This is a genomic window from Flavicella sp. IMCC45537 (genome assembly GCF_057197705.1).
Map to the genome: position 1 here is coordinate 2,133,842 of NZ_CM170067.1, position 57,671 is coordinate 2,191,512.

Consider the following 57,671-nt stretch of genomic DNA (forward strand, 5'->3'; position numbering starts at 1 on the left):
CTATTGCAATCTACAGACTAAGTCATGAATTATACCTCTTAAAAATGCCTCTTTTCTCTCGACTAATGAGTGAATACGCTCATAGAATAACTGGAACAGATATTCATGCTGGAGCAGAAATTGATTCCCCATTTTTTATTGATCATGCAACAGGTATTGTTATTGGAGAAACTGCTCATATTCATAAATATGTAAAGGTGTATCAAGGTGTTACATTGGGCGCATTGAGTGTTAGTAAAGACATGAAGAATGCCAAAAGACATCCTACTGTAGAGGAACATGTATGCATCTATGCAAATGCAACAATTCTTGGTGGTGAAACTATAATCGGTAAAAACAGTATCGTGGGTGGTAACTCTTGGGTTACGCGCTCAACACCGGAAAACTCAATCGTTTTAAATACTACAACTACCGAGGTAAAAATAAAAGAAAAAGAAGATCGTTAATTCCTTAATACCATTCTATGAAGCCTAAAAAACTTGTTGATTTAATTGGAAATACTCCATTAGTAATAAGTCAAAATTTAGTAAAAAACAAAAACGTTCAACTTCTTTTAAAATTAGAAGGAAATAATCCTGGCGGGAGCGTAAAGGACAGAGCAGCATATAATATGATTGCATCTGCCTTGGAGAAAGGGGTGATTAAAAAAGATGATATTTTAATTGAGGCTACAAGTGGTAACACGGGGATTGCTCTAGCAATGATTGCTCAAATTTTAGGCATCAAAATCGAATTAGTTTTACCTGAAAACTCAACCAAAGAGAGAACTCAAACCATGCGAGCTTATGGCGCAAAAGTTGTGCTTACACCGGCTTCTGAAGGAATTATTGGATCAAGAGATTATGCAGATAAAAAGGTTGCTGAAGGAGGTTATATAATGTTGAATCAATTTGCAAACAAAGACAATTGGAGAGCACATTATAAAACTACCGGTCCTGAAATATGGAGAGATACCCAAGGAAGCGTTACCCATTTTGTTTCTGCTATGGGAACCACCGGGACTATTATGGGAACCTCAAGGTATTTAAAAGAACAAAATCAGGACATTCAAATCATTGGTGCCCATCCAAGTGATGGTTCAAAAATTCCAGGAATTAGAAAATGGCCCGAAGAATATTTACCTAAAATATATGACGCCAAAAGAGTAGATCGCGTTCTTGAGGTTAGCGAAACAGAAGCTAGAGCTATGACCAAACGTTTGGCAAATGAAGAAGGTATTTTTGCAGGTATGAGTAGCGGAGGATCTGTTGCAACCGCTGTTAAAATCGCAAATGAACTTGAATCTGGCGTAGTAGTCGCCATTATTTGTGATCGTGGAGATCGTTATTTATCCTCTGATTTATTCGAATCATAACAAAAAACATAAAGGAAACAGTTTACATCTGTTTCCTTTATGTTTTTTGGTTCTAGTACCAAATAGTTTTTTGATTTTCGAATTTCAGTTTCATTTAATAACATTGGAACAAATTCTCCATTCAAATATTTTTGAGATTGATTTTTGTAAAACTCACTAAATGGATTACCAGACTGACCGGTAGGAATGATGGCCTTACTATTTTCTATATTTGAAAATTCAATTACCCTACGTGTGGATGGACCTGATTTTACTTTATACAAGCCGGAAGCATTGATTTGATATTGTAAATTATTCAAAACTTCATTTGCACCATGAGTTGCGAAGGGACCTATATTTAAAAAAGGCCTAAACACAGCTACAGCCCCTAACGGGTGTTCATGTTCAACTGTATGTACGCTCCCCCATTTCCAAGTTTCAATATCTTTTCCTAATTGATTTTCCAAATCTGAAATAGCTCTATTAAAGGTCATTGTTAAAATTTCTTTTCTAGTCTCCACCCTTTGAGCTGTACCAACTTTATCCCACCATATTGAATTAGAATTTTCTATTAGGAAGTTGATCGTTCTTTTTTGAACATGCGTATTTAAAAACTGTTCAAATAGCTCTCCTCCCATTTCATCTTTAAGAGTCTCTTCTAAATATACATAAACCAATTTCATGTAAATTGTTGCAGGGATAGATTCAATTGTAAAATCAGCATCCCAACTTTCTAACAACTGACATGCTCTAACTACATTTTCAGAACCTGAACGTAATAATTCTTTCAGAGGAAACAAGGAAATAAATTCTTTTGCCGTACTCGAGGTCACATCTAAAGTCATCTTCATCATTTCCTCTTGAGTAATATTTGTTTTATCAGTTAACAACTCAACAATCCTTCTTCCTCTATCTTCCGGAAGGTAGTAACCATGATAACCTTTTTGTTCCTGCACACCATTTTGTTCTAAAACTGCAAAAGACTGATTATTTGCAGAATACACAAAATTAGCACTCGGATTTAATGATTGGGGGTTCTTAGAAAAATCTACCGGTAACAATTCATCATCCTCTCCTTCGGCTCCGCTTAATACAAATTTTGGATTAACACCATTCGTATGTTCCATTAGTTTTGCTGCAGCCCACCAAGCTATATTTCCTTTAGCATCTCCATACATCATATTCAAACCGGGCGCATGTATAAGACGAACTGCATTTTGAAATTCTAATACAGACTTAGAATGTGACATTTGGTAGGAAGCTTCTAATAATTTATTTTCATGTTTTGTATAGATCCAATCCATAGAAACAGGAAAATCACTATCAATCTGTTCTATCAAATCATTGACAATCGGACCATGTATTGTATTCCTTAATTTAAACGTTACAGGATCACCTCCTTTTACCTCAATACTCTTTTCAGAAACCTGATATGGTATCTCCATACCTTTATACAAATACCTATTTTCTTGTTTCACAGATGGTGTCTCAACATAAAAATCTATATCATCATTTTCAAACATAGTAATACCATATGCATAATCTCTGTTATGTGCTAGCAACGCAAAGGGTGTTAAACCAAGATGAAAACCATAACTTTCAAAATCAGGAGTTTTCAAATGGGCTTGATACCAAACAGCTGGTTGTGAAAAACCAATATGAGGATCATTTGAGAAAATTACTTTTCCCTCTTTTGTTTTTTCAGGACCTACTACCCACGAATTTGACCCTACAAATGTAGGTACAGGTAAATTCTTTATCAGAGATGAAATTACAGCCGTGTAGTCCTCTTGCCCCTGCGAAACTGGAGTTCCTAAAATACTGGTTCTAGAAGAATCTATTTCAATAGGTAAATCTCTCAAATATGCATCTCCCAATTTTGATTTTAATGCAGTCAACAAAGGGTCCGTTTTATGAGCCATGGCAAAACTAAATGCCATATACCCAAAAACATTATAAACATCATTCAACTGATACAATTCCTTTTCCAATCCTAACACATGAAATTCAAAAGGCGTTCTTCCATTTTTTATATATTCATTTATCCCAGCTAAATAAGCTTTTGTCAGTAAATAACTAGAAGTCGTGGTATCTAACGTCTGGATGGTTTCTTTAGCAGCTTCTTCTATACCTAAACTCTTAAAAAAACGATCTACCTCAATGGTTTTATCACCAAATAGTTCCGACAATCGTCCAGCTGCTACACGCCTTAGAACTTCCATTTGCCATAACCTATCCTGTGCATGGACATACCCCAAAGCTGTATAAGCATCTTTCTCCGAAAGAGCCTCTATATGAGGAACACCAACATTATCATAATAGACATTTACATTAGCTTCTATCCCTTGTAATTCGAGATTTCCTTTATATTGAGGTTGTTGATAAACTGAATAAGAATAAACAAAAACAATTAAAAGCAGTATCAACCCCACTAAACTCCAAAGGATTCTTTTTAAAATAAGCATATTGTATGTTTTAATAAATTAATCTAGAATGTTTAAATTATATTTTACCAACAATCCTAAAACACCTTCTTTAGAAAAAGTGGCATTTTTAATTTTATTTCTTTCCGGGTCAATATGATAATGATAGGACGAATAGAAATCTGCCTTTTCTAAATTCGTATTTGCAAAAATCGATTTTTTACAATCACAATTATCAAATATAGCATTCGTAAGATCAGCTTGTGTAAAATCAACTTCCTCTAAGTTACAATTTCTAAAAATAGTTTCTTTTATTTCTAGTTGATAAAATACGGAATAGCTTAGTTGACTTTTGATAAAGGAAAAATTCAATAAAAAAGTATTACAGTGACTAAAATCCACTCCAACCATCTTACAATCTTCAAATAAGACCTCTTTAAAAGCCGTATTAATGACCTCAACATTACTAAGATTGCAATTAATAAATTGACAATCTATAAACTCAATATTCGAAATTTGAGAACCTGAAAAGTCACAATTCATAAATACGCAGGAATCGTACTCCATTTTCGGTAAACGCTTCTTTGTATAATCAATATTTTCAAATTTTTTATCGAGTTCCATTAAATCTAATATTTCAATTCCAATGCTTGTTTTACATGTGCAAGATGATGGTTTGAATGCCAAGCGTATGACCCAATGACATCCTCTAACTTAAATTTTGTACCATGTTCTGGATGCACATACTCTCTTTTTAAATCCGCTTTTTTCAATCCTTTCATCACTTGTACTAGTTTTGCATGCAAGCCTTTTAATAACAACAGTGAAACCTCAAGGTTATCCTCTAAAGAATCTGGTAATTCAGCAAAACGATCTTCATAATAAGGGCGAATAGCAGGTACCTCCTCAGTTAATGCAAGTTTAATTCTTATCAAGCAATTCATATGACTATCCACGCAATGATGAACCACCTGTTTTAGGGCCCACCCCTCTGGTCTGTATTTATAATTTAGTTCTTCTGTTGTTAAGTTTGCAACCACTTTCTGCAGTCTTTCAGGAAATAATTCTATCTCCAAAATCCAATCTTCAATCTGTTTAGCTGATATAGACTCAGGTTTTTGGAACTCTCCTATCGGAAACCTTAACCTATATAATTCTTGTTCTTTCATATTATTTTTTCTTTAATACAACAATTGAATTTAACTGAGCAGAAACCGCCTTTTCCATTATTTTTTTCAATCCCTCATACAACGCTGGCTGATATTGACTTTCTCTAAAATTAAGTCTAAAGTTAACCGTCAAAACACTTCCCGTTTTAGTAGTATTACAAATAAAATCACCTTTCCGCTCAGGTAATCTTATATTCACAGACTCTGGCAATTCTCCTATTTCATAAAACTCCCCAACATCCAAATTAACTCTATATAAGTAACTATCCTCATAACCAAAATCCACAGGATAGGTTCTGTGTTGAAGTTTGAAAGGATTTTTTGTAAAAAACTTATAAAAAAAAGGATCTAAATAAATTCCTGAGGCAACATCAATTTCAAAGTCTCTTTCCAATTCTAGCTCCTCTTTAAATTTTTCATCGTCAGGCCCAGAACTTTTCAATGCATAATTTTTTATTTCAAACCCTTCAAATTCTTCCCGTAATTTATTTTCATAATTGGCAGGATTTGGGTAGTATTTTTTCTTTTTTTCTAGAGCATGATATCCAGAATACCCGGTTTTCATTTTCCCTTTTAATGAATTTGGGTCCACAAACTTCAAATTCAAACTCATAAAACTCATTGAACCTTTTTTGTTTTCAAGCGAAACCCAGTCACTACCTTTTTTAAAATCCAATTGTCTACCATAGGTATTTAAACATCTAAAAGGTAATTGGCCAAAAGAAGTATATGGATCAGATGCGTCTAACAAATAACTTTTCCCATTGATTGTAGCCTTTACCAATAAATAATTAAACTCTGAAGGAACTGGAAACAACTTAGTTGGTAGTCCGTTTGCTCGAGTAGAAGAAATCACTGGATATACTTCGATTCCATTCGCCTTTAATAAATTATGAAGCAAGGTATTCATAGAACCAATATTCCCTGATTTCTCCTCAACCATTTTTTTTACAGAAATATTCGTATACAGATAGTAATCCTCATTCCAAACATAATTGTTTTGAACATATTCAAAAATAGCCTTTGCCTTTCTCAAAGGATCTGGTTCCGACACAATATCTAGTGGCAACACTCCCTTTACTGAGCTAGATTTTCGTAATTCTTTTCCTAAGGACTTCGATTTTATTTCTCGATCTGCATCTCGCCATTCTTTCGTAATATTATCAACTCTTCCATCAAAATACTTAAGCTGCATCAATTCATATTCAATTTTTGAAAGATAATTATCCTTGGCTGTCATGAAATCTTCCTCAATAAAAGCAGGAATGTTTTTCATTAAATAATAAGATTTTGTACAATCTGCACTAGCCGTACCGAATGTGAAACAATCTCTTTCTATTTCATTCTGATTTTCATCTAACTTTTGAATACCCACCAATTTTATATTATAATTATAATTGGCTGGAATTTTAGTAGTATACTCACTAAATAATTTTGGAATATCAGATTGAAAATTCCAATTATGAAAATTATAAATATAAGGTGACCTAATGGTGTAACTATAGGTAATTACCGAACCTACCTTTATATTAGGTAAAGTAAAGGTAACCGTGCTATAATTCTCATTTAACTCTTCTTCAAAAACTTGAGACTTATCCATGTCTATTACAGTAACTTTCCCGTCCTCTTTGACATAAGAAGTTGCTTTGATATCTTTTACTTTTTCAAAACCATTTTTGCCCTCATATAAGTACAATTTTACCGTTGCATGCTCAAACCCATCAGTGTTTAGTATTTTGATTTTCTTTTTATAATGAGTTACTACCGTATATTCAGATCGTTCAATAAAACTATTTCCAGATTCAAAAATCACCAAAGCATTTGCAAGAGAGTCTTGAGGATACAAGTTATTTACCAAGTCTTTTTCCGACACTTTATAAGCGGTAGTAAAATTAGACTCTTGAGCTGTTACACCAACTACCACGAAGAGCATTACAACAATCACCTTTAAGAAATTATTTTTTTTCACAGATTTTTTTTTACGAATATACAAAATCAACCAGGAGTGAAACCTTCAAATCAAGACATAAAAAAAGCCGCATGAAGTTCATGCGGCTCTTAATAAATTATCGTAAATCTTACTCTAAAGACCCTAAATAACGTTCTGCATCTAACGCGGCCATACAACCAGTACCCGCAGCCGTAACAGCTTGTCTGTATTCTTTATCCTGTACATCACCTGCTGCAAAAACCCCAGGTAAATTTGTTTTTGTAGATTTTCCTTCAGTAATCAAATAACCAGCATCATCCATATCTAAAATATCTTTAAAAATATCTGTATTTGGTTTATGACCAATAGCAATAAAAACACCTGTTACAGGAATATCTTGCTTCTCGTTTGTTTGATTGTTAAAAGCTCTTACACCTTCTACCACAGAGTCACCTAACACTTCTTCGATTTCCGTATTAAACATAACCTCTAAGTTTTCAGTTCTCTCAACTCTATGTTGCATCGCTTTAGATGCTCGCATATAATCTTTACGAACTAATAAAGTAACTTTATTACAAATATTAGCTAAATAAGTAGCCTCTTCAGCAGCAGTATCACCCGCACCTACAACTACTACATCTTGTCCTTTATAAAAGAAACCATCACAAGTAGCACAAGCAGAAACTCCACCACCTTTTAATTTCTCTTCACTTTCTAGTCCCAAATACTTCGCTGTTGCCCCTGTAGAAATAATCACAGTTTCAGCCTCAATTTTAGTAGCCCCATCAATAATTATTGAGTGTACACCACCAACTTCTTTTGAAAAATTAACTTCTGTTGCCAACCCAAAACGTACTTCTGTTCCAAAACGCTCTGCTTGGTTTTTCAAATCTTCCATCATTGCAGTTCCATCCGTTCCATTTGGATATCCTGGAAAGTTATCAACTTCAGTTGTTGTTGTTAATTGTCCCCCCATTTGCAAACCAGTATACATAACAGGTTTCAAATCTGCTCTAGCAGCATATATTGCAGCAGTGTATCCTGCAGGTCCAGAACCGATAATAAGACATTTGATTCTCTCTATTGTATCTGACATAATATTGTATTTAAATTTGTGAAACAAAAATAAACTTTTTAGTCAGCCAAATACTGCAATGTTTATAATTTTTTATAATCCGATTATAAGGAAAAACAATCTCTGCCTCAAAATAAAATCTTCATTCTAGCCCTCGAAAAAAAACTTTATATTTTTTCGTTTTTTTAATTGTCAAAATAGTTGTTTTAACTATATTTGCAACTCGAAATCGGGCACTGATTTCATCAACACTCTCGGGGTGTAGCGTAGCCCGGTCATCGCGCCTCGTTTGGGACGAGGAGGTCGCAGGTTCGAATCCTGCCACCCCGACAAACCTTTATAGGTTTTAACAAAACACTGTTAGTTTTCTACTAACAGTGTTTTTTGTTTTAAGCACTTCCTCTACAAAGAGAAACCTTCTTTAAAAATCCACTCAGGATTAGAAAACTCATAAGCATACTTTAGCAGGATTTTAGATTTTTTATTATCTACAATTTTATAATGCTCATTAGAAGTCATCTCAAAAGAAGGAGCAAGCAATTTCAAGGCTTCAGCAGCTTTTTCATAAAATTCTTTTCTATTAGGATGTGTATCAGCACAACCATTGATAGTAGTCCCAAAACAGTCTAATTCCAAAATGCTAGAAATCAAACCGATTACATCTTTTTGGTGAATTAAGTTGACCGGACCATTAGGATTTTTTAATTGTCTTTTATTAGCCAGAAATCTACCCGGATGACGTTTTGGTCCAATCAAACCAGCTAAGCGTAAAACAGTTAAGTTACTTCCAAAATGTTCTTTTAACATTTTTTCTGCCGCAACAAGTGCCATACCAGAAGCCTTCTCTGGAACACAAGCTATTGATTCATCAACAACACCATTTGTATTTTGATAAACTGAAGTCGAACTCACAAAAATTACTTTAGTTGTTCTAGCAGTTTTATTAATAATCTGTTGAATTTGTGCCGGATGAATTTTTTCAATACCCTCTACCCGTTTCGGAGGAAAATTTAGGATCAATACCGATGCGTTCTCAATAAAGCTTTCCCAATCGCCAATAAGCGCATCTGCTTCTAATTTTATGTGACATGCCTTAAAATTATATGGCTCAAATGTTTTTAAATTACTCAATCTACTGGTACTACCATGTACTTGATATCCTTTTTTTTCTAATTCTATTGCAAGTGGCAACCCTAACCATCCTAAACCTAATATCGAAATATCTTTTATCATCACTGATTTTTTTATTCTTAAACTTCCAGAATTTCAATGCCTTCATTTATCATCAAAATATTAACTCAAAAGCTACAATTCTTAAAACACTAACATCTCAAAATGCTAATGATTTTCAACAAACATTTGTAAATTTTAAATCCCTACAAAAATATTCAATATTCGACACAATCCCTTTAGATTTAAATCCTAATACATCTAGAATCGAAAATAAATCCCCAAAGTAAACTAACAAAAAAACAATTTCTTACATTAGTATATTAGGATTTAATCCATATTAAAAGGGAAAAATTCAAAGGTAATCTAACCACATAAAAAGATAATATAGAGCAACTTGTAGCATCTAACAGTAATTAATTTTACAGAATAACTAACATTAAACTAAAATAATGATTACAAGAAACAAAAAATTAAATTGGTTACTACTCTGTTTATTTCTCTTTTCAGTGAATAGCAAAAGTCAGAATCAACCTTTAACCGCCAAGACTGGCGAAACTTGGGAAATTAAATGGAATCGATCAGATGATTTTAATGGCACCGAAGTAAACCGGAACAAATGGAATCCAAATGTCTCCAATGTAGGAGTTTGGTCATGGGACAATAATAATGTCAATGTTTCAAACGGAACAGCTAAAATAACCGTAACACAAGAAAGCCATACTAGAACTTTCTGGGATGGATGCAACCAAAAACAGGTGGCAAATTTCCCATTGTATTACAAGTCTGGAATCTTAAAAACTTTCGCTACCGGAAATTACGGTTATTATGAAGCTAAAATAAAAGGAGCTGCCTTATTCCCTGGAGTATGTCCAGCATTTTGGTTATACAGCTCAATTGATAGAACTCAGAACAATCCTGGCGATGTTCAATATAGTGAAATCGACATTATTGAAATGCAGCAAGGTGACACTAATCATGGATTTGGAAACGACCCTAAAGGAATGGAGCACAACCTTCACACAATTGTTGTAGAACCAGACGGAACTCCAAAATGGCATAGACCCAAAGCTTATCCAGAAGAAAACCTAAATTTATACAACGCACCATTTGACCCGAGAGATGATTTCCATATTTACGGATGCGAAGTAAACAAAAACGAGATTATCTGGTTTGTTGATGGAGTTGAAGTTGGAAGAAAACAAAATCTTTACTGGCATAGACAAATGAATGTTACATTTTCAATGGGTTTAAGACGTCAGTTTACAGAGTTCAAGTGTAATCAATTTTATCCAAATGCCGCAGCTACTACGAAAACAGGTTTTCCTACTACAATGGAAATAGACTATGTAAGAGTTTGGGAAAAAAAAAGCGATGACGTTACTGAAACCATAGAATTCACAAACACTGGTTTTGAATCTGGTTCTTTAGCACCATGGGAAAACATAGGTCAAACCGCTTCAATTGTTTCTAACAACTATCAAAGTGGTAGCAAAGCTGTATTCATCAATGGAAACTCTTCTATCCAACAAGTTGTAACTGTAAAACCAAATACAACCTATACATATGCAGCATATGCTAAAGTAAAAGCACAGGGACAAAACATCTTTCTAGGAGTCGCAGATTATGGCTCAGATCCAGTGAGCACTTCTTTTACAAGCACAAATTACACAAAGAAGGAGGTAACCTTTACAACAGGTAATACAAACACCTCAGTTAAACTATGGTTCTGGAATGGTGATGCTACACATCAAGCATATGGAGATAATTTTTCACTCACCGAAGCGACCAATGCTTCTGTTAGTGTTACAGGAATCTCCCTGCCAATCAATTCTGCAACAATAAATACTTCTGAAAGTATTGAGATTACTCCTACTATAATACCTCAAAATGCAACAAACAAAACAGTTCTATGGAGCTCTAGCAATTCAAATATTGCATCAGTCAATGCACAAGGTATCATTACAGGGGTTTCAACAGGTCAAACAACTATTACCGTAAAAACGAATGATGGTGGTTTTTCAAAAAGTATTACTGTAACAGTAGAAAACAACACTCATAACAGTGGTGCTCCATTTAACCAAGTAATAAGCCTCAAAGCCAACAATGGAAAATACATTAGCACAAACACAAAATCAAGCAATGCACTTCAGGCGACAGCAAATACTGTAAGCACAAAAGAACAATATAGAGTTATTGATGCTGGTGACGGATACTTTGCGCTTCAAAATTTATTTAACAACAAATATGTTACTGTTTCAAACACGAGCAATGCGGCAATCCGTGCAGGTTCTAATGGAGTATTTAACAGACAAAAATTCACTTGGGTAGATAAAGGCAATCAGCTGACCTCGTTCAAAACCAAAATAAATGACTTATTTATTGAGACGAATAGTTCAAATACAGCAGACTTACAAGCAACAGCAAATTCAACAAATTCAAACAGTGCTTACACTTGGAATATTATAAATACCGGTTCAAAAAGCTTAACTATTAGTGAGCAAAACAACAGCAGTAATCAAATAGTTTCTGTGTATCCAAATCCAGCACAAGATCATGTTAATATTAATATAAGTGATTCTATAAAGGAAAAATACACAATAACAATATATGACGATAAAGGAGCCGTGATATTAAATTTTGACTCCATTGAAAATAATTTTAACCTGAACACAACTCAGTTAAAAGGTTTATATATTATTAGAATAATATCTCCATCTTTAAATCATGTACAGAAATTGGTCATTGAATAATTCGGTTAAGACAACCTAATTAATCAATACAAGACAAAAAAAAGTCCTAACATTTCTGTTAGGACTTTTATCTTTTTAAGCTTTATTTCAATTATAACGCTGCAACGTGCTTTGTTAATTTAGCTTGTAAGTTACTTGCTTTGTTTTTGTGAATCACATTGTTCTTCGCAAGTTTGTGCAACATTGCAACAACAGCAGGAAGCTTCTCTTCAGCTTCTTTCTTCTCAGTAAGAGCTTTTAGGTTTCTCACTGCATTACGAGTAGTCTTGTGCTGATACTTGTTTCTCAACTGCTTCTCGCGATCGCTTCTAATTCTCTTTAATGCTGACTTATGATTTGCCATAACTTAATTTCTTAAAACTTAATTTTTGTAGTCCGTAGGGGAATCGAACCCCTGTTACATGGATGAAAACCATGCGTCCTAACCCCTAGACGAACGGACCAATTGTTTGCTTTTTCTAAAGCGAGGCAAAAATATAACTTTTTCTAGTTTCTGCAAAGTTTTTTACCAAAAAAAATAATTTATTTTTTACATAAAATAAAAAAGCTCTAAGATTTCTCTTAGAGCTTTATATTGTAAGTTTTATCTAATTATAACGCTGCAACGTGCTTTGTTAGTTTAGCTTGTAAGTTACTTGCTTTGTTCTTGTGAATTACATTGTTCTTCGCAAGTTTGTGCAACATCGCAACAACAGCAGGAAGTTTCTCTTCAGCTTCTTTCTTCTCAGTAAGAGCTTTTAGGTTTCTCACTGCATTACGAGTAGTCTTGTGCTGATACTTGTTTCTCAACTGCTTCTCGCGATCGCTTCTAATTCTCTTTAATGCTGACTTATGATTTGCCATAACTTAATTTCTTAAAACTTAATTTTCGTAGTCCGTAGGGGAATCGAACCCCTGTTACATGGATGAAAACCATGCGTCCTAACCCCTAGACGAACGGACCAATTTTTTGCTTTTTTAAAGCGATGCAAAAATACAACTTTTTATAAAACCTACAAATAAATTTTAAATTTTATTTCAAGTTATTTTCTTTGCGATCAATAAGTAAAAAAACGAATGCATCTCTTTCGATTTGCGGTTGCAAAGATACACTAGATTTCAACTTCTGCAAACAAAAATTATATTTTTTTAATATGCCTTTGCAAAAAGTACTCTTTTTGAGGAAGGCTTTCCTGAAAACACACATACTCCCTCCTCTTCTTCTTGCTCTAAAGCAATACAACGAATCGTGGCTTTTGTAAGTTCCTTGATTTTATCCTCAGTTTCTTCTGTTCCGTCCCAGTGAGCTAGAACAAAACCTCCTTTAGAATCAATAACTTTTTTGAATTCTTCAAAATCATCAACCTTTGTTATATGGTCATTTCTAAATGTTTTTGCTTTCTCCAATAAGCTATCTTGGATCTCTTCTAACAAAGACACAATTTTATCCTCAATCCCCTCTTGCTCAACAATCTCTTTAGTTAAGGTATCTCGTCTTGCCAATTCTAGCGTTCCATTTTCAAGATCTCTCGGCCCCATCGCAATTCTTAACGGAACCCCTTTTAATTCGTATTCAGCGAATTTCCATCCAGGTTTGTGCGTTGTTCTATTATCAAATTTAACAGACACCCCTCTTTTCTTTAAAGACTTTACAATTCCAGAAACTTTTTCTGAAATCGCCTCTAATTGTTCATCTTTTCTAAAAATAGGTACAATCACAACCTGTATTGGAGCTAATTTAGGTGGCAACACCAATCCTAAATCATCAGAATGCGTCATGATAAGTCCACCTATCAAACGAGTAGACACTCCCCAAGAAGTTGCCCATACATGTTCCTTTTTCCCTTCTTTAGTTGTAAACTTCACATCAAAAGCTTCTGCAAAATTTTGACCTAAAAAATGAGAAGTTCCAGCTTGTAATGCTTTTCCATCTTGCATCAATGCCTCAATAGTATAGGTATCTAGTGCTCCGGCAAAACGTTCACTTTCAGTTTTTACACCTTTTATTACCGGCATTGCCATATATTCTTCAGCAAATTCAGCATAAACATCTTGCATTCTAGTTGTTTCCTCTAGTGCTTCGGCTTTTGTAGCATGTGCTGTATGACCTTCTTGCCAAAGAAACTCCGCAGTTCTTAAGAACAAACGTGTTCTCATTTCCCAGCGCATCACATTTGCCCACTGATTTACCAACAAGGGAAGGTCTCTATAGGACTCAATCCATCCTTTATATGTATTCCAAATGATCGCCTCACTGGTAGGTCTTACTACCAACTCTTCTTCTAATTTTGCATTAGGATCAACAATCAATTTTCCTTCTTTATCAGGATCATTTTTTAATCTATAATGTGTTACCACAGCACACTCCTTTGCAAAGCCCTCAGCGTTTTTTTCTTCTGCCTCAAACAAGCTTTTCGGTACTAATAAAGGAAAGTATGCATTCTCGTGTCCTGTTTCTTTAAACATTTCATCTAACACTTTTTGCATGTTCTCCCATATGGCATAACCATAAGGCTTGACAACCATACAACCTCTAACTGCAGAGTTTTCTGCTAAGTCAGCTTTGACAACTAATTCATTGTACCACTTTGAGTAATCCTCACTACGTTTTGTTAATTTCCCGCTCATCTATAAAAGTTTGGCATAAATATTGTAATTTCAACATAATATCAGCTGAAATCGTTTGGCAAAACTAATTAAATTTAGATTGTTCAACAATAAAAAATCAAGGATTATGAAACTAACAACTACTTATTTCGATAAAATTATTGGCTTTACTCCTATCCTACTTTTACTAATTGGACTTTCATCTTGTGGTTCTTCGCAATATTACGCGGAAAACCCCGATGGAATTTACCCTACACCAAAGAAAAAGAAAACTCAGCAACAAGTAATTAACGACCCTTACAGAACTTTTTCTAACGGTGTGGCAGATATAGAAGAAGATTTATATTATGAGCAACTTGAAAATCCTGAAGGAGATTATTACCAAGAACCTGACATCGTTGAAAATAACGTTACCAATGTTTATATAAACAACACGGTTGAACCTTATTGGACGGCTGGATTTTATGATCCCTTTTTCTACGGTACTGCCTATTATGGTGTAAATTTCTATAGTCCGATGTATTACCCGCCGTATTATAGCTACCATTACCACAGATACCCAAGTAATATTTATTACGGAAAAAGAAGCAACTATAACCCAAGGTATTTGGCAACCAATACCTCGCGTTCTAACTCATATAGTAAAAACTCTAACTACAACCGAAGTAGAACTACACAAAGTAGACGAAGTTCAGCCTACAGAAGCTCTAGCAACTACAAACCTACTTCCTCAAGACGTAGCTCTAATTACGCCACTTCTAGTACATACAAAAGATATACAAGTCCTTCTCGAAGTACTTCTACCTCTTCCAATCGAAGTAGTAGAAACAGCAGAAGTTATATTCCAAACAGTAGTAGAAGTAGCTCTTCAAGAAGCTCCGGATACTCTAACAGCAGTTCCTCAAGAAGCAACTCTTCTAGAAGTTATTCACCTTCAAGATCAAGTTCCTCAAGTCGAAATAGCAGTGCCACATCGAGCCGATCTAGTTCGTCAAGATCTTCTAGTTCTTCAAGAAGTAGCAGTAGGAGACGTTAGTACATCTCTTTTTATATTTATCAACCGCCTAAAACCACAATAATGAAAAAAATATATTTGTTTTCAATTTTATTCGTTGTGAGCAGTACCTTAGTGTCTCAAAGTATAAGTTACACAGATCTGGGTGTACTATTCAGTCAAGAAAACTACAACGGTTCCGCTAGATACAATGCCATGAGTGGCGCCTTTGGAGCTCTTGGAGGGGAATTAAGTTCTATGTATCAAAACCCAGCTGGTGGTGCTGTATTCGCAAGAACTGAAATATCTTTAACATACTCTCACACCAACTTAAATACCGATGCGACTTATTACGATAAAACTTCTTACAACGCGAACTCAAGTGCAAGATTTCCGCAGTTTGGAATGGCTCTTGTTTTTGACGCACCATACCAAAGTTCAGATTGGTCTAAATTCACATTAGGTTTCAACTATAGTATGATTAATGATTTTCGAGGAGACTATACAATAAGAGGCAATAATGCCAATTATGTTCGATATGATTTACACCCATATGACAACACTTTTACGCCTTATAACATCGCGGACGAACAAATTTTCAAGAACACTACTCATGGAAAACATGAAGTTTATAATTTTTCCTTATCGTCTGCCTATAAAAATTTCTTTTACGTAGGTGCTGCGTTAAACTTCCATACAATAGAGTTCTCCCAAGAAACGTATTTAACTGAATTCAATTCAGATGAAAACGGAAATACATTAGATGCGTTATATGACCAATTCCTTTCTGAGGAAAGTACAGGGGTTTCTCTAGGAATAGGAGTTATTCTAAAACCCTTTAGAAACCTACGATTAGGTATCGCATATCAAAGTCCAGTTTGGCACCCAGAAATTATTGAAGAGTCAAATGCAATAGATTATGACCCAAACAATTCTTATACTGATTTTAAAGAACAAGGTTATCTTGATATTAGTAGTAGTGACATTGCTGAAAACTACTCTAACACCAACTCAAGTTACCCTGAATTATTAACTTATAGATACAACTTAAACACTCCAGAAAAATGGACTGCAAGTGCAGCATTAACACTTGGTCAGCACGGTTTGATTAGTGTGGATTATCATCAAAAAAACTATGGTTTGATAAGACTAAAAGATGGCTATAATTTTGGACCAGAATCAGAAGAAATAAGCAATACATTGACCACGGCAAGAGGTGTTCGTGCTGGTGGCGAACTTAGATTCAACCAAATTAGCCTACGAGGAGGTTCATTTTTAGAAGAAAGCCCTTATAAATCTGAAGAAAATACAATTTATAAAAAAGGTGTTTCAGCTGGTCTAGGTCTGAAATTCAAACATGCGAAGTTAGATTTCGCATATCAATATACAGAAATAGATGACACTTATTCTATTTATCACAGTTCAGAACCTGTAAATGATATTTCTCTTTTAAATGCAAGTAACAGAATTACAACAACGCTTTCTTTTACTTTTTAAGTCAACCTTTAGGCAGATAGATACATTTTATTCTTGGATTTGAAGTTTCGATACAACTCTCTCAATTTTTGGAGTAATTAGCTTATTTTTGCATAAAATATTTTCAGCAAGATGAGCAAACATCAAATTACTATAGAAGCAACAAACAATCCAAGTATTGTTAAATTCAACAGCAACCAATTATTAACACAAGGTGGTAGCTATCAATACAACAATGTAGATGAAACAAAGGAATCTCCTTTATCAAAGCAATTATTTCATTTACCATTTGTAAGTAAAGTTTTTATCAGTGCAAATTTTATTGCAATAGAAAAATTCGACATTGTTGAATGGTCTGATATAGAACATGAAATCAGAGAACTTATTGAAATGTATTTAAATCAGGGGAATGAAGTTGTAACGAGCGCTGCGGAACCTAAGAAAATCTCTATTGAAATTTACGCAGAAAGTACTCCGAACCCTGAAGTAATGAAATTCGGAAGCAATCGATTATTGACAGAAAAAGACTTCGAATATAAAAACGAATCAGAAACAACGAACTCCCCTCTAGCTGCTGAACTTTTTAAATATGTTTTTGTTAAAGAGGTATATATTGCTGAGAATTATGTTTCCATTACAAAAAACGATAGCGTTGAATGGAATTCGGACATCATTAATGACTTAAGACAGTTTATAAAAACTTACATAGAAGAAAATAAGCTTATTATTGATGAAACAATGCAGACCCCGAAAGTTGAAATACCAACAGTTGATATTCAAGAACTAGAAGGTACTTCTCTTGACATTGCTGGAATTCTTGAAGAATATGTAAAACCTGCTGTTGCGGCAGATGGTGGAAATATTGTTTTCCAATCATATGATGAGGAAACTCAAGTGGTAAATGTTATTTTACAAGGAGCTTGTAGTGGATGTCCATCTTCTACAGTAACACTGAAAAATGGTATTGAAACTATGTTGAAAGAAATGCTACCTAATAAAGTAAGCGCTGTTATGGCCGTAAACGGTTAATCTTTAATAAATATGTCAAAAAAAATAACACCTTACAAAGACTCTGAACTGGGTAAAAAGGAGCAAGTAGCAAAAATGTTTGACGCTATTTCAGAAAATTATGATGGCCTGAATAGAGTAATTTCATTTGGAATAGATGTAAAGTGGAGAAAAAAAGTTATTCAAATTATTGGTAAAAACCAACCTAAGAAAATTCTAGATATTGCGACCGGAACAGGAGATTTAGCCATAATGATGGCTGATTTAAATCCCGATGAGGTAGTTGGATTGGATATTTCTGCAGGAATGTTAGAAGTAGGAAAAGAGAAGATTGCTGAGAAAAAATTATCCAACCTTGTAAAAATGGTCCTCGGAGATTCTGAAAACATTCCCTTTGAAGATAATTATTTTGATGCCATTACTGTTTCTTTTGGTGTTAGAAATTTTGAAAATTTAGACAAAGGTTTAAAAGAAATTCTAAGGGTACTGAAACCTGGTGGTACTTTTGTAGTTTTAGAAACAGCTGTACCCACTAAAACCCCATACAAACAAGGCTATCAAATACATTCAAAATTTATTTTACCTCTTGTAGGAAAATTGTTTTCAAAGGACAAAACTGCATACTCATATCTTTCAGAATCTGCCAATGCATTTCCTTTTGGAAAGGCCTTCAACAATATTTTAGAAAAAAATGGGTTTAGTAATTGTATAGATATTCCTGTTACATTTGGAGTAGCCTCTATTTACTCAGCAACTAAAAACTAATGTAGTTGCTGATTTTGAAATTATTGGACAATGAAAAAAATTAAATTACTTGTTATTTTACCCTTATTCGCTTTCTCAACTTGTGTTTTTTCTCAACACAGAAAAGTGAATCAATTACCAAGTTTTGATAAACATGAATTGCACTGGGGATTTTATTTAGGATGGAACAATAGTGACTACAAAATTAGTTACAAAGAGAATGACTTCCCAAATACAAGTGTTGAGCTTGACAGCAAGACAGGTTTTAATGTTGGTTTAATTGCTGACATGAAAATAGACAAGCATTTTAATCTAAGATTAGAACCAGGATTGATAAGTAACGAGAGTACCCTATATTTTATTGACAACAATAATCTTGGTGTTTACGACCAGTTTTCTCAGGCAAAAATAGAATCAACATATTTACATGTACCTATTTTAATTAAGTATAGCGCATTTAGGTTAAACAACGTAAAACCTTATCTAATAGGTGGTTTTTCATATGATTATAATTTTTCAAGTAATCAAAAAAGTACTGATGACAATTTTAGTGGTCAATTTAGAACACGCACCCATAATTTCATGTATGAAATAGGTTTCGGTTTTGATTTTTATTTCCATTACTTCAAATTTTCACCATCTATTCGCGGACAGTTTGCAATGACAAATGAAATTTATTATGACAACGCTCAAAACGGTCCAAGTCCATGGACAGACCCAATAGAATTCATGGGATCTAGAAGTCTTTTTATCAAACTAGCATTTGAATAGACTACAAAGTGTTTCTCTGAAATTCGCTCAGAAGAATTGCCGTTGCTGTCGCTACATTTAAACTTTCTGTTTCTTGTAATTTCCCAAACCTAGGAATCATAATTTTATCTGAACACAGGTTTTCTATAGTTTCGGAAACTCCGTTTGCTTCGTTTCCCATCACCAAAACCCCCTTTGAAGGCAACTTAGATTTATAAACATTTTTACCTTCCATATCAGCACAAAAGACAGGAAGCTTTGTTTTTTCTAAATACCCTTCTAATGAACTATAAACGATAGAAACTCTAGACAAAGAACCCATGGTAGACTGAACTACTTTCGTATTATAACAATCTACAGTATTCTCAGAACATATTAATTGATCTACGCCAAACCAATCACAAAGTCGAATAATTGTACCTAAATTACCAGGGTCATTAATAGCATCTAATGCAACAATTAGTCCTTCTGTTTTAACTTTATCCTCTGCAGGAATTTTAAACAAGGCAAGAACGCCGTTCGGTGACTTTAAGGAACTAATTTTTTTTAATTCCATTTCTGTTATCTCTACATAAATTTCATTCTCAAATAATATTGCTGCCTCTTTTGTAACAAATAAAGATTCTAATTCTAATGAAGAGTCTAAAAGTTCTCTTACTACTTTTTTACCCTCAGCAACAAACAACTGATGTTTTACGCGTTGTTTCTTTTGCTCCAAACTCTTTATGAGTTTTATTTTATTTTTTGATAATTCCATATAAAAAACAATCTTGTAAAGATAAAAGGCAAGATTTTTGATTTTAACAAAATCTGCTAGTTAACACGGCAAAAGTACACTTTTTACTCAGGAAAAATTAATTCTAAACCAAACAACAAGAAGATATATGAATTAACCATTCAAAAGTACTATTTTTGAAACTCATAAAACCAGGTTATTGTTGCTTAAAAATTATAAGATATCATTTATATTCTATATTGGAATCGTACTGATTTTCAATGCCTGTAACTCTACAAAATATGTTCCTGATGGAGAGTTTATGCTATCTAAAAACAAAATCTACATAGACGATAAAAATAAACTTGATAATGAGGCTAAGGATTTTGTAATTCAACGTCCGAACACCACTTTTCTTGGAATTATGTTTCCTCTATATTTTTATAATCTTGGAGATAAAGATTATGAAGAAAATTATGCAAAACGTGTAGAAAGAAACCCAAAAACATTTAAGGCTCTCAGAAAAATATTTTCAGAAAAACAAACCGAACGTTTGAAACAATCCCATGCTTCCAGAAACAAATGGTTTTTAGAAGGAGGACAAGCCCCCGTTATTTTAGATGAGATAAAAGCAGAAAAAACTACAGAAAAGCTAAGAAACTATTATTTTAACAATGGGTATTTCAACGCGGAAGTTGACTATGATATTCGATTAAAAGTTGAAAAAGCAGATGTACGATATAATATCACAAAAAATAAACCTTTCCGTTTAGACTCCATTAAAACCATTATTGATTCTAAAACTTTAGACTCTATTTATCGAATCACAAAAAGCAATTCCTTTATTAAATCAGGAGAAATATATAGGGATCTAAATTTCCGAAAGGAAGCAGACAGAATTACCAGAACCTTTAGAAATTCAGGAATTTATCATTTCGCAGAAAACCAGATAGGTTTCCATGAAATAGACACGTTGGCGGCCGATAATAAAACAGATGTAATTTTAAAAATTACTGACAGGTTGATAGAGAACGAAGGGGTTATTGAAACAAAACCATTAAAAGTCCAAAAAATAACCAAAATTGGAATTTTTACTGACTATAGCTATGAACGAAAAAACGAAAGTTTTAAAGATACTACCATCTATAACGGTTTTCATTTTTATTCACATGACAAGTTAAAATACAACCCAAAATCGTTACTAAACGCAGTTTTTATAGAACCTGGAGATATATACAAAGACAGCGCTAGATCACTAACTCGAAAGCATCTAAAGTTATTAAAGAACTTTAAGATGGTGAAAATAAAATACCAAGAAGTTAATGAAGATGAACTATCAGCAACTATTGTATTGAGTCCTTTAAAAAAGTATTCTGTGGGTATGAATACTGAAGTAATCCATTCCAATGTAAAACAATTAGGATTTGCCGGGGGATTCTCATTTATCAATAGAAACACTTTTAGGAATGCCGAAATTTTCAAATTATCATTTAAAGGATCCATATTTGATGTAGCCAAAAACTTAGGAAGCAATGACGACAGACCTTTTAGTTCATGGGAAATTAGTGCTGATGCCTCTTTAGAGGTTCCAAAAATAGTAATGCCATTTGGTTGGGACTCCTTTATAGATAAAAGGATGGCTCCTAAAACCTTATTTTCAATTGGTACAGGTTTTCAGAAAAACATAGGATTAGATAAACAAAAAATAACCTCTTTTGTAGATTATTCTTGGACTCCAAATAAAAGAGTAAAACACACCTTTGAGCCAATAAATGCACAATATGTAAAAAACTTAAACAAGGACCAGTACTTTTACATTTATTCCTCTCAGTATAATGATTTGGTAGCGATCCAGCAAGAGTATTTTCCAGACTACCCTCTTACAGAAGATAATGCATTACAATTTATCGATGAAAAAATTGACGACGACTTTCAACAAGTGGATCCCGAAGCTTATCAAACTGCAAAAAACATTGAAAAAAGAAATGAAATTATTACTACCGATTTTGTAATACCAGCAATTACATATTCTTTTACCTACACTACTAAAAGCGATTTCAAGGACAACAATTATATGTTTTTCAAAGCTAAATTTGTTGCTGCCGGAAATCTTTCCACAACTTTAGTAAAAACAACCAATGCAGATGGTGTCAAAACTATAGCAGATACTCCAATCGCACAATATGCGAAAACTGATTTTGAATTTATTAAATATTGGACTCCTTCCAAATCAACAGTACTTGTGTCTAGAACTTTTGTGGGTATAGCTGTTCCATATGGCAACTCTAAGGATATCCCTTTTACAAGTAGTTATTTCATTGGTGGATCTAGTGACATTAGAGCCTACAGAACATATGAACTTGGACCTGGTTCTAACAGTAATAATTTAGAATATAACGTGGGTAGTTTGAAGTTGATCACAAACTTAGAGTACCGATTTGGTATTACAAAAACATTTAAAGGCGCACTTTTTATTGATGCAGGAAATATTTGGGATATCACAAATTCAGAAGTATCAGCCCCTGGTGATAAGTTTACTAGTTTAGAATCTATAAAGAATAGTGCCATTGGAACCGGATTTGGTATTCGTTATGACTTTAGTTTTTTCGTATTTAGAACAGACTTAGGGTTTAAAACTTACGAACCTTATCTAGAAGGGAATAGATGGTTTAGAAATTACAACTTTAGCAGATCGGTTATAAATATCGGGATAAACTACCCTTTTTAAAGAGCATATTCTCAAAAACACCCCCTCAAAAATCACATTTTCCTACATCGATTTCGTTTTTTTCTGAGTGCATCTTAACTTAAAGACAACATATTATCATTTAAAATTGTTACTTTTGTGTCAAATTTTTATAAAAAAATATATACCATGAGTCACAATATTAAACCAGGAATTGCTACAGGAGATGCAGTTCAAGAAATTTTCAAGTTGGCAAAAGCAAAAAACTTTGCAATTCCAGCTGTAAACGTAACAGGTAACAACACAATCAATACTGTTTTAGAAACAGCTAAAGAATTGAATGCACCTGTTATTATTCAATTTTCTAATGGAGGAGCTGTATTTAATGCTGGTAAAGGATTAGATAACACTGATCAAAAAGCTGCTATTGCTGGAGCTGTTGCTGGAGCAAAACACGTACATGAATTAGCTGTTGCTTATGGAGTGCCTGTAATTTTACATACAGATCACGCTGCAAAAAAATTATTGCCTTGGATTGATGGTTTATTGGATGCTTCAGAAAAGCACTTTGCTGAAACTGGTTCACCATTATTCTCTTCTCATATGATTGATTTATCTGAAGAGCCATTAGAAGAAAATATCGCTATCTGTAAAGAATATTTAGCGCGTATGGACAAAATAGGAATGACTTTAGAAATCGAATTAGGAATCACTGGTGGTGAAGAAGATGGTGTTGACAACTCTGATGTTGATGAGTCTAAATTATATACACAACCAGAAGAAGTAAACTACTCTTACGAGCAACTTTCTGAAGTTTCTTCAAGATTTACTGTAGCTGCTGCTTTTGGAAACGTGCATGGTGTTTACAAACCAGGAAACGTAAAATTAACTCCGAAAATTTTAGATAACTCTCAAAAATTCATCGAAGAAAAGCACGGTTTAGAGCACAACCCAATTGACTTCGTATTCCACGGAGGATCTGGATCTTCTGTTGAAGAGATTAGAGAAGCTATCGGATATGGAGCGATCAAAATGAATATCGATACAGATTTACAATATGCATTTATGGAAGGAATCAGAGATTATTTCGCTGATAACTCTGCATACTTACAATCTCAAATTGGTAACCCAGAAGGAGCTGAAGCACCTAACAAAAAATACTACGACCCACGTGTATGGTTACGTAAAGGTGAAGCAACTTTAAAAGCACGTTTGATCAAAGCTTTCGAAGACTTAAACAATGTGAACACTCTTTAAGAGTAAAAACATTTTAAATATTACAAAAAGAGAAACTGAATTTAATTTCAGTTTCTCTTTATTTTTTTAGTAAATTAGCCCACTATAAAACAGAATAAATTATGTCAGCTTGGTTTAAGAGAATAGAGAAAGGAATCAACACCCCTACGGAAGCTAAAAAAGATGTACCTAAAGGATTATGGTACAAAACTCCTAGCGGAAAAATTGTTGATACTGAAGACTTAAGACAAAATCTTTATGTTAGTCGTGAGGATGGATACCATGTAAGGATTGGTAGCGCAGAATACTTTGAAATATTATTTGATGATAAATTTAAAGAATTAGATGCTTCATTAGAAGCAGCAGATCCTTTGAATTTTTCTGATACAAAAGCATATCCAGATAGATTAAAAGACGCCCAGAAAAAAACAAAATTGAAAGATGCTGTTAGAACTGCTGTTGGAAAATCTTTAGGACAAGATTTAGTAATAGCTTGTATGGACTTTGCTTTTATTGGTGGATCTATGGGAAGTGTGGTAGGAGAAAAAATTGCGAGAGCAATTGACTATTCTATCAAACATAAAATTCCATTTTTAATGATCTCTAAATCAGGTGGAGCTCGTATGCAAGAAGCTCCTTTATCATTAATGCAAATGGTAAAAACTTCTGCCAAATTAGCATTATTAGCTGAAGCAAAAGTTCCTTACATTTCTCTATGTACTGATCCAACTACTGGAGGTATTACTGCCTCTTTCGCTATGTTGGGTGATATCAACATTGCAGAGCCTAATGCATTGATTGCCTTTGCAGGACCACGTGTTGTTAAAGATACTACTGGTAAAGATTTACCTGAAGGATTTCAACGCTCTGAGTTTTTATTGGAACATGGTTTCTTAGATGCTATTTACGAAAGAAAAGAATTGAAAAAACAAATCAACCTTTATATAGATTTGATTTCAAATCAAAAAATAAGATCATAAAAAAAGCCCCAATTATGGGGCTTTTTTATTTTTACACAATTCTATTTTCTTTTATTTTTTTGCAATTCAATTTCTTCTACTACTCCATCAGCATCAGTAAACGTAGCCAGTGCATCACAACTACCATCTCCAAAGTCTAACGTACCCGTTTTATTTGTTTTGGAAATTTCTTTTACACCACTAACAATATACCTACAGGTCAATTCCTTACGAATTTTTTGGGTAATTTCAACCGAGTGAACGTCTCCATTTTTTGAAGTAGATGTCCAATTACCAGATATCTCATATACCTTTGATGCCCAACCGTCTTGCGCCTCACCTGATATCAATTCAGTTACTCGTGTACCCTCTCTCGAAGTAGTTTCTCCGGAATCCCATGTAATCAAGATAGACTCTGTAAAAGTTGATTGGCGATTACCATTTTCATTTGAGAAAACTTTGACAGAGCTACTCTCTCCTGAAATTTGTTTGTCATTTATATAAAAGTTTTCGTAACCATGGGTAACCGACCTATTTCTTAATGATTTATCATTCGTATAAGTCATCAATAATTTTCCTTTTAAAACTTTCTCGTTTTTTAAGGTGCATCCCTCTCCAAAATCAATAATAACATTTTTAACCCCAGCTTCTTTTGTCACTGTTTTTACAGCACAATCCGGTAAATATTTATTTCGTTTATCCGTTTTGGATGCCACACTCGAAAGCTCTTCGTCAATATAAATTTCCTCAAAAATTGCGACAAGCTCATCGATTACTGCATCACCTTCCTCAATAGAAACAATCGTTTCTTTAGAAACATCTTCTACATTTATACCATTGTCCGTTTCACATCCAGTAATTGAGAGCATTGTTACCATTAGTAGAAACGAATAAAATAACTTTGTTTTTTTCATCATAATTTAAATTTAGCTAGTTTAACATTAACTCTCTGACTATAAAACTAGTAAAAGGTTTAATTCGAGGCATATAAATCTACAAACAAATTGTTAAATACAAAAATAATAGTATCTTTGCGGCCTTGATAAAATACTTATCAATACATAAAAATTATTAATTAAAATTTAATGTTAGCATGTATTTAACAGCTGAAGGAAAAAAAGAGCTTTTTAAAAAGCACGGAGGATCAGAATCAAACACTGGATCTTCAGAAGGACAAATCGCGTTGTTCACACACCGTATCAATCACTTAACTGAGCACTTAAAAAACAATCGTAAAGATTACAACACAGAGCGTTCACTTGTTAAGTTGGTAGGTAAACGTAGAAGTTTACTTGATTACTTGATCAAAACAGATATCGTAAGATATCGTGCAATCATCAAGGAATTAGGCTTGAGAAAATAAAAACTCTAAAAGAGGCAATATTCATTGCCTCTTTTTTATTTTTGGTACTAGTATTTTACTCCACAGGGAATTCAACAACCCCGAAACAACACACACACATTTTTAGTAACAAAATTTAGAAATTAAAGTATGATTCCAAAAGTATTTAGAGAGGTTATCGACCTTGGAGATGGAAGATCAATCTCGTTAGAAACAGGAAAATTAGCAAAACAAGCTCATGGTAGTGTTGTTGTGCAAATGGGAAAAGCAATGTTGTTGTGTACCGTTGTATCTAATTACAAACAAAGTGATGTAGATTTTTTACCGTTAACGGTAGACTACAGAGAAAAATTTGCTGCTGCTGGTAAGTATCCAGGTGGTTTCTTTAAAAGAGAAGCAAGACCAAGTGATGCAGAAGTATTGACGATGCGTTTAATTGACCGTGTATTACGTCCATTATTCCCTAAAGATTACCACGCAGAAACACAAGTAATGGTTCAATTAATGTCTCATGATGAAGACGTTATGCCTGACGCTTTAGCTGGATTAGCTGCATCTGCTGCTATTCAATTAAGTGATATCCCTTTTGAGACACCAATCTCTGAGGCACGTGTAGCAAGAATAAATGGAGAATTCGTTATCAACCCTACAAGAGCTCAATTAGAAGAGTCTGATATTGACATGATGATTGGAGCTTCTGCTGAATCAGTAATGATGGTAGAGGGTGAAATGGACGAAATTTCTGAAGAAGAAATGGCAGATGCAATTAAATTTGCACATGAGTCTATTAAAATACAATGTGCTGCTCAGGTAAAATTAGCTGAAGCTTTTGGTAAAAAAGAAACTCGTGAGTATGCTGTTGCAGAAGAAAACGAAGAATTAGCTACCAAAATTAATGGTTTAGCATACGATAAATGTTATGCTATTGCCGCAAAAGGAACTTCGAAAGTTGAAAGAACGGATGCCTTTGCTGAAGTTAAAGAAGAAGTTAAAGCTGCTTTTACAGAAGAAGAATTAGAAGCTTACGGAGACTTAGTTGGAAAGTACTTTAATAAAGCACAAAAAGAAGCTGTACGTGAATTAACACTTGCAGAAGGTTTGCGTTTAGATGGACGTAAAACTACAGAAATTAGACCTATTTGGTGTGAAGTAGATTACCTACCTTCTACACATGGTTCATCTGTATTTACAAGAGGAGAAACTCAGGCATTAGCTACTGTAACTTTAGGTACTTCTAGAGATGCTAATATCATTGATTCACCTACAAATGAAGGTGAAGAGCGTTTTTACTTACACTACAATTTCCCTCCTTTCTGTACAGGAGAAGCAAGACCTTTAAGAGGAACTTCACGTAGAGAAGTAGGACATGGTAATTTAGCACAAAGAGCTTTAAAAGGAATGGTACCTGACGACTGCCCTTACACGGTAAGAGTTGTATCTGAAGTATTAGAATCTAACGGTTCATCATCTATGGCAACTGTATGTGCAGGTACTATGGCAATGATGGATGCAGGGGTTCAAATGACTAAACCAGTATCTGGTATCGCAATGGGATTAATTTCTGACGGTGATCGTTATGCTGTACTTTCTGATATTTTAGGAGATGAAGATCACTTAGGAGACATGGACTTTAAAGTTACCGGAACTGCTGATGGTATCACTGCTTGTCAGATGGATATTAAAGTAAAAGGTTTATCATACGAAATTTTAGTAAATGCATTGAAACAAGCTCGTGACGGTCGTTTACATATCTTAGATAAAATTACAGAAACAATTGCTCAACCAAACGAGGATGTGAAATCTCACTCTCCTAAAATGGTTACTAAGCGTATTGCTAATGAATTTATTGGTGCTTTAATTGGACCTGGTGGTAAAAACATTCAAGAATTACAAAAAGTTACAGGATGTACAATCGTGATCAACGAGGACCCTGTTACCGAAGAAGGAATTGTTGAGATTTTAGGAACAGGATCAGAAGGAATTGAGCAAGTTTTAGCGAAAATAGACTCTATCACTTTCAAACCTGTAAAAGGAGATACTTACAAAGTAAAAGTTATCAAAATGCTAGATTTTGGTGCTGTTGTTGAGTATTTAGATGCACCAGGAAACGAAGTTTTATTACACGTAAGTGAAATTGCTTGGGAAAGAACAGAAAACGTTTCTGATGTGATCAATATGGGTGATGAGTTCGAAGTAAAATACTTCGGAACAGACCCTAAGACTCGTAAAGAAAAAGTATCTCGTAAAGCTTTATTAGAAAAGCCAGAAGGATATGTTGCTAGACCTCCTAGAGATAATTCTAAAGGTAGAGATAACCGTGGACGCGATAACCGTAGAGACGACAGAAAACCAAGAGAAAAGAAAGACTAATCTTTTTTCTTAAAACTATAAAAGCCCATCAAGTTATTGATGGGCTTTTTTTATGCAAAAAACTCTCGTATTTCTACGAGAGTTTACCCCTAAAGTTTACTTATAGTACATTTGAAATTCAAGATGTAACTATACCCCACTTCTTATATTTCAAAGGTACAGTTCTATCGCGTTTTAATATACAATTCTGCCGCATATAAACTTGTAGGGACAATGAATACCCCTATAAATCAAACACAGTATTTACAAAAAAAGCCCTAAACAATTGTTCAGGGCTTTTTAATACATTCAATTTCAGCTTAATAAATATAAGATCTATTATCTTCTATCTCAGCCAATTCTTTTAGAGAATTAAACAATTCTCTTGATAATTTTCCTTGATTCTGTTTTGCAAGCGAAGCTCTTGATCCTTCATAACTTGGCAATTCAGCAGGAGCTTCTTTCTTGGTAACCTTAATTGCAAATACTCCTTTTACACCAACTATATTAGATACTACCTTATCCACATTTGATGCATAAATAGCTCCCACAACTCCTGGCTCTATTCCTACACCAGATAAAGTTGGCGCAGCCATAGTAACATTATTAAATGATTTTACAGATGTTGCATTTGCTGCTGCAATTGCCGCAAGATCTGATCCATTCATTTTTGAAGCAATCAACGCTGCTTTCTTTTCTTTAATCAAAATCGGTTTTACTTTAGCAGAAGCCGCTGAAGCAGACGTTAGTCCTTTTGCCGTTTTATTTGTCAAAACAACTACCGCATAACCTTGATCAAGATCAAAACGTCTCACGCTATTTACATTAGTTTCTTCATTGAAAGTCCAACGAACAATTCCTCGATTCGTTCCAAGTCCAGCTACAGCATCTTCCATTGCTTTTAAACCAACTAAAGGACGCACAATAAAGTTCTTTTCCTTCGCTAATTCATCAATAGAACCTCCGTTAGTAATATCATAAGATAACTGCTCAGCTTGTTCGAAAATAGTATTTTCAGTTTCTTCTGAAGCCTCAATCTTTTTAGCTATGGTAGCTAGTTTAACTGTTTTTTGAATATTCTTTTGACCCGTAACTTTGATCACGTGGTATCCGAATATCGTTTTTACAATTCCAACACTTCCTTTTTTATTTTGAAAAGCATAATCTCTAAATTCAGGAACCATTTGATTGTACGTAAACCAATCTAACTCCCCACCTTTATCTGCGTTTGATTTATCTGCAGAGATAGATTTCGCAAGCACAGCAAATTTAGAAGGTCGTTTTTTAACAACATTTAAAATACTATCGGCTAACTTTTTTGCTTGTTCTTCTGATCTTGTTACCTCAGCATTGGCAGATCTAGAACCTACATATGATACCAAGATATGACTTGCTTGAACTGAATCTGGCATATTCTTAAATTCAACGATCTTAGACAATCTCAAATGATTTTGAAATTTATACGGTCCAACAACATTTCCTTTGTTCCCATCAAAAATCTCATCTGCTACTACAGTAGGCAAATTATTCTTAAACAAAAATCTATCATCATTAGCGATATCTGTTCCTTGATCTTCAATAAAATCAGAAATATTCTCTGTTTTTACAAATGCAGGTACTATATAATTTAAATCGTCTTTTAAGGCATCTTCATCAGCTTGAGATGCTTTAATGTCAAAACTTACATATTTGATATCTCTTGTTTCTTCAGTAGAGAATTGCTCTTTGTGTGCATTCACATAAGCTTTTACCTCAGATACACTTACTTCTACCTCTTCATCTTTGATTGAAGAATAAGGCACATAAACATAAGATCCGTTCAGTTTTGTTTGTCCTTCTAAATAAGCTCTTTCTCCTTCTTTTAAAGATGCACCAACTCCATATCTTACCAATTGCGTATAAGCTGATTTTTCAAGATTTGCCTTAACACTTCTTTCAGTTTGCAACCAGTTCAACCAAGCATTGTTTGATTGAGCCTCAGAACTAGACTTTAAATTTGCTAAATACGATTTGAATTTTTCTTCATCAAATAATCCAATTTCATTTTTAAAAATCTCAGCATTTTTGATTGAAGGTATTTCGATAATAGCATCGTAAATATCTTTTTCTCCAACTACAATACCTGCTTCTTCTAATTGTGTTTTGAATATTTTTTCACTCAAAACATTATTCCAAACTGCATTTACAGCTTGTGTTTCAGAAACATTTTGACCTACATTAGACTTGTAAGCTTCTACTTGTGCAGCAAAATCTCTTCTACTGATCGACTCTCCATTAATTTCTCCTACAGAATCTACTTTACTTGAATTAAAAAAGTCTAAAATATCTTTTGGACTTGCAACAAAAGCAAACAACGCTAAACCGATAATCACGATTAAAAACATTGAGCGTTCTCTAATTTTTGATAATATTGCCATGCTAAATTATGTGTTATTATTTATTGATAGTGTGCGAAAATACAATTTCCTCGCTAATAAAAAAAGGTGAAAGTTTATTAAATTGGAAAGTTTTTTGACAAAAAAATGAAAAACTTATAAAAACGAAAAAAAATAGTAGGGTTATTAAAATCAGGCAGTAAACTAAATTACTTTTAGTACAACTTCTTCAATTTTTGCACCAGAAACTTTTGTTACTTGAATTTCAAAATCTCCAATTTTCACCACTGCCTCTTTCTCAGGAATACTCTCAGTATGCTCTAAAATAAACCCGCCTAAGGTTTCATAGCTCTCTTCTTTTGGGATCTCTAAATTGTAGGCATCATTGATATGGTCAATTTCTAATCGTGCAGAAAATTTAAAAATGCCTTCTTCTATTTTTTCATCAATAAGTTCAACACTATCATGTTCATCTTCAATTTCACCAAAAATTTCTTCGATAATATCCTCAACAGTTATCATTCCAGAAGTCCCTCCATATTCATCTAATACCAAGGCAATACTTTTTTTCTTTTTTGTAAGTACATTCAAAACATCGCTGATACTAATTGATTCAGGTACTATCTCTAATGGCATCAACACAGACTTGATACTCTTAGGTCTTTTAAAGAGATCAAAAACTCTTACATATCCTACTACATCATCCAAACTAGTTTTATAAACTAATATTTTTGACAATCCTGTTTCAACAAAAATATTTTTTAGATTCGCTACCGTTTCATGAATCTCAACAGCGGTTATTTCTGTTCTAGGAACCATAATTTCTCTTGCCTTTACATTATAGAAATCAAGTGCATTTTGAAATATTTGAATCTCTGAATCTATTTCTTTCGTCTCATCACTGGTATCCAATTGCTCCGTAATGTAATCTCCTAATTCTTCCTTGCTAAATTCTTTTTGATCCTCATCCGCATTTGTATTAAAAAAAGTTCTCAAAAAATAATCTGATATTTTACTAATAAAATCGGTAATTAAATAGAAAACGAAATAGAAAAAATAAGCTGGAAAAACGAAAAACTTCAGCGTTTCATTCGCATAAATTCTAAAAATTGCTTTAGGTAAAAACTCAGCAGAAACCAGAATTACGATAGTAGAGACAAAAGTTTGAACAAAAAGTATGAGCCACTCGTTAAGCGGCATAGGTATCATTGGTATCACTAGATCAACCAAAAGTTTCCCCATATAATAACTATAGATAACCAATGAAATATTATTCCCTACTAACATAGTAGTTATAAACCTCGATGAATTATCCGTAAGCCTTCCGAGAATTGAATACGCCAAACCGTCTCTTTTTTTCTCCAGTTCTATATGCAATTTATTCGCAGAAATAAAGGCAATTTCCATTCCTGAAAAAAAGGCAGAAAACAGTATTGAAACGATGATGATGGTAATTTCTATTTCCATTTACAATTATAGCAATGCTTGGTTAGGATCTTTTTTTCCTAAAATTTCTTTTAAAAAAGAACATAAATATAGCCAATATTCCAAAAGCAATCGAAAGATACGCCTTTTCTCTATCATCTGACCAAGATGCAATTCCTTCTCCTATAAAAATAACTCCTATGATAGCATAGGCTATCTCTAAATATTTTCCAAAAGTGTTCATTATTCTTCTTCTTTTATTTGAATATCTCCTTTAATTTTTTTCAACAACCAGCCCGATAAATCCATATTCGATTCAAATCCTTTTCCTCGAATGGTATCTCCTTCCGTGATTAAAGAGAATTTTTTCTCTGTAAAAACATAATTCGTTCTTTGATCCCAATACAATTGTGGCGTTTTAAGCATAGATTTTTCCGTATGATTGTATACCACAACATTTCCTATCAGCTCTGAAATCTGTGTATTGTTAAACGACTTGGCATAATCCCCAGTAACCGTTGTAGAATCTTCACCAGAATTACTAATTGTAACTACTTTTATACCCTTAGGGTACTCTGAGTATGGATGCTTCTCTCTATTTGAAAAATCATACAACAAGGGTGTGTTTAATCTAAAAACGATTCTTCCAGAATCTTTATACACATGTCGAACATCCCTTGATTCTCCAACTGGTAAATTTTTATCTGCAAGAAAATCATTTACCTCCTTGACACTATTAGCACAAGAAAAAAACATTGCTACCAAAAAAATGGCAGCAATGTTTCGTATCATTTTTATAATGTTTTGCAACATATATTTATTTTTAAGAAAACTGGTTTTCAGTCCTTACAATTTAAGGAATTTTCACAGTAATTCCAATCCAACATCCAATTTTATATGGACTTCCAGAAGATAATCCTTCTGTAAAGATTGCTTTTTTGTCAGGTGCAGAGGCTTTATAACTCTTCACGTATTTTAAGGCTCTAGATCTGTTTACAGGATCCACATCTGCCGCTTTTTGCGCCATTTGTTGTGCTGCAACATAAACCATTCTTTTTTCAAACTCAGACTTTCCACAAGAGTTTGCACTAGATGCATACAAGTTAGCAATTAACAAGTAAGCTTCTCCCATACTTCTTTTGTTTTTGATCGCTTCTAAAGCGGCTACCCTTGCTTTAGATTTCAATCCTTTTTTTCTTAAAATTTGAGCAATTTTATATTGATAGTTTGCTTTTTTGAAAGGATCAGACTCTTGATCAACGGCTTTTAAGAAGTACTCTCTTGCCTTATTCATATCATTTTTCTTAACCAAAATACCTGCATAAAATACAGACGCCTCTGGAGAAGGTTCAGCAGTAACATATGCCTCTACCAATTTATCATATAAAGGATCTTCCGTACATTTTTTCTTATACATCATATTTACAGCCGACTTTAACCAAGGACCATTTCCTTTGTTCGCCTCAAAATCTGCCGTATACAATGGAATCAAACGCTCACAAGTTGATAAGTCATTAATGATTTTATCCAAACCGTGCACTACTTGTCCAACTGCTTTAGAATTGTTTTCGTAGGCTTTCTTTAAAGATTTTTCTTTTGAAGACAATACGTTTCCTTGTTCTTCTTTAGCAGAATACCCATCTAATTTTGTAGCATAATAATTTAATTTTTTGTCAACTGCCTTTACAATATTGTCATAGGTATCAAAAATATACTGCACGTTAGACTCTTTATGCTCATCTGTTACGTATTGGAAATATCTGTAGATAGACTTTACTCCCATTTTAGAAGGGTCTATTGAGTATGCCTTTTTCAAAGTTTCATATACCTCCGTATCTGGCTGCTTCGCTAAGATTAAGAAATCTGCATAATCACTATATACTTTCGCTAAATCTTTAGGAAACAACTCAATCCTTTGATCATAAACTCTTCTAACCAAAGCAACAGCTTCTGCCTTATCTGCCTCCGCAGCTTTTTTATATCTATCTTTAGCAATAGTAACCCCTAACTTATAAATATTAACAGATAATGTAGGCACACTATCCAAACACCAAATCCAGTTTTCATAGGCGGCTTCATAATTCTTAGATTTATAATCTCCTTTAAAAAGATTATACTTTATCATTGCTTCCTGACTTGGTGCCTGAGCAGAAACCAAATTGTAGCCAAAAAACAAACATGCTATAATAAGTAATACTTTCTTCATTTTATTTAGTTAATTTTTACTAGGTTAATCAATTCTTCTTTTTCTGAACCATTTATCTCCAAGAGACATGCTCATTCTTACATTTAAATACTTTTCTTGCACTAGGGCGTCGGACACTTCCCCTTTTACTCCTGCCTCAAGACCAAGATTAAGATAGGTCAATCCTTTCCCAAGTGGTAAACCTACACCAAAAGACATGCCAAGATCTTTTAACGGTACTCCAGAAAATTCCATTCCTGTGTTTTCGTACTTTACTCCATAACGATAAACTACTCTTTGTAAATAGCTTGTCAATGAATTAAATTTTGGAATATAATATCCACCAAAAGCAATACGTGAATAATCCTTATACACAACTCCTCTAGTGTTATTGACAAGGGTCTCTCCTGTAAAGTATTGTGCTTTATTAAAACTATACTCTAAACTTGTTTGCCATACACTTCTTTTTCCATAAGCAATAGCTCCCGTAATATTTCTCGGAGTCACTGCTGTTCCATTCGCTGAAACAGGATTCAAAGTTTTCTTGATTGAGTTTATATCATCCGTAAAAAACCCCTTGTAGAAAACACTCGTTTCAGAAACTTTGATCTTACTTTCGTTGGCCAAAGTAACTCCAACATTGAAATTCTTTGTTTTGTTCAACATTTTAGTATAAAACAAACCTAATTTAGCCTCAACACCTCTTAAACTCGAATTTGATTTCTCTTGAGAGTCATATGTAACCCCTTCTTGAGTTTCTGTTACCAGATGCTCAATAGATCCAAAAATATATGATATCTCTCCTCCTATAGAGAATCCTTTAAAAATTTGATACCCACCAGAAACAAACAAACTACTGGCCCCTCCAGATCCCTCAAAAGTATATTCACTATTCACTCCATCATTTCCGTACATAGTATACCCTACACCACTTCGAGCTCTTAACCCTCCTGATAGGCCTCCTTTATCACCAAGAGGAAGACCCAGTGCTAAATAGGATAATGAAAATACAGAATTACTTTGTGTAGTATTTTGATCCACCAATTGATTCACCGTATTTACCGCGCCAATTGTATAACTAGTAAAAAGGATACCAGACATTGCTGCAGGATTACTAAAGTTCAAGTTCCCAGGAACTGATACAGCTGTACCAACACCACCCATCGTATTTTCTTCTACCGTCTTACTAAGAAAATTGTTTCCAATTCCAAAGAAAGAATAGGGAGATGCTTGTTGCTTTTGCCCATAATTGGACATTGATATAAGTAAAGCAAAAAACAAAATTGTTTTCTGTATCATTATTGTATTTCGTATTTCAATATTCCATGCAAACCTTCCACTAGAAAATTTGGATTCGCAAATATGCTATTTTTTAATCTTTTAGACAAGTAAATCATGTCTCCTCCTGTTAAAACAACTGTTAAATTCGGATAATGTTGTACATATTGATTAATTACTCCATCTATCTCTGCAACAAATCCATTAACCACCCCAGAATGAATGGATGTTTCCGTATTCTTACCGATCAACTCATCAGGTTCTTGAAACTCAAGATTTGGTAACTTTTCAGTAAACTGATTCAATGCTTTATACCTCATGAGAAGGCCAGGAGAAATCGCACCACCTAGATACTCATTATTGGAATTTAAAAAATCAAATGTAACACAGGTTCCTGCGTCAACAACCAAAACATCTTTTTTAGGATAACTAAATGCTGCAGCACTCATCAAAGCGATTCTATCAACCCCCAAGGTATTGGGCGTACCATATTTATTAATAAATGGAACTTTAGTTTTATAAGACAAACATTCAATTGGAGCATGTGAACCTACAATTTCTACTATTTTATCCTGTAATCCCCCAACCGAAGAAAGTAAAACCTTGCTAATTTTAAATTTTTCAAAAAAAAATAAAATTTTTTTTTCGAGTTCTATTGAAGTAAAAACATCAGATAAAACCTCCTTATCTTCCTCAAATACAAATACTTTTACTCTGGTGTTCCCTGCGTCAATTATTAAATATGCCATAGAATATTATGAAAGTTCAAATATACAAATAGATTTTTTTTAAAATTGTTTGGATATAACTAAAAAATAGATGTATATTTGCAACCGCTAAGGAAAACAGACAGAATGTTAACCGCAGCAAAAATGGTGCCTTAGCTCAGTTGGTAGAGCAATGGACTGAAAATCCATGTGTCCCTGGTTCGATTCCTGGAGGCACCACTTAAAAACCGTAAAGATTTAGTTCTTTACGGTTTTTTATTTTTATAAAAATAAGCTTCAAATTCTTAAAAGTTCTATTTTTATATTTTTCAAAAAAAACCAAACAGATTATGGAAAACGAAATTTTAGTTTTAGATATTGAAACCACAGGATTAAGTCCTATCAATGACTATATTTTAGAATTAGGAATCGTAAAGTTAAACACTGAGACAGGAGAAATCACTGAACTTTTTGACGAGGTTTTTAAAGACCCTAACTTAACTGCGAAACACAGAAATTCATGGATTTTCCAAAATGGTTTTATGGAAATTGAAGAAATCAGAAACGCCAAACCTTTGAGCCATTATTCTGATTCTATTCAAGAAATACTAACCCCTTTTAAAGGAAAGATCACTGCTTGGAACAGAAATTTTGATCAATCATTTCTGCATGCCAACGGATTTGACCTAGGAGAAGAAGTACCCTGTCCAATGAAAGCTAGTACTGACTTTTTTAAAATAGAAGGAGCAAGAGGCTACAAATGGCCTAAAGCACAAGAAGCTTGGGACATCCTTTTCCCTTCAATCCATAAAATTGAAGCACACAGAGGTCTTGACGATTCTATCATGGAGGCTAAAATTATTTTTGAATTGGTTCAAATGGGAGTATACCATATCTAAAAAAGGACGAAAGAGCAATCTTCATCAAATTATCTATCATTCTTCAATGGCTTATTCTGCCAATAAGAAGCCAAAATTGAACCCGATATATTCATCAACGGTCCGAATACTGCCGGTGCCAAACCCATTGTTGCTATCTTACCAATTGAGTTTGCAATACCCGAAGCCAATCCTCCATTCTGCATTCCTACCTCAATAGCAATTGTTCGAGCATCCTGCTCTGATAATTTAAAGATTCGCGCATACCAATACCCTAAAAGATAACCTGAAATATTATGAATCAACACCAAAACCAACAGTAGTCCTCCGATTTCTAACAAACTATCTCGTCCTTTAGATACAATAACCACAATGATTACCCCAATAGAAACCATTGAAACAGTTGGCATTATTTTATTGATGATTTTCACTTTTTCTCGTAGTATTCTATTCACTACTAAACCAGCTCCAACGGGAACTAATATCATTTTAATTATTATCCACATCATTGCTACAATATCTATATGAACAAACTCCCCTGCAAAAAACTCCATCAATAAAGGAGTTACAAATGGAGCTATCAAGGTTGCCACAGAAGTAATCGTTACAGAGAGTGCTACATTTGCCTTAGATAAATAAGCAATCACATTTGAAGCGACACCACTAGGAGAGGCACCAACCAAAACCAAACCTGCCGCAACTTCAGGCGGAAAACCACTAAATTTAGCCAACAAAAAACCAATAACTGGCATAATCCCTAACTGAGCCGATACTCCAATAAAAACAGACCTTGGAGTTTTAAAAACTTCTGCAAAATCATCTACACTCATCGAAACCCCCATTCCCAACATAATTACTTGAATCAAAGGAATAATTAATGCTGTAAATTCAAAATCACCTACCGAAACAAAATAACCAGGATAATAAAGAGCCAAAAGCACACCAGCTAATAATAAAGCGGTAAACACATAGCCTTTTAATTTTTTATAACCGCCAAAACCTACAGCCAACAAAAGAAATACAACAACCATAGGAATCCCCAGCTGAGCTGCATGTCCTAAAACCACAAACACAAAATTTATTACAAAAAGCAGCAAAGCCAAACCAATGGCAAGAGCATGTATTGTACCTTTTTGCATTCTTAACAAGTCTATTAACCTAAAACTACTCATACACCATTTCAATGTCATCCACAACAAGTTCGCTATCAATGGCTCCCGCAAAATTTGCTCCATCAAAACTAGAAGAAGCTACAAAGGTTATATGCGTTGGCAACACAAAAGAAGCAGAATCAGTGCTTACATACAAACCATTTTCTGGCTTCATATAATCCGGAAACGTATTATCCAAGGCTCCATAAGTGAAATTTATATTCTTTATTATAAATTCACTTTGAAGATCACCATCCCTAAACCAAGCTGTTGCTAATCGCTCTGTTTTCTCTGTTGTTCTTATTTCTAGATACGCATAAATATCGCACTGATCTCCATAAGAAAGTGTATTCCCATCTTTATCCTTATTTACGGATCCTGGACTATACCTATACTTAAATTGCAACTGCAACGGTCTACCTGAAAATGGTGTTCCAAAATCAATGGCCGCCTGAGGATTTGAGGGATCAATTTTATCTTTATCAAACTTTCCTGTAAAAATAGACCCTGCAGATATTGGCGCACCAAAGGCACCCGAAACAGGACCGTTATCCAATGTCTCTAATTTTGCAGCAAGATTCCCTTCTTCGATCTCGATAGGTGTCGTAGCTAATAATTTCAAAATCTGAGTCCCAGGATTCCCTGTTCCCCATATCGTAGTTCCCTCATCTGCTCCTGGCTCATAATAACCCCCACTTGAGGTCTGATACCAATCATTCAATTCCCAATTTACAAGCTGAGGTGTTGCTGAAGCAATAAAAGGTTCAACCCTCCAATTTACAATATCACCATTCTCAGCAGTTACCAAAATCTCAGCAGACTGATTCAAATCCAAAACATCACCTGAAGTTTTATCAGAAGTGGCAAATGACGACAAACTTATGGAACGAATTAATGATGAAGACAAATCAACACCTCCAGGAAACTCCACTTGAACTGTTAAATTATCCTGATCAATTGTTGCCTTACTAGCTTGATTACTAATTTCAATATCTTTGATGTTTCCGTAAGGTGAGTACCCAAAATGATCCTCTTTAACACACGAACTAAACAACCCTAAAACCCCTATAAAAATCACAATCTGTTTCATAACAAACTATTTTCTTCCAAAATTATACGCCAAGCCTAAATTCAAACTAAGCAAATCAATATTCAACCCCAACCTATTCTGGACCACCCGAGCTTGCTCCTCACCATTAATAGTGGTGTCCGAAACTTTCAATCGATACTCAAGTACATTTAACTGAACCTCAAAAGCAAAATTCTCCATTGCAAAAAATGTGATACCGGGAGCAATTGCCGCTCCGAACAAATAATTTTTACCATAGGTTTTAGAAACCTCATCAATATTCTTAGTATTTCTAACCAACGAAGTCTCTAATCCCCCCATTAAATTTAACTCAACAAAAAAACTAAACCTTTCATTTTTGGTCAACGGAATAGAAGAACGTAAATTAGGAGTAAACACATAACCTCTTATTAATGAATTTGACTGAATTGAATCCGAGTCACGTAAAACTTTACCATTGAAAGACTCTTGATAATAATTAAACTTCAATCCAATCATATTATAGTCTTGCGAATAATAACCACCCTTAACTAAAATACTATAATCATTATTGGTTCCTTCTAAAATTTTCTGAAAAAGCTGCTGATTATTTTCACTCTCTTTATCTTCCCAAGAAAAAGCCAAACCAGCATACCAAGTTTTCTTTTTAAAAGGTTTAAACTCTTCACTATTGTAATAACTAGACAACAACTCATAAGGAGTATAATCCTTATTCCCTATTTTCTCTTGCCCAATAATTTTACTCCCCAAACAAAAACAAACGCAGAAAAGAAGGGTAATTAAATTTTTCTCTTTAAACATCATAACTTTTTAGAAGGTATTTTTTTCATAGAAATATCTTTCCACCTCAAAGATAAGTATATTCATAAACAAAAAACCCACAACTTTCGTTGTGGGTTTCCTTTTGCGGAGAATGAGGGATTCGAACCCCCGGAGGTGTGACCCTCAACAGTTTTCAAGACTGCCGCATTCGACCACTCTGCCAATTCTCCAAGTGTCTCATCAGGTATTCCCTGAATGCGGATGCAAATATACACTCATTTTACGTTTCCATCAAACTTTTTCGTGTTTTTTTTGAAGTTTTTTTTCAATCTTAAATTAACTCCTTGAAAACAAATTTTTTACCCCAACATTATTTTTTAAAAAACTTAAACAAGTTAAAAGGACCTCTTGCAAAGAAAGATTTTTAAAGAAAAAAACTCCCCAATAAAACTGGGGAGTTTTTCTAAATATGCAAGATTTATTTATTCAGTAATCTTTACAATAACTTTTTGTAGTTTACCAGTATACGGGAAGTGGTTCTTCACGCTATACTTATTTGAAACAGGAGTTCCTGCATCAATACCAATATCAAATGTTTCAGAAAGGGAGAATGTAGAAATGTGCATTTCTTCCATTTTAACCTCATCTACTTTTTTACCATTTATATGTAAACTTCCAATACCGCCAGGGATACCTCGTTTTGGACTTCCTTTTTCAACAAAATCAAATTTGATATGCACATCACCTTTACCTAACTTCGGAGAAACTAAGGTATAATAATCACCATTGTAATAATTATAATCGTAGTACACCTTGTTGTTCTTAATAAACATCGTATACCCTCCAGTAAATCCACCACAAGCAACAATAACTCCTTCTTCTTTACCCGTAAGATTTAAATCAAATTCTATGGTATGTGACTTACCTTTTACTGGTGCAGATGCTTTTTCAGCAATTCTTTGTGCTCCAGGATACCAATAAACAAATTCTTTTTGATCACCGAATAAATTGTCTTGTTGTTTAGAAATACGCATTACCATATCATCATACAATGGAAATACATTATTTTCCCAAGCCAATTCTTCCCATCTAGCTTTTAATTCTTCAAGCTTTTCAGGATACTTGTCTGCTAAGTTGTTCGATTCTGAAAAATCTTCTTTGATATTATACAACTCCCATACATCATTTTCAAAAGGAGCTACTTTATTTAACTCCCAAGGCATTCTATTGGCATGGATACAAGTTGCTTTCCAACCATCTTTATAAATAGCTCGGTTCCCAAACAATTCATAATATTGCTCTGGGTGATTTGTTTCAGCTTTTTCATTATTAAACGAGTAGGCAATACTTTTACCATCTAAAGGCATTTGCTTAATTCCGTCAAGATCTTCTAAAAAATCTGTTCCGGTAACATCCAAAATTGTTGGTCCTATATCTGTAATGTGATGGTACTGCTCTCTAATCCCACCTTTTTCTTTAATCCCATCAGGCCAATGAACAATCAATGCATCTTGAATTCCTCCTCTGTGAACCGTTTGTTTAAAGTATTGGAATGGTGTATTTCCTGCCAATGCCCATCCCGCGTGAAAATGCGGATACGTATTTGGTCCTCCCCAATCATCATAGTGTTTCATGTTTGCATCATATGGTGTTTGAAGACCATTCAACACATAGGTTTCATTAAAACTACCTGTTAACCCACCTTCACCAGAAGATCCGTTATCTGCGGTTAGCATCACCAATGTGTTGTCCAACTCACCCATTTCTTGCAGTTTATCAATCATACGACCAATTTGTTGATCCAAATGATCTAACATCGCGGCAAAGACTTCCATTTGACGCGCAAACAATTTTCGCTGTCCGTCAGTCAAATCTTCCCAAGCAGGAACAGCCTCAGTTCTTTTTGTCAACTTTGTTCCTTCTGGAACAATTCCCATTTTTATTTGTTTTTTCAAAATGGTCTCCCTAGCAACATCCCATCCAGCATCAAATTTCCCTTTGTACTTTTCTATAAACTCTTTTGGAGCTTGATGAGGAGAGTGCATCGCAATTGGTGCCCAAAACATCATAAAAGGTTTATCACTTGTCGAACGATGTGAAGTAAAATTACGAATTGCTTCATCTGCCATCGCTTCGTGATAATCATATGCAGGTTTATCCATCCAGTCTTCTAGAGGGTAATGATCTCTCCAAACCAAAGATCTATAAGTATCAGCATCTGCTGCCATAAACCCATAATAATGATCAAACCCTTCACCAGATGGCCATCTATCAAAAGGTCCTGTTTCTGAAACTTCGTACAAAGGAGTGTGATCCCATTTACCGATTGCATAATTTACAAAACCTGCTTTCTGTAAATGCTTTGCAATTGATTTTCCACTTTCAGGAGGAAAAGCATTGTATCCAGGGAACCCCATTGCAGTTAACGAATGAGAACCTAAACCGATTTTATGGTGATTTCTACCCGCCATAATTGAAGCTCGTGATGGAGAACAAAGCGCGGTGGTATGAAAGTTATTGTAACGCAAACCATTGTCTGCCAAAGCATCGATATTTGGTGTTTCAGTAAGTCCACCAAAACTACCCAAATGTCCGAACCCAGTATCATCTAATAATATCAATAAGACATTCGGAGTTCCTTTTTTAGGTTTAGGTGATTTTGGCCACCACTCTTTTGAGTCTTCGTAACTTTTCGAAATCTTACCTTCGAATTCTTGTCCATACTTAGCAAAATTCTCGTCTTCAGAACTTTTTTCTCCCTTGTTATCACAGTTCGATAACGAGAGTACTAATACAAATGACAAACTTAAAGTTTTAAAAATTCCTTTCATAAGTTTTAATTTTTGTAACCCTGTATAAAACAGGATAGTTATTTATTTAGTAAAATTAATGATATAAATCTATATATCTTTTGTTTATATTTAAAATACACTTGGCTATTCTCTGTTATCACAAAGCAACTCTTCCCATTTGTTCAATCAACTGTTTCCCATTTTCTTAAACACATACCCTAATGGAATAATTATCAAAAACGAGAGTGTCCAAATACCTGGGCCAAACCCTGCAAATGGTAAAGAAAATAAAGAAGCTGTAGGCTCTGATAACAAAGAGTAAAACACTTTTTTCTCCTCTGCATCGTCAATTTGATCTGATGTTAATTTATTTTTTCTAGCATGATACCAGTTAAAAGCGCCGATAAAACCTGCCAAAGCAAGAAAAACACTCTCCATTTGCAAAGCAAGCGTCATACCATCGAACTCCATATCGAACCTCAAAAAATAGAGATACAACATCAAACTAAACATCTGAAATATCGCTAAAGATGCATGTAACACAGAACTCCTAACCAAATTCCCCAATTGCTTATTAAACTGAATCCAATAAATTACCACCATCAGAAGACCTATAAAAATGGTAACCAAAGACATGATATGATCACTAAACAACTGCCCCAATGAATATTCTTTCAATTCAGGATCGTCTGGTCTTGGTAAAATTAAAAACGCTTGGAAAATCATCAATGCATAAAGTACATTAATAACGATGATTAAGCTGTTTAGTATACCTTTTCCCCTTTCTAACTTCGCTTTATTCTCGATTAATTCTTCCTTTTTCTGAAACATAAGAAAGTTTTAAAACCCAACAGGCATCGTATAGGTAAGATTCAATCTAAAAGAATTTTTTACTGCAGAACCTTCCCATTCATCATAAATAGCACTTGTTCTATATTCGAAATATGCATTCCAAGACCCTTTTGGCTGCACCCAAACTTTTCCGAATCTAGCACCTACAGGCAAGTAAAATGCTTTGGTGTTCCAATCATACAAAGCAACCATATCTGCAGTACCTAGGTACATTCCTGTATCTCCAAATCTGTAATTTAAAAAAGGAGCAATTCCTAAAGGGTTTGCATCTGACTGACCAACAGGTAAAGTATTTGGATCTATACTTCTGAAGGATTGAGATAATAAAACCCCGTAAAACCATTGCCCTGTATTGTTCACTAATGCAGCAGCAAAACCATAACCCCATTCATCTTTTGAAACTCCTTTGCTTCCTGGTGCAGTAACTAATGGTCCTATACCTGCTCTACCCACCCCCCAATCTGTAGCTTTTGGAATGATTAACGCAAATAACTCTGTATTTCCGAATCCTGATTCTCCGGTATTTACATTTTCATAATGTCTTACCGTTAATCGAGGTAATATTGTTAACTTCTCTAAAGGAATTGGTGCCACAACTCTAAGCTGTAAATAGTTATCTAATCCTGCTGGACGAGGAGATCCATTTACATCATCATCATAATAATCAGGCATAAACTGATGCGCCAATTGAAAACTCCATTGTGTTGCCGTAGCATCCATTGCTTTTGAAGCAGCATTCTGCTCCTCTTTACTTTCAACAACTTCTTTCTCTTGCGCAAAAATAGCAAAACAAGTAAACAACATCATAGCTGATAAGATTCTAGTCTTCATGTATTGAGTTTATATAGATTTATAAAGGTTCAAAGATAAACTAAAAACGGTAAATTAAAACTTTGTATTACTTGAATTCTTTTATCAAATGAAGCATACATTCCTCCCTTTAACTAACCCCTTTAATCTAAATCCTTCCATTTTAAAGTCTCCATCAATCGTATTACGTCCTGTTTTAAATAGTGTACGGCTGGCATTATAGAATCGTAATTAGGTTTCGCATAAAAGTACAACGCCCCAGTCATGAAGTTTTTTACAGAATCTGTTGCATGAAACTGAATTTGTGTGGCCGCATCTCCGTACACTTCAAACATCTTACCATACACTTTTGATTGCTCATTTTCGTAAGGAACAGCCTGAATATCATCAGCCTTTATCATATGCTTAAAAGTTAACTTCTCTGCATCCTTAAACAACAAGTTCAAATCCCCTTTTACAAGAGCGTAAGACAACACCAAAGTCGCATTTAACTCAGGATAATACACATCCAACCAAAATCTATTTTTTTTGACAATTTCTGCTTTATTAGAGTACTGAAACGAAAAAGGATAGTTTTTTTCTCCAAACCTCAAATATTCAGAATCTACATAATCTAACCTTAAAAAAGCTTTAGGTTTTGGTTGCACATCTGTTTTACACCCCAAAAGAAACAACATACTAAATAGAAAACAAAAACTCCTCACTACAACAAAGTTACCTTAACACGTTTCACTCTTTTTCTATCTACTGCCTCTACAGAAAAAACAAAATTTTCAAAATTTATTTTTTCATCTCTCCTAGGAAACCTCCCTGTTATTTCAAGGATAAAACCAGCAATAGTTTCTGACTCTCCTTTAAAAGGCTCAAATAAGTCGGCATCAATATTCAATACTTTGTAAAAGTCTTTCAATGCCGTTTTACCATCAAACACATAATTTGACGCATCAATTTTTGAATACACCAAATCATCTGTGTCATACTCGTCACTTATCTCTCCTACAATTTCTTCAATTACATCCTCTAAAGTAACCAAACCACTAGTTCCTCCATACTCATCTACCACAATCGCTAAATGATTTTTCTTCTCTTGAAACTCTGCCAACAAATCGTCTAGCTTTTTGTTTTCCGGAACAAAAAAGGGAGCTCTTACCAAGGTTTGCCAATTAAAATCCTTTTTAGTTATGTGAGGCATTAAATCTCTTGCATACAAAACCCCAATCACCTCGTCAATATTATCATGATAGACTGGATTTCTTGAAAAACCGTTTTCAATGATTTTTTCTAACATCTCAGTAAAAGGCAATTCATCAGAAATGGCAAAAATATCAATCCTTGGCTTCATTACCTGAACCGTTTCTGTACTCCCAAAAGCTACGATTCCTTCCAAGATATTTTTCTCATCCTTAGTGGTTGCATCATCAGAAGTAAGCTCAAGCGCCTGAGACAAGGTTTCTACTGATAAATTAGTATTCTTTTTAGCCAACTTACTTTCAACTACCCCAGTTAAACCTGTTAGCATGGCACTCAATGGAGACAGCACCCTATTTAAAACAGAAATTGGCCTAGACATAAACAAGGTAAAACTCAAAGAATTTCTGGTTGCGTATACTTTAGGCAGCACCTCGCCAAAAAGCAAAATCAAAAAAGTTATGAGAACTACCTCTATAAAAAACCGAATATTCTCATCAACACCTCCAAGCAACTCTGCTCCTAAGAATGAAAACAATAGGACAATTAAAATATTTATAAAATTATTGGTAATAAGAATCGTTGCTAACAATTTTTTGGGTTTAGCTAGTAATTTTAAAACAAGCTCACCTTTAGATTCTTTAGATTTCTCAAGATCATCTAAAGCTGTTTTAGACAACGAAAAAAATGCTACTTCAGTTCCTGAAATCATCGCTGAAAGAATCAACAAACCGATTAAAACCAAAACATCTATAACTAGATACCAAGGTACTGAATTCAAAAATGTGATAATGGGTTCTGGGTCCAATTTTATATTAAGAATTTAATTAAAAAGGCAAATCATCATTGATTTCCTTTGCTGCTTCATTATTTACTATAGAGTTTGTCTCATTACTGGTTGGAGCTTTAGTAGACAAAAATGTCATATCTACCACCTGAATCTCAGTAGTATACTTTTTTACACCATCTTGCTCCCACTGGCGGGTTTTCAATTTCCCCTCACAATAGATTTTATCGCCTTTCTTGAGATACTTCTCACAAATTTCTGCTAACTTATTTTTTACAACAATATTATGCCAATCTGTATGAACTACCTTAGCGCCAGTCTCTTTATTCGTATAAGACTCGTTTGTGGCCAACGGAAATCTACCAATACTATTTCCTCCTTCAAAATAGTGAGTTTTCACCTCATCCCCCAAATGCCCAATCAGCATTACCTTATTCAATGTTCCTGCCATAATTCACTAACTCTATATCAAAAATACTAAAAAAACTGTTTTGTAGGTCTTAAGTGTTTGCTTTTTCTGCTTCCATCAACTCATCCAAACCATAACCCTCTATAAATCTCTCTACCAATCTTGGCACCGCATAAGTAGGTAAAGATTCTAAAGGAATCAAATCCTTGTGCAGACTCTCCGCTTCAACAACCCAAAACTGTGTAAATAAATGCTGATGAGACAATTTATGTACCCACTCTTTTGTATTGTATAATTTTAAGGAATGTACTTCCCCCACAAATAGATCGTTGAAATCCTTCCTTTCTACAAGCGCTTCAACTCCTAAGGTACTATCAGCTTCTAACAAAGGGAACTGATATAGATTTTGCCAAATCCCCTTCCCTTCTCTTTTACTTAATATCACCTTGTTATTTGGGCTAAGCACCACAATAAAATTAAAATACTTCTTTTTAATTTTGATTTTTTTCTCTTTTACAGGCAACATCTCAATCTTATTCGTTTTTAAAGCCTCGCATCCACCCAATAAAGGACAAGTGTTGCAATCTGGGTTTTGCGGCGTACACTGTAAGGCTCCAAAATCCATAATGGCCTGATTGTACTGTCCTGGGTTATCCGTCTCCAACAATGACTGAGCTAATTGCTTAAACTCCTTAATACCCTGCGTAGAATTAATAGGCGTTTCAATCCCAAAATAACGTGCTAACACGCGATATACGTTTCCATCAACTACCGCAGTTTGCTCATTGAAACAAATGGAAGCTATAGCTGAAGCTGTATAATCACCAACCCCCTTTAATTTAATCAACTCTTTATATGTATCAGGAAATATGCCATTATACTCCTCCATAATTAGCTTTGCTGAATAGTGTAAGTTTCTTGCTCTAGAATAATATCCTAACCCTTGCCATAATTTCAAGACTAGGCTTTCGTCGGCATTTGCGAGATCAGAAACTGTAGGAAAATTTTCTAAAAATTTATGGTAATAAGCGGTTCCTTGCGCTACTCTTGTTTGTTGAAGTATGATTTCTGACAACCAAACCGAGTAAGGATTTTTATTTTTTCTCCAAGGCAAATCTCTATTAACGGACAAATACCACGATTCCAATAAGTTACAAAAAGACATCAAATATTTTTATTTTTGCAATAATACTATATTTATTGTATTAAATTTTAATGATTTAGCTTTTTGAAATTGATTTATTGTCATATATTTGCAGCCTTAAAAAAACATAACAACACATTAGAAATTAGATTAAGATGACAAAAGCGGATATTGTATCAAGTATTTCAGACAAATCAGGTATTGAAAAAGCAGATGTTTTAGCAACGGTTGAAGCATTCATGAGTGAAGTGAAAGGAGCTTTAGAGCAAGGAGATAACGTTTACTTAAGAGGTTTCGGAAGTTTTATTATCAAAACTAGAGCAGAAAAGACAGGAAGAAACATTTCTAAGAATACAACAATTAAGATTCCTGCACACAACATCCCAGCATTTAAACCTGCAAAAACTTTTGCAGAAGGAGTAAAGAACAACGTATTAGTAAAATAAATTACTGAACAAATTATTAACCAAATCTGTGAAACAATCAGATTTATAAAACAGAAAAGTTATGCCAAGTGGTAAAAAAAGAAAGAGAGCAAAGATCTCTACGCACAAACGTAAGAAAAGAGCAAGAGCTAACAGACACAAGAAAAAGTAATTTTATAATTACTTTTTCTTGTTGTTTATAGCAACAGCCGTTCATTGAAAAAGAAATTTTAAGAAATTAAAATTTCATTAGGGTATTTACCCTGTATTAAATTTAATCCATCTATGTAAGAATTCTATTCTTATGTAGTTAAAACTATTCGGAATGAAACTAGAATTGATTATACGTTCAAATTCATCTGATATTGATTTTGCGCTGCTAAAAGATGGTAAACTAATTGAATTTAATAACGAAACAAACAATAATAAATTTTCTGTTGGAGATATTTTCGTAGCGAAAACAGGAAAGATTTTATCAGGTCTTAATGCATCATTTGTAAATGTAGGTTATCCAAAAGATGGATTCTTACATTATCACGATTTAGGACCTCAAGTGAATTCGTTATCAAAATTCATGAAAAAAGTAAGTACAGGTAATTACAAAGATTACACTTTAAAAAACTTCCAATTTGAAAAAGACATTGAAAAAAGCGGAAGTATTGATCAAGTTCTAAAATCAAAACAAAATGTACTCGTACAAATTGTAAAAGAACCCATATCTACAAAAGGTCCTAGAATTAGTTCAGAGATTTCTATTGCCGGTAGATATTTAGTGTTGGTACCTTTTTCTAAAAGAGTATCTGTTTCTCAAAAAATTGAAGATCCGAAAGAAAAAGACAGATTAAAACGTCTTGCTAAAAGCATTAAACCTGCTGGTTTCGGAGTTATTTTAAGAACAGTTGCTGAAGGAAAAAAAGTAGCCGAATTAGACAAAGACTTACAGAACTCATTAGAACGTTGGAAAGAAATGTGTGGGAAAATTCCTAATGCACAGACCCCGACTAAAGTATTGAGTGAACTGAACAGAGCATCTTCTATTTTAAGAGATGTTTTAAATGAATCTTTTACAAGTATCGTTACAAACGACGAAACTTTGTTTGAAGAAATCAACGATTATTTACAAGAAATATATCCAGAGAAACAGTCAATTTTAAAAATGCACGAAGGAAAGTCTCCTATTTTTGAAAAATATGGGATTGAAAGACAAATCAAATCGGCATTTGGACAAACCGTTTCTATGAGCAAGGGTGCTTATTTAGTGATAGAACACACAGAAGCACTACATGTAATTGATGTAAATAGTGGTAATCGCTCCAACAAAGCAAATTCTCAGGAAGAAAATGCTTTAGAAGTTAACTTAATTGCCGCTACAGAAATAGCACGACAATTAAGATTACGTGATATGGGAGGGATTATTGTAGTAGATTTTATCGATTTACATTCAAATGAAAATCGTCAAAAACTTTATGATCATTTAAAACAAGAGATGTCTTTAGACAGAACGAAACATAAAATTCTTCCTCCTAGTAAATTTGGTTTAATTCAAATTACTAGACAAAGAGTACGTTCTGAAACTAACATCAAAACAAAAGAGCCTAACCCAAATGTAAATGGGGAAGTAGAGGCTCCTATTGTTATGGTAGATAAGTTTAATGTTGAACTTAATAGAATTATGTCAAGTAAAAACAAAGACAAAAAGATTGTATTACACGTACATCCTTTTGTTGCTGCTTACTTACAAAAAGGACTTATATCTGAACAAATTAAATGGTTCTTAAAGCATAAAAAGTGGATCAAAGTATTACCAAGAGATGCTTATCAGTATTTACAATATCGTTTTAAATTTGAACGATAAACATAAATATTAGCAAATAATATATCTAAAAAAAGCACCATATCTATAATGATATGGTGCTTTTTGTGTTTATAGACTTATTTTCTTAGAGCAAGTTTCAACCAGGCCTTGCCTGCCTCTTAAAGCTCCTTTTTTAGTTTTAAAACCTTCGATATCCGCATCGAATAAAAATACACTCCCTAATAACCTTTCATCCAAAGGAATTCCTAACAATTCAAAAAAGGAGTCTTCCTTTAACATTCCTCCACTTGACCAATAATTTTCATACCCCAATCCAGTTGCTGTTAACAGCATGTTTTGAATTGCCGCAGATGTCGCAGCTATATGTTCAATATTTGCAGCCTCTGAAATCAACATATTATTTTGATCCCTTTCAGGGGTCCAAGTTACTTGAATCAAACACTGCGCAGCGCGTAACATATCAATAATCTTCCCTCCTGCTATTTGATTCGCAACAAAATAATTTGCAAGTTTTCTACAGGCATGTCCCTCTAAAACATAAAATCTCCAAGGTGCTAAGGAGGATAATTCTTTTTCTGCAGACTTTGAATTTATATAATGAAATGGCGCTGCATTTCCCATTTCTAAAATTTTAGATACGTCTTCTGAAATATCTTTAACCTCTGCGCCTTCCGTAGATAACACCTTTAATGTTCTACGATTTTTTATAGCCTCTTCAACTTTCATCCCCTCACAACTATGCTTTTAATATTTCTTCAATTCTAAGCAACGTAGCTGCATCGAACTCTAAACAGTTTAATGATTTTATACTATCTAACAATTGAGAACTTCTACTCGCTCCAACTAACACCGATGTTATTCGTTCATCTCTTAAAATCCATGCGATGGCCATTTGCGCTAATGTTTGCCCTCGCTCTTCCGCGATTACATTCAGAAGTCTAACTTTATCCAAAACTTCATTTATTTGATCTTTTTTCAAATACCTGCCATCTTTAACTGCTCGGGAATCTTCTGGAAAACCATTTAAATATTTATTTGTTAACATCCCTTGTCTCAAGGGAGAAAAAGCTATTCCACCTACTCCGTTCTCTCCTAAAACATCCAACAAACCATCCTCTACCCAACGGTCTAACATATTATACCTTGGCTGATGAATCAAACAAGGCGTTCCTAAATCTTGCAATATTTTAAATGCTTTAGCTGCCTCTTCCGCCTTATAATTTGACAACCCAACATACAAAGCCTTCCCTTGTCTAACAATATGATCTAAAGCTCCCATGGTTTCTTCTAATGGCGTATCTGGATCTGGTCTATGATGATAAAAAATATCCACATAATCCAAATTCATTCTTTTCAAGCTCTGATCTAAACTAGATATTAAATACTTTCTTGAACCAAAATTACCATAAGGACCAGGCCACATATCATAACCTGCTTTCGTAGAAATTATCAATTCATCTCTATAAGGTTTAAAATCTTTATTGAAAATAGTACCAAAATTAGTTTCAGCACCCCCATAAGGAGGACCATAATTATTCGCTAAATCAAAATGAGTAATTCCATTATCAAAAGCAGTTTGCAAAATATCTCTTGCATTTTCAAAATCATCAGTAAAACTAAAGTTATGCCATAACCCTAACGAAAGAGCAGGTAATAACAACCCACTATTTCCAGTTCTCCTGTAAACCATATTCTCATACCGAGAATCACTTGCTTTGTAATTTTCTACCACAGATACATTAAAAGATGCGCTCATACTATTTATATTTTGAATGTAAACTTACTATTTTGAATTAAATTTACGTATTCATTTGTAATCAATTTAACGTAGTATTGTAATTATTTGTAAGCGTGTATCTTCTTTTATGACCAACACCAAAATTAAACGCATGAGCATTCCTAAAAAAACACTTCCTTTAATTATTATCTCACAATTTTTGTGTACCTCTCTCTGGTTTGCTGGCAACAGTATTATTTCTGATCTTATCTTAGCATACAACTTAAATAGCAATGCACTAAGTTATGTTACTTCAGCTGTTCAATTTGGTTTTATATTAGGTACATTATCCTTTGCATTATTGGCAATTAGCGACAAATACCCACCTTCAAAAATAATTTTTATCTGTGCCTTATTCGGAAGTGCATTTAATTTAGGAATACTTTATCCTTCCAACACTCTAAGTAGCATTTTACTTTTTAGATTCTTAACAGGTTTTTGTCTTGCCGGAATCTACCCTATCGGAATGAAAATAGCTGCGGATTATTTTGAAAAAGGACTCGGAAAATCTCTTGGCTGGTTGGTGGGAGCCTTGGTATTAGGTACCGCTTTCCCTCATTATATTAAACTAATTGCAACCTCATCCCCTTGGGAATATGTGCTCATCGCAACCTCCCTCTTAGCTACAATAGGTGGTTTATTAATTTTAATATTTGTAAAAAAAGGACCTTATTTCAAAAAAAATAACACCAGACCCCAAATCAATAGCATTCCATTCATATTTAAAAGCAAACAATTTAAGCAAGCTGCATTCGGTTATTTTGGTCATATGTGGGAACTCTATGCTTTTTGGGCTTTTGTTCCAGTCATGATTTCTATTTTCAATGAAACCACACAAAAAAATCTATCTGTTCCCCTATATTCATTTATCATTATCGGTATAGGCAGTCTATCTTGTGTAATTAGCGGATATCTTTCTGAATATTTTGGTCTCAAAAAAACCGCCTCTTATTTTTTATTAGCATCTGGTATATGTTGTTGTATCGCTCCATTTATATTCAACCTTCCAAATATTGCCTTTATTTCATTTTTAAGCCTATGGGGATTTGTTGTGATTGGTGATTCTCCGCTTTTTTCCACTCTCATCGCAACAAACACCACACCAGACACAAAAGGCACCGCTTTAACAATTGTAAATTGTATTGGTTTTTCAATTACAATCATAAGTATTCAAATATTAAGTTTTTTACATCTTACGTATGATACGAATTTTATATTTTTAATTTTGGCAATTGGCCCTATCTTTGGAAGTTTGAAACTTTTTAAAAAAATGAAATATGAAAATTAAAATAATACTGTTATTCACCCTACTTGGACTTAACATAGCCTGTAAAAAAGAAAGTTCACATTCCCATAAAACCCCATCTAAACCCATTGTTGTATTACCTGATGGTGGAAAAGAATGGAATGTATTTGGCGTGAAAATTATCGGCAAAATACTTAGCGAAGAAACACATGGAGCCTATTCAGTAATCGTAACAGATACGCCTCCTATGGGCGGACCCCCACCACATGTTCATAGCCAGGAGGATGAATTGTTTTATGTTCTAAAAGGTCATTATGAGTTTTATTGTGGAGCACAAACTATCGATGCTCCTCAAGGGAGTTTAATACAGCTCCCTAAAGGAATTCCACATCATTTTAAAAACATAGACAGCGTCACTGGAATTACGATCAATACGATTACGCCAGGAGGGTTTGAAAACTTCTTTGAATCAATCGCACAGATATCTAAAAATGGCAAACCCAATAGACAACAAATAGATTCTATAGCCAATAGTTATGGCATGAAATTTATCAAATAAATCTTCTATTTTAAGGGACGGACTATAATTGTCATTATAGCCGACCTAAAATTATACAACAAAAAAAGCGACCCAGTAGGTCGCTTTTCATATATAAATCAATATGTTTTATGCTTTTCTTACGCGTTCAGAGGCTGCAATTACCTTTTCTTTTAAACCTTGTTTATAAGCAATAATTGTATCCAAAATATCAGGGTTTGAAGCACCAATAATTTGAGCTGCTAAAATACCTGCATTTTTCGCACCATCTAAGGCAACGGTAGCAACTGGAACTCCCCCTGGCATTTGCAATATAGACAATACTGAATCCCATCCATCAATAGAATTTCTAGATTTTACCGGAACTCCAATCACAGGCAAGGGACTCATAGAAGCCACCATACCTGGTAAATGCGCCGCTCCACCTGCTCCAGCAATAATGACAGAAACACCTCTTAAGTGAGCATTATTAGAAAATTCTACCAATTTCTCTGGTGTTCTATGGGCAGATACTATATCAACTTCATTTGCTATTCCAAATTCATTTAATACATCAATTGCATCCTGCATCACCGGAAGATCAGAATCACTACCCATTATTATTGCTACTTTCATTTTCTTATATTTTAATTCCTGATTGGATTTATTTACTAATTACTCGAATTGTATTTTTAACTTTCTCTGCAACTTCTCTTGCTTTCGAAATATCTTGATTTACGATGGTAACATGTCCCATTTTTCTAAAAGGTCTTGTTTCTTTCTTTCCGTATATATGCGGAGTCACTCCTTCTAACTGCAACACCTCTTCCATGTTTTCGTAAAAAACATTCCCAGAGAAACCTTCAGCACCTACTAGATTCACCATAATTCCAGCCATTTTACTATCAGTATGCCCTAATGGTAAATTTAAAACAGTACGCAAATGCTGTTCAAATTGATTCGTCAAAGAAGCCTCAATACTATAATGTCCACTATTATGGGTTCTCGGAGCTACCTCATTCACGATGATTTCATCCTCTTCCGTTTGAAACATTTCCACCGCCAACAAACCAACATGTTCAAAAGATTCTGCAACCTTTAAGGCAACTTGATTTGCTTTTGCAGCAACCTCATCAGAAATACGAGCTGGGCAAATTACATACTCTACTTGATTTGCTTCAGGATGAAATTCCATCTCCACTACAGGATAAGTTTTTATTTCACCGCTTGCATTCCTAGCTACAATAACTGCCAATTCATTTTTAAATGGAATCAACTCCTCAGTAATACATTCAGTATCGGCTAATCCATCAATATCAGCTTGACTTCTTACTATCTTAACTCCTGTACCATCATATCCAAACTGAGCTGATTTCCAAACAAATGGAAAGTCAAAATTAGTTTCTTTTAATGTAGCCAAGGACTCAAATCTTTGATGCGGAGAAGTAGGAATTCCTTTTTCAACATAGAAATCTTTTTGCTTTCCTTTATGCTGAATCACTTCTATAACATTAGGTTGAGGATATACTTTTACCCCTTCTTTTTCTAATCGATATAAAGCTTCAATATTTACATGTTCAATCTCAATCGTTAAAACATCAACTGATTTTCCAAACTTATAAACGGTATCAAAGTCTAATAAATCCCCAACATGAAACTCATTACAATGAGCAGCACACGGAGCCTCCTTAGAAGGATCTAATATAGAAGTATGTACATCAAATTTTTGGGTTTCAGCCAACAACATTTTACCAAGTTGCCCGCCTCCTAAAACGCCTAATTTAAAATCCGAAGAAAAGTATGTTTTCATGTGTGTAAAATTTGGCGCAAAAATAAGTATCTATTTTGAATTATTCACCTTTTAAAAGTTAGTAATTCTCAATTGATTATTTCCTAAGTAATCTACTCTGTATTGTTGCATATCATATGCCACTCCCTCCAATGGTACCATTGCACCTTCTTCATCCTTTTGATATGTAATAGAATAACCTAATTCAAAATTATAAAAGATTCCATCAGAATCACAAGCATTTGTCAATTCAGGAAAGCTACTAATATCCATCGGTGTAGCACATGATGGAACTTCAATATGAGGACAAGCCAAGTCAAAAGCTAAATATTGGTCCACACTTTGATCTCCCTTATTTGTCTTATACAGAATAACACCCCTATGCCCCAAATCTGGATACACGACATACCAGCCATCAACTAATTGATTACCTGGAAATAAATTTAAGCTTACCGTTTTACTAAAAGTAATATCCGGTATAAGATTCTGATCTTGATAGGGTTCATCTGTGCATCCAACTGCTATGATCGTCAAAAAAAGAATGTAAATATATTTTTTCATGTCACCTTGGGGTTTAGGAAAATTAGGTTGCAATTTACAAATAATTTGTATATTTGTCACGATCTCATTCGCTATTAGTCGCAATGAGATTTTGTTTTTATAAAAAGAAAAAGTTATGAGTGATATATCTTACTACTCTCCGGAAGGATTGAAAAAATTAAAAGACGAATTAGAGCATTTAGAGTCGGTTGAAAGACCAAGAGTAACGCAAGAAATTTCTGACGCTAGAGACAAAGGTGATTTGAGTGAAAATGCTGAATACCATGCAGCAAAAGAAGAGCAATCTCATTTAGAATTTAAAATTGCTAAATTAAAAAATGTAGTTGCCAATGCTAGAATATTAGATGAATCTCAATTAGATTTATCAAAAATCTTAATTCACTCTGTAGTGAAACTAAGAAACACTGCAAATAAAATGGAGTTTACCTACACATTAGTAGCTGACTCTGAAACAGATATTAAAAACGGTAAGTTATCTGTAAATTCTCCTATCGGAAAAGGTTTATTAGGACTTAAAGTTGGAGAAATTGCAGAAGTAAAAGTTCCTAATGGAATTATGAAATTTGAAATTTTAGAAATCTCTAGATAATTCAAACTTCCAAATAAAACAGTAACCCTTTTCATTTATTTGAAAAGGGTTTTTTACTTTTGAAAAAAACTCAACATGGAAACTATATTCACGAAAATCATAAACCAAGAAATACCATCTTATAAAATTGCTGAAAACGAGTTTTATTACGCTTTTCTTGATATCAACCCCAATACAAAAGGACACACTTTGGTGATCCCTAAAAAACCTGTTGATAAGTTATTTGAACTGGATGAGGACACCTATAATGGTTTGTTTAGCTATGCTCGAAAAATTGCCTTAGCTATAGAAAAAGTGGTTCCGTGCAATAGAGTTGGGATGTCCGTTATAGGGTTAGAAGTTCCTCATGCCCATGTGCATCTAATTCCTTTAAATTCTATGAATGATGCTAACTTTGCTGCACCAAAAGAAAAAATGACCACCGAAGAGTTTATAAATTTA

Annotated in this window: 53 protein-coding genes and 5 tRNA genes (2 of these 58 running past the window's edge); 22 read left to right on the forward strand and 36 right to left on the reverse strand. The window is 34.0% G+C overall.

The genetic code is table 11. The features are described from left to right. Together epsC and cysM are read left to right on the forward strand one after the other, a co-directional pair. Positions 1-446, forward strand: the 3' portion of a protein-coding gene (gene epsC, locus AC2DGP_RS08715; RefSeq protein ID WP_484489680.1) for a serine O-acetyltransferase EpsC. The gene continues 352 nt to the left of window position 1, outside the view; only the last 446 of its 798 coding nucleotides appear in the window; the start codon falls outside the window, past its left edge; the stop codon is at positions 444-446. Positions 447-463: 17 nt separating this feature from the next. Next, a complete protein-coding gene (cysM, locus tag AC2DGP_RS08720; RefSeq protein ID WP_484489681.1) occupies positions 464-1,354 on the forward strand; it encodes a cysteine synthase CysM in 891 nt (296 codons plus the stop codon). On the opposite strand, the gene AC2DGP_RS08725 is transcribed toward cysM, so the two are convergent. The 5 genes from AC2DGP_RS08725 to trxB all read right to left on the reverse strand — a co-directional run bounded on the left by AC2DGP_RS08725 (position 1,324) and on the right by trxB (position 7,951). After that, positions 1,324-3,798 (reverse strand): penicillin acylase family protein, encoded by a 2,475-nt coding sequence (locus AC2DGP_RS08725; protein WP_484489682.1) that lies wholly within the window; start codon positions 3,796-3,798, stop codon positions 1,324-1,326. The two genes, cysM and AC2DGP_RS08725, sit on opposite strands and share 31 nt — an antisense overlap. Before the next feature lie 18 nt (positions 3,799-3,816). After that, positions 3,817-4,380: a pentapeptide repeat-containing protein gene (locus AC2DGP_RS08730; protein WP_484489683.1), complete on the reverse strand. Its 564-nt coding sequence runs from the start codon at positions 4,378-4,380 to the stop codon at positions 3,817-3,819. 5 nt (positions 4,381-4,385) lie between these two features. Beyond that, positions 4,386-4,925, reverse strand: coding sequence for a YfiT family bacillithiol transferase (locus tag AC2DGP_RS08735; RefSeq protein WP_484489684.1), 540 nt, complete (start codon positions 4,923-4,925; stop codon positions 4,386-4,388). Between the two features lies 1 nt (position 4,926). Further along, a complete protein-coding gene (locus tag AC2DGP_RS08740) occupies positions 4,927-6,894 on the reverse strand; it encodes a transglutaminase family protein (RefSeq protein WP_484489685.1) in 1,968 nt (655 codons plus the stop codon). Positions 6,895-7,003: 109 nt separating this feature from the next. Continuing rightward, the gene (gene trxB, locus AC2DGP_RS08745; protein WP_484489686.1) at positions 7,004-7,951 is read right to left on the reverse strand and encodes a thioredoxin-disulfide reductase; all 948 of its coding nucleotides are present in this window, start codon (positions 7,949-7,951) and stop codon (positions 7,004-7,006) included. Between the two features lie 234 nt (positions 7,952-8,185). On the opposite strand from trxB, the gene AC2DGP_RS08750 reads away from it, so the two are divergent. After that, a tRNA-Pro gene (locus AC2DGP_RS08750) sits at positions 8,186-8,260 on the forward strand. Positions 8,261-8,332: 72 nt separating this feature from the next. Here AC2DGP_RS08750 and AC2DGP_RS08755 read toward each other — a convergent pair. Next, on the reverse strand, positions 8,333-9,163 hold the full coding sequence (locus AC2DGP_RS08755) for an NAD-dependent epimerase/dehydratase family protein (protein ID WP_484489687.1): 831 nt from the start codon (positions 9,161-9,163) through the stop codon (positions 8,333-8,335). Between the two features lie 389 nt (positions 9,164-9,552). Between AC2DGP_RS08755 and AC2DGP_RS08760 the strand changes: the two genes are divergently transcribed. After that, complete coding sequence (locus AC2DGP_RS08760) at positions 9,553-11,853, forward strand: Ig-like domain-containing protein (protein ID WP_484489688.1); 2,301 nt, start codon at positions 9,553-9,555, stop codon at positions 11,851-11,853. A 91-nt stretch (positions 11,854-11,944) separates the two neighbouring features. Here the strand turns inward: AC2DGP_RS08760 and rpsT (AC2DGP_RS08765) are convergent, their stop codons facing one another. The 5 genes from rpsT (AC2DGP_RS08765) to proS all read right to left on the reverse strand — a co-directional run bounded on the left by rpsT (AC2DGP_RS08765) (position 11,945) and on the right by proS (position 14,460). After that, on the reverse strand, positions 11,945-12,196 hold the full coding sequence (gene rpsT, locus AC2DGP_RS08765) for a 30S ribosomal protein S20 (protein WP_484489689.1): 252 nt from the start codon (positions 12,194-12,196) through the stop codon (positions 11,945-11,947). Between the two features lie 28 nt (positions 12,197-12,224). Next, positions 12,225-12,296 (reverse strand) — tRNA-Glu (locus AC2DGP_RS08770). 148 nt (positions 12,297-12,444) lie between these two features. After that, positions 12,445-12,696, reverse strand: a complete 252-nt coding sequence (rpsT, locus tag AC2DGP_RS08775; protein WP_484489689.1) for a 30S ribosomal protein S20 — start codon at positions 12,694-12,696, stop codon at positions 12,445-12,447. 28 nt (positions 12,697-12,724) lie between these two features. After that, positions 12,725-12,796, reverse strand: a tRNA-Glu gene (locus tag AC2DGP_RS08780). 185 nt (positions 12,797-12,981) lie between these two features. Further along, a complete protein-coding gene (gene proS, locus AC2DGP_RS08785) occupies positions 12,982-14,460 on the reverse strand; it encodes a proline--tRNA ligase (RefSeq protein ID WP_484489690.1) in 1,479 nt (492 codons plus the stop codon). A gap of 106 nt (positions 14,461-14,566) precedes the next feature. On the opposite strand from proS, the gene AC2DGP_RS08790 reads away from it, so the two are divergent. The 5 genes from AC2DGP_RS08790 (at position 14,567) to porT (ending at position 19,432) form a co-directional block, all read left to right on the forward strand. Continuing rightward, entirely contained in the window at positions 14,567-15,475 is a 909-nt protein-coding gene (locus tag AC2DGP_RS08790; RefSeq protein WP_484489691.1) for a hypothetical protein, read from the forward strand. A 42-nt stretch (positions 15,476-15,517) separates the two neighbouring features. After that, positions 15,518-16,930 carry an OmpP1/FadL family transporter gene (locus tag AC2DGP_RS08795; RefSeq protein ID WP_484489692.1) on the forward strand — a complete coding sequence of 471 codons (1,413 nt, stop codon included), beginning with the start codon at positions 15,518-15,520 and terminating at the stop codon, positions 16,928-16,930. A gap of 111 nt (positions 16,931-17,041) precedes the next feature. Continuing rightward, positions 17,042-17,938 carry a NifU family protein gene (locus AC2DGP_RS08800; RefSeq protein ID WP_484489693.1) on the forward strand — a complete coding sequence of 299 codons (897 nt, stop codon included), beginning with the start codon at positions 17,042-17,044 and terminating at the stop codon, positions 17,936-17,938. Between the two features lie 12 nt (positions 17,939-17,950). Beyond that, positions 17,951-18,682, forward strand: coding sequence for a bifunctional demethylmenaquinone methyltransferase/2-methoxy-6-polyprenyl-1,4-benzoquinol methylase UbiE (gene ubiE, locus AC2DGP_RS08805; protein ID WP_484489694.1), 732 nt, complete (start codon positions 17,951-17,953; stop codon positions 18,680-18,682). A 30-nt stretch (positions 18,683-18,712) separates the two neighbouring features. Further along, positions 18,713-19,432, forward strand: coding sequence for a type IX secretion/gliding motility protein PorT/SprT (gene porT / locus AC2DGP_RS08810; protein ID WP_484489695.1), 720 nt, complete (start codon positions 18,713-18,715; stop codon positions 19,430-19,432). A 1-nt stretch (position 19,433) separates the two neighbouring features. On the opposite strand, the gene AC2DGP_RS08815 is transcribed toward porT, so the two are convergent. Beyond that, complete coding sequence (locus tag AC2DGP_RS08815; protein WP_484489696.1) at positions 19,434-20,168, reverse strand: TrmH family RNA methyltransferase; 735 nt, start codon at positions 20,166-20,168, stop codon at positions 19,434-19,436. A 181-nt stretch (positions 20,169-20,349) separates the two neighbouring features. Between AC2DGP_RS08815 and tamL the strand changes: the two genes are divergently transcribed. The 3 genes from tamL (at position 20,350) to accD (ending at position 25,028) form a co-directional block, all read left to right on the forward strand. Continuing rightward, positions 20,350-22,854: a translocation and assembly module lipoprotein TamL gene (gene tamL / locus AC2DGP_RS08820; protein WP_484489697.1), complete on the forward strand. Its 2,505-nt coding sequence runs from the start codon at positions 20,350-20,352 to the stop codon at positions 22,852-22,854. Between the two features lie 147 nt (positions 22,855-23,001). Beyond that, positions 23,002-24,069 (forward strand): class II fructose-bisphosphate aldolase, encoded by a 1,068-nt coding sequence (gene fbaA, locus AC2DGP_RS08825; RefSeq protein WP_484489698.1) that lies wholly within the window; start codon positions 23,002-23,004, stop codon positions 24,067-24,069. 101 nt (positions 24,070-24,170) lie between these two features. Further along, the gene (gene accD, locus AC2DGP_RS08830; protein WP_484489699.1) at positions 24,171-25,028 is read left to right on the forward strand and encodes an acetyl-CoA carboxylase, carboxyltransferase subunit beta; all 858 of its coding nucleotides are present in this window, start codon (positions 24,171-24,173) and stop codon (positions 25,026-25,028) included. Between the two features lie 41 nt (positions 25,029-25,069). Here accD and AC2DGP_RS08835 read toward each other — a convergent pair whose 3' ends face one another. After that, on the reverse strand, positions 25,070-25,924 hold the full coding sequence (locus AC2DGP_RS08835; protein ID WP_484489700.1) for a hypothetical protein: 855 nt from the start codon (positions 25,922-25,924) through the stop codon (positions 25,070-25,072). Positions 25,925-26,100: 176 nt separating this feature from the next. On the opposite strand from AC2DGP_RS08835, the gene rpsO reads away from it, so the two are divergent. Beyond that, positions 26,101-26,370, forward strand: coding sequence for a 30S ribosomal protein S15 (rpsO, locus tag AC2DGP_RS08840; protein WP_484489701.1), 270 nt, complete (start codon positions 26,101-26,103; stop codon positions 26,368-26,370). A gap of 129 nt (positions 26,371-26,499) precedes the next feature. Beyond that, a complete protein-coding gene (locus AC2DGP_RS08845; protein ID WP_484489702.1) occupies positions 26,500-28,719 on the forward strand; it encodes a polyribonucleotide nucleotidyltransferase in 2,220 nt (739 codons plus the stop codon). 299 nt (positions 28,720-29,018) lie between these two features. Here the strand turns inward: AC2DGP_RS08845 and AC2DGP_RS08850 are convergent, their stop codons facing one another. The 7 genes from AC2DGP_RS08850 to AC2DGP_RS08880 form a co-directional block, all read right to left on the reverse strand. Beyond that, positions 29,019-31,115, reverse strand: a complete 2,097-nt coding sequence (locus AC2DGP_RS08850) for a peptidylprolyl isomerase (RefSeq protein ID WP_484489703.1) — start codon at positions 31,113-31,115, stop codon at positions 29,019-29,021. 162 nt (positions 31,116-31,277) lie between these two features. Then, positions 31,278-32,540, reverse strand: a complete 1,263-nt coding sequence (locus tag AC2DGP_RS08855; protein ID WP_484489704.1) for a hemolysin family protein — start codon at positions 32,538-32,540, stop codon at positions 31,278-31,280. A 22-nt stretch (positions 32,541-32,562) separates the two neighbouring features. Next, entirely contained in the window at positions 32,563-32,742 is a 180-nt protein-coding gene (locus AC2DGP_RS08860; protein ID WP_484489705.1) for a hypothetical protein, read from the reverse strand. Further along, positions 32,742-33,290 (reverse strand): LPS export ABC transporter periplasmic protein LptC, encoded by a 549-nt coding sequence (lptC, locus tag AC2DGP_RS08865; RefSeq protein ID WP_484489706.1) that lies wholly within the window; start codon positions 33,288-33,290, stop codon positions 32,742-32,744. Before lptC ends, AC2DGP_RS08860 begins: the two co-directional genes overlap by 1 nt. A 61-nt stretch (positions 33,291-33,351) precedes the next feature. Then, positions 33,352-34,704, reverse strand: a complete 1,353-nt coding sequence (locus tag AC2DGP_RS08870) for a tetratricopeptide repeat protein (RefSeq protein ID WP_484489707.1) — start codon at positions 34,702-34,704, stop codon at positions 33,352-33,354. A gap of 24 nt (positions 34,705-34,728) precedes the next feature. Then, positions 34,729-35,982, reverse strand: a complete 1,254-nt coding sequence (bamG, locus tag AC2DGP_RS08875) for a BamG family beta-barrel-assembly machinery protein (RefSeq protein ID WP_484489708.1) — start codon at positions 35,980-35,982, stop codon at positions 34,729-34,731. Continuing rightward, entirely contained in the window at positions 35,982-36,710 is a 729-nt protein-coding gene (locus AC2DGP_RS08880) for a type III pantothenate kinase (protein WP_484489709.1), read from the reverse strand. The genes bamG and AC2DGP_RS08880 overlap by 1 nt, the downstream gene beginning before the upstream one ends. A 125-nt stretch (positions 36,711-36,835) precedes the next feature. On the opposite strand from AC2DGP_RS08880, the gene AC2DGP_RS08885 reads away from it, so the two are divergent. Further along, positions 36,836-36,908: transfer RNA gene (locus tag AC2DGP_RS08885), tRNA-Phe, on the forward strand. Between the two features lie 110 nt (positions 36,909-37,018). After that, positions 37,019-37,567, forward strand: coding sequence for a 3'-5' exonuclease (locus AC2DGP_RS08890; RefSeq protein WP_484489710.1), 549 nt, complete (start codon positions 37,019-37,021; stop codon positions 37,565-37,567). 29 nt (positions 37,568-37,596) lie between these two features. On the opposite strand, the gene AC2DGP_RS08895 is transcribed toward AC2DGP_RS08890, so the two are convergent. The 11 genes from AC2DGP_RS08895 to mutY form a co-directional block, all read right to left on the reverse strand. After that, positions 37,597-38,685 (reverse strand): bile acid:sodium symporter family protein, encoded by a 1,089-nt coding sequence (locus tag AC2DGP_RS08895; protein ID WP_484489711.1) that lies wholly within the window; start codon positions 38,683-38,685, stop codon positions 37,597-37,599. A gap of 25 nt (positions 38,686-38,710) precedes the next feature. Beyond that, positions 38,711-39,787 carry a PCMD domain-containing protein gene (locus AC2DGP_RS08900; protein WP_484489712.1) on the reverse strand — a complete coding sequence of 359 codons (1,077 nt, stop codon included), beginning with the start codon at positions 39,785-39,787 and terminating at the stop codon, positions 38,711-38,713. A 6-nt stretch (positions 39,788-39,793) separates the two neighbouring features. Then, positions 39,794-40,570 (reverse strand): hypothetical protein, encoded by a 777-nt coding sequence (locus AC2DGP_RS08905; protein WP_484489713.1) that lies wholly within the window; start codon positions 40,568-40,570, stop codon positions 39,794-39,796. Between the two features lie 103 nt (positions 40,571-40,673). Further along, positions 40,674-40,758, reverse strand: a tRNA-Ser gene (locus AC2DGP_RS08910). Between the two features lie 252 nt (positions 40,759-41,010). Beyond that, on the reverse strand, positions 41,011-43,359 hold the full coding sequence (locus AC2DGP_RS08915; RefSeq protein ID WP_484489714.1) for an arylsulfatase: 2,349 nt from the start codon (positions 43,357-43,359) through the stop codon (positions 41,011-41,013). A gap of 147 nt (positions 43,360-43,506) precedes the next feature. After that, entirely contained in the window at positions 43,507-44,151 is a 645-nt protein-coding gene (locus AC2DGP_RS08920; protein ID WP_484489715.1) for a hypothetical protein, read from the reverse strand. 9 nt (positions 44,152-44,160) lie between these two features. Next, positions 44,161-45,003 carry a hypothetical protein gene (locus AC2DGP_RS08925; RefSeq protein ID WP_484489716.1) on the reverse strand — a complete coding sequence of 281 codons (843 nt, stop codon included), beginning with the start codon at positions 45,001-45,003 and terminating at the stop codon, positions 44,161-44,163. 122 nt (positions 45,004-45,125) lie between these two features. Continuing rightward, positions 45,126-45,659, reverse strand: a complete 534-nt coding sequence (gene gldD, locus AC2DGP_RS08930; protein WP_484492492.1) for a gliding motility lipoprotein GldD — start codon at positions 45,657-45,659, stop codon at positions 45,126-45,128. A 26-nt stretch (positions 45,660-45,685) separates the two neighbouring features. After that, on the reverse strand, positions 45,686-46,951 hold the full coding sequence (gene gldE, locus AC2DGP_RS08935; protein ID WP_484489717.1) for a gliding motility-associated protein GldE: 1,266 nt from the start codon (positions 46,949-46,951) through the stop codon (positions 45,686-45,688). A gap of 46 nt (positions 46,952-46,997) precedes the next feature. Then, positions 46,998-47,408 (reverse strand): single-stranded DNA-binding protein, encoded by a 411-nt coding sequence (locus tag AC2DGP_RS08940; RefSeq protein ID WP_484489718.1) that lies wholly within the window; start codon positions 47,406-47,408, stop codon positions 46,998-47,000. A gap of 49 nt (positions 47,409-47,457) precedes the next feature. Next, positions 47,458-48,531 carry an A/G-specific adenine glycosylase gene (gene mutY / locus AC2DGP_RS08945; RefSeq protein ID WP_484489719.1) on the reverse strand — a complete coding sequence of 358 codons (1,074 nt, stop codon included), beginning with the start codon at positions 48,529-48,531 and terminating at the stop codon, positions 47,458-47,460. A 134-nt stretch (positions 48,532-48,665) separates the two neighbouring features. Between mutY and AC2DGP_RS08950 the strand changes: the two genes are divergently transcribed. Then, positions 48,666-48,956: an HU family DNA-binding protein gene (locus tag AC2DGP_RS08950; protein ID WP_300325868.1), complete on the forward strand. Its 291-nt coding sequence runs from the start codon at positions 48,666-48,668 to the stop codon at positions 48,954-48,956. A 304-nt stretch (positions 48,957-49,260) separates the two neighbouring features. Continuing rightward, positions 49,261-50,790 (forward strand): Rne/Rng family ribonuclease, encoded by a 1,530-nt coding sequence (locus AC2DGP_RS08955; RefSeq protein WP_484489720.1) that lies wholly within the window; start codon positions 49,261-49,263, stop codon positions 50,788-50,790. 69 nt (positions 50,791-50,859) lie between these two features. Here AC2DGP_RS08955 and AC2DGP_RS08960 read toward each other — a convergent pair whose 3' ends face one another. Both AC2DGP_RS08960 and mgrA read right to left on the reverse strand, forming a co-directional pair. Continuing rightward, on the reverse strand, positions 50,860-51,477 hold the full coding sequence (locus AC2DGP_RS08960; RefSeq protein WP_484489721.1) for a nitroreductase family protein: 618 nt from the start codon (positions 51,475-51,477) through the stop codon (positions 50,860-50,862). A 10-nt stretch (positions 51,478-51,487) separates the two neighbouring features. Next, complete coding sequence (gene mgrA / locus AC2DGP_RS08965) at positions 51,488-52,507, reverse strand: L-glyceraldehyde 3-phosphate reductase (protein WP_484489722.1); 1,020 nt, start codon at positions 52,505-52,507, stop codon at positions 51,488-51,490. A 133-nt stretch (positions 52,508-52,640) separates the two neighbouring features. On the opposite strand from mgrA, the gene AC2DGP_RS08970 reads away from it, so the two are divergent. Both AC2DGP_RS08970 and AC2DGP_RS08975 read left to right on the forward strand, forming a co-directional pair. Continuing rightward, a complete protein-coding gene (locus AC2DGP_RS08970; RefSeq protein WP_484489723.1) occupies positions 52,641-53,816 on the forward strand; it encodes an MFS transporter in 1,176 nt (391 codons plus the stop codon). Further along, positions 53,806-54,333, forward strand: a complete 528-nt coding sequence (locus AC2DGP_RS08975; RefSeq protein WP_484489724.1) for a cupin domain-containing protein — start codon at positions 53,806-53,808, stop codon at positions 54,331-54,333. Before AC2DGP_RS08970 ends, AC2DGP_RS08975 begins: the two co-directional genes overlap by 11 nt. Before the next feature lie 108 nt (positions 54,334-54,441). On the opposite strand, the gene purE is transcribed toward AC2DGP_RS08975, so the two are convergent. The 3 genes from purE to AC2DGP_RS08990 are packed head-to-tail and all read right to left on the reverse strand — an operon-like array spanning position 54,442 to position 56,641. Next, positions 54,442-54,927 (reverse strand): 5-(carboxyamino)imidazole ribonucleotide mutase, encoded by a 486-nt coding sequence (purE, locus tag AC2DGP_RS08980; RefSeq protein WP_484489725.1) that lies wholly within the window; start codon positions 54,925-54,927, stop codon positions 54,442-54,444. A 28-nt stretch (positions 54,928-54,955) separates the two neighbouring features. Beyond that, positions 54,956-56,101 (reverse strand): 5-(carboxyamino)imidazole ribonucleotide synthase, encoded by a 1,146-nt coding sequence (locus AC2DGP_RS08985; protein WP_484489726.1) that lies wholly within the window; start codon positions 56,099-56,101, stop codon positions 54,956-54,958. Between the two features lie 51 nt (positions 56,102-56,152). Further along, positions 56,153-56,641: a hypothetical protein gene (locus AC2DGP_RS08990; RefSeq protein WP_484489727.1), complete on the reverse strand. Its 489-nt coding sequence runs from the start codon at positions 56,639-56,641 to the stop codon at positions 56,153-56,155. A 115-nt stretch (positions 56,642-56,756) separates the two neighbouring features. Here AC2DGP_RS08990 and greA point away from each other — a divergent pair, with 115 nt between their 5' ends. Both greA and AC2DGP_RS09000 read left to right on the forward strand, forming a co-directional pair. Then, positions 56,757-57,230: a transcription elongation factor GreA gene (gene greA / locus AC2DGP_RS08995; RefSeq protein WP_300325844.1), complete on the forward strand. Its 474-nt coding sequence runs from the start codon at positions 56,757-56,759 to the stop codon at positions 57,228-57,230. Between the two features lie 75 nt (positions 57,231-57,305). Next, positions 57,306-57,671, forward strand: partial view of an HIT family protein gene (locus AC2DGP_RS09000; RefSeq protein ID WP_484489728.1) — the 5' portion only. It continues 33 nt past the right edge of the window; the window shows 366 of its 399 coding nt (coding positions 1-366); its start codon is at positions 57,306-57,308; its stop codon lies off the right edge, out of view.

Bases quoted from the DNA above. Each gene is read 5' to 3' on its own strand.
- cysM (WP_484489681.1), top strand. From the start codon at position 464: ATGAAGCCTAAAAAACTTGTTGATTTAATTGGAAATACTCCATTAGTA.
- AC2DGP_RS08725 (WP_484489682.1), bottom strand. From the start codon at position 3,798: ATGCTTATTTTAAAAAGAATCCTTTGGAGTTTAGTGGGGTTGATACTG.
- AC2DGP_RS08730 (WP_484489683.1), bottom strand. From the start codon at position 4,380: ATGGAACTCGATAAAAAATTTGAAAATATTGATTATACAAAGAAGCGT.
- AC2DGP_RS08735 (WP_484489684.1), bottom strand. From the start codon at position 4,925: ATGAAAGAACAAGAATTATATAGGTTAAGGTTTCCGATAGGAGAGTTC.
- trxB (WP_484489686.1), bottom strand. From the start codon at position 7,951: ATGTCAGATACAATAGAGAGAATCAAATGTCTTATTATCGGTTCTGGA.
- AC2DGP_RS08755 (WP_484489687.1), bottom strand. From the start codon at position 9,163: ATGATAAAAGATATTTCGATATTAGGTTTAGGATGGTTAGGGTTGCCA.
- AC2DGP_RS08760 (WP_484489688.1), top strand. From the start codon at position 9,553: ATGATTACAAGAAACAAAAAATTAAATTGGTTACTACTCTGTTTATTT.
- rpsT (WP_484489689.1), bottom strand. From the start codon at position 12,196: ATGGCAAATCATAAGTCAGCATTAAAGAGAATTAGAAGCGATCGCGAG.
- rpsT (WP_484489689.1), bottom strand. From the start codon at position 12,696: ATGGCAAATCATAAGTCAGCATTAAAGAGAATTAGAAGCGATCGCGAG.
- proS (WP_484489690.1), bottom strand. From the start codon at position 14,460: ATGAGCGGGAAATTAACAAAACGTAGTGAGGATTACTCAAAGTGGTAC.
- AC2DGP_RS08790 (WP_484489691.1), top strand. From the start codon at position 14,567: ATGAAACTAACAACTACTTATTTCGATAAAATTATTGGCTTTACTCCT.
- AC2DGP_RS08795 (WP_484489692.1), top strand. From the start codon at position 15,518: ATGAAAAAAATATATTTGTTTTCAATTTTATTCGTTGTGAGCAGTACC.
- AC2DGP_RS08800 (WP_484489693.1), top strand. From the start codon at position 17,042: ATGAGCAAACATCAAATTACTATAGAAGCAACAAACAATCCAAGTATT.
- ubiE (WP_484489694.1), top strand. From the start codon at position 17,951: ATGTCAAAAAAAATAACACCTTACAAAGACTCTGAACTGGGTAAAAAG.
- porT (WP_484489695.1), top strand. From the start codon at position 18,713: ATGAAAAAAATTAAATTACTTGTTATTTTACCCTTATTCGCTTTCTCA.
- AC2DGP_RS08815 (WP_484489696.1), bottom strand. From the start codon at position 20,168: ATGGAATTATCAAAAAATAAAATAAAACTCATAAAGAGTTTGGAGCAA.
- fbaA (WP_484489698.1), top strand. From the start codon at position 23,002: ATGAGTCACAATATTAAACCAGGAATTGCTACAGGAGATGCAGTTCAA.
- accD (WP_484489699.1), top strand. From the start codon at position 24,171: ATGTCAGCTTGGTTTAAGAGAATAGAGAAAGGAATCAACACCCCTACG.
- AC2DGP_RS08835 (WP_484489700.1), bottom strand. From the start codon at position 25,924: ATGATGAAAAAAACAAAGTTATTTTATTCGTTTCTACTAATGGTAACA.
- rpsO (WP_484489701.1), top strand. From the start codon at position 26,101: ATGTATTTAACAGCTGAAGGAAAAAAAGAGCTTTTTAAAAAGCACGGA.
- AC2DGP_RS08845 (WP_484489702.1), top strand. From the start codon at position 26,500: ATGATTCCAAAAGTATTTAGAGAGGTTATCGACCTTGGAGATGGAAGA.
- AC2DGP_RS08850 (WP_484489703.1), bottom strand. From the start codon at position 31,115: ATGGCAATATTATCAAAAATTAGAGAACGCTCAATGTTTTTAATCGTG.
- AC2DGP_RS08855 (WP_484489704.1), bottom strand. From the start codon at position 32,540: ATGGAAATAGAAATTACCATCATCATCGTTTCAATACTGTTTTCTGCC.
- AC2DGP_RS08860 (WP_484489705.1), bottom strand. From the start codon at position 32,742: ATGAACACTTTTGGAAAATATTTAGAGATAGCCTATGCTATCATAGGA.
- lptC (WP_484489706.1), bottom strand. From the start codon at position 33,290: ATGATACGAAACATTGCTGCCATTTTTTTGGTAGCAATGTTTTTTTCT.
- AC2DGP_RS08870 (WP_484489707.1), bottom strand. From the start codon at position 34,704: ATGAAGAAAGTATTACTTATTATAGCATGTTTGTTTTTTGGCTACAAT.
- bamG (WP_484489708.1), bottom strand. From the start codon at position 35,982: ATGATACAGAAAACAATTTTGTTTTTTGCTTTACTTATATCAATGTCC.
- AC2DGP_RS08880 (WP_484489709.1), bottom strand. From the start codon at position 36,710: ATGGCATATTTAATAATTGACGCAGGGAACACCAGAGTAAAAGTATTT.
- AC2DGP_RS08890 (WP_484489710.1), top strand. From the start codon at position 37,019: ATGGAAAACGAAATTTTAGTTTTAGATATTGAAACCACAGGATTAAGT.
- AC2DGP_RS08895 (WP_484489711.1), bottom strand. From the start codon at position 38,685: ATGCAAAAAGGTACAATACATGCTCTTGCCATTGGTTTGGCTTTGCTG.
- AC2DGP_RS08900 (WP_484489712.1), bottom strand. From the start codon at position 39,787: ATGAAACAGATTGTGATTTTTATAGGGGTTTTAGGGTTGTTTAGTTCG.
- AC2DGP_RS08905 (WP_484489713.1), bottom strand. From the start codon at position 40,570: ATGATGTTTAAAGAGAAAAATTTAATTACCCTTCTTTTCTGCGTTTGT.
- AC2DGP_RS08915 (WP_484489714.1), bottom strand. From the start codon at position 43,359: ATGAAAGGAATTTTTAAAACTTTAAGTTTGTCATTTGTATTAGTACTC.
- AC2DGP_RS08920 (WP_484489715.1), bottom strand. From the start codon at position 44,151: ATGTTTCAGAAAAAGGAAGAATTAATCGAGAATAAAGCGAAGTTAGAA.
- AC2DGP_RS08925 (WP_484489716.1), bottom strand. From the start codon at position 45,003: ATGAAGACTAGAATCTTATCAGCTATGATGTTGTTTACTTGTTTTGCT.
- gldD (WP_484492492.1), bottom strand. From the start codon at position 45,659: ATGTTGTTTCTTTTGGGGTGTAAAACAGATGTGCAACCAAAACCTAAA.
- AC2DGP_RS08940 (WP_484489718.1), bottom strand. From the start codon at position 47,408: ATGGCAGGAACATTGAATAAGGTAATGCTGATTGGGCATTTGGGGGAT.
- mutY (WP_484489719.1), bottom strand. From the start codon at position 48,531: ATGTCTTTTTGTAACTTATTGGAATCGTGGTATTTGTCCGTTAATAGA.
- AC2DGP_RS08950 (WP_300325868.1), top strand. From the start codon at position 48,666: ATGACAAAAGCGGATATTGTATCAAGTATTTCAGACAAATCAGGTATT.
- AC2DGP_RS08955 (WP_484489720.1), top strand. From the start codon at position 49,261: ATGAAACTAGAATTGATTATACGTTCAAATTCATCTGATATTGATTTT.
- AC2DGP_RS08960 (WP_484489721.1), bottom strand. From the start codon at position 51,477: ATGAAAGTTGAAGAGGCTATAAAAAATCGTAGAACATTAAAGGTGTTA.
- mgrA (WP_484489722.1), bottom strand. From the start codon at position 52,507: ATGAGCGCATCTTTTAATGTATCTGTGGTAGAAAATTACAAAGCAAGT.
- AC2DGP_RS08970 (WP_484489723.1), top strand. From the start codon at position 52,641: ATGAGCATTCCTAAAAAAACACTTCCTTTAATTATTATCTCACAATTT.
- AC2DGP_RS08975 (WP_484489724.1), top strand. From the start codon at position 53,806: ATGAAAATTAAAATAATACTGTTATTCACCCTACTTGGACTTAACATA.
- purE (WP_484489725.1), bottom strand. From the start codon at position 54,927: ATGAAAGTAGCAATAATAATGGGTAGTGATTCTGATCTTCCGGTGATG.
- AC2DGP_RS08985 (WP_484489726.1), bottom strand. From the start codon at position 56,101: ATGAAAACATACTTTTCTTCGGATTTTAAATTAGGCGTTTTAGGAGGC.
- AC2DGP_RS08990 (WP_484489727.1), bottom strand. From the start codon at position 56,641: ATGAAAAAATATATTTACATTCTTTTTTTGACGATCATAGCAGTTGGA.
- greA (WP_300325844.1), top strand. From the start codon at position 56,757: ATGAGTGATATATCTTACTACTCTCCGGAAGGATTGAAAAAATTAAAA.